Genomic DNA, 57,671 nt, shown 5'->3' with positions numbered 1-57,671 from the left:
GCTCGCCGGGCGCGCGTCCCTGGCGGCTGGACGCGCGTCGGCAGGTGGCTGCACCGCGGTGCCGATCGACGCGGCGCACCTGCGCGCACTGGTCGTGGGCGCGGCGGAACTGGGCGAGATCGTAATGCGCGCATTGATCCTGCGTCGCGTCGGCCTGATCGAGGGCGATGCCGCAGGTTCGGTATTGGTCGGGCTGCCGGGTGATTCACACGTCAACGACCTGCAGAGCTTCCTCACCCGCAACGGATATCCGAACACGCTGGTCGATGCCGACGGGGACGAAGGCCGCGAGATCGTCGAGCGGCTCGGCATCGCGCCGACCGATCTGCCGCTGATGATTTGCCCCAATGGCAGCGTGCTCAAGCGTCCCGGCAACGCGGAGGCCGCGCGCTGTCTGGGGATGACGCCGGAGCTCGACCCCGATGCGCTGCATGACGTGGCGATCGTCGGCGCCGGGCCTGCCGGTCTGGCGGCCGCCGTCTACGCCGCGTCGGAGGGACTGTCGGTGATCGTGCTCGACCAGCGTGCGATCGGCGGACAGGCCGGCGCGTCGTCGCGGATCGAGAACTATCTCGGGTTTCCGACCGGCATTTCCGGCCAGGCGCTGGCCGGCCGGGCCTATAACCAGGCCCTGAAGTTCGGCGCCGAACTGGCCATCCCGCTCGAGGTCGACCGGCTGGCCTGTGCCCACGACGGTGCGCGTGCGCCACTGGCGCTGCACCTGACCTCCGGCGAGCGCGTGCGCGCGCGTACCGTTGTCATCGCGTCAGGCGCGCGTTATCGACGCCCGGACATCGGCAACCTGGCGCTGTTCGAAGGCGCCGGGGTGTCGTACTGGGCATCACCGGTGGAAGCGCGACTGTGCGCGGGCGAAGAAGTCGCGCTGGTCGGTGGCGGCAATTCGGCGGGGCAGGCGGTGGTCTACCTCGCACCGAAGGTGAAGACCCTGCATCTGGTCGTGCGCGGAGACGGGCTGGAAGCGTCGATGTCGCGTTATCTGATCGACCGCATTGAGGCGCTGCCGAACGTCGTGCTGCACACGCGCACCGAGCTGGTGGCACTGGAGGGCGATGTCGACCGTGGCTTGGTCGGCGCGCGCTATCGCGATCGGGATTCTGGACAGACGCACCGCTGCGATCTGCGTCACGTGTTCCTGTTTATCGGCGCCGATCCCAATACCGCGTGGCTATCGGGATGCGTCGCGCTGGATCATGCCGGCTTCGTGACCACCGGCGTCGACGGCGCGGCGCCCGGAGGTGCGACCTCGCTGCAGACCGATCGGCCGGGCGTATTCGCAATCGGCGACGTCCGCGCCGGTTCGGTCAAGCGGGTGGCCGCCGCCGTGGGCGAGGGCGCGGCCGTGGTCGCGCAGATCCACCAGTACCTGGCCGCGGCCGAGGATGTCGCTGGTTCCAACGGGCAGGCGCACGCGACCGGGTGACGGCTGCCCGCGTCGCGACAGGCCCGCGTCGCACGAGGTGCGCGCGGCCGTCACGGCATGCAACGGATTTGAGGCCGTCATTGCGCGAGGCCGCATGCGCCGGCGTCTTCACGGCACGCGTCGTAGCGTCGAGGCCTTCCATCCAGGAGCGCACAATGAAACCGCATGACGAAAGCCGCGAACCCGACGCAGTGCCAGGCAAGACAACCGCGGCGGATCCCGATGCCGGTCTCGACCGCGAAGTCGGCGATCTTGAAGACGAAGACGACGAAGACGCCTTGCCCGGCCGTGCGGGTGGCGGGCTGGCGGGTGGCTGACGTACATCGCTGCGCATGTATGGCCCGCCGGTTCGCGCGTTCTTGACGAGCGGCCGGCGACCCTCGGTGCGACGCACTGTGGAGGCTCCGCATGATCGAATCATTGTCCAACGGCGTGACGTCCTGTCTGCTGGTTCCAGCTTCGCGCGGGACATGCTGAGCGATGGCCCGTCTTCGACATTCCGATTGGCCCGACCGCCTATGGGTCGTGCGCCACGGCCAGAGCGCGGGCAATGTCGCCCGTGACGCCGCGGAACTTGCGCAAACGCATCTGATCGACCTCGACACCCGTGATGCAGACACGCCGCTGTCGGCGCTCGGCCACCAGCAGTCGCGAGCGCTGGCGGCGTGGTTCGCGGCGCTCCCGCCCGAAGAACGCCCGAACGTGCTGCTGACATCCCCGTTCCTACGTGCGCAGCAGACCATCCACGCGGTCGCCGATGCGCTGCAAATAGAACGGGCGGAGATCAGCGTCGACGAACGCCTGCGCGAAAAGGAATTCGGGGTGCTCGACCGGTATACGGTCTCCGGCATCAAGGCGACATTCCCCGAGCTCGCCGCGCAACGCGCATCGGTGGGCAAGTTCTATTTCAGGCCACCCGGCGGCGAGAGCTGGTGCGACGTGATTCTGCGCCTGCGCAGTGTGACCGAAGTGCTGCGCCGCGATCATGTCGGCGACCGCGTGCTGATCGTCGCGCACCAGGTCATCGTGAACTGTTTCCGCTATCTGCTCGAATGCATGGACGAAGCGCAGATTCTCGGCATCGATCAGGAGGCCGACGTGCCCAACTGTTCGATCACCGCCTATGCACTTGACCGCCAGCAGCCCGATGCCCGGTTCGAGCTGGAGGTCGCGAATCTCGCCTTGCCGCTGCAGGCGGAAGGTATGCCGGTCACATGCGAGGCCGACCGGCCTGCCGGTGCGCGATGAGCGCGGCGCGCCCAACGGTGCGCCGTCGTCCTGTTGCAAGCGACCAGCCGCGTCGTATCGATGCAGCCTTGCTCAAACGATGGCCCTTGCCCGATCCGCGCAGCTGCGGCAGCAAGGAGGACCGTGGGCGTGTGCTGGTGATCGGGGGCAGCGTCGAGGTGCCCGGTGCGCTGTTGCTGGCGGGCGTCGCGTCGTTGCGTGCCGGCGCGGGCAAGCTGCAGATGGCGACCGTCGGGACGGCGGCGCTGCCGCTGGCAATCGAGGTGCCCGAGGCGAAGGTGATCGGCCTCGCCGGTGATGCCCATGGCGCGATCCGTGCGCTGGGCCGGAGCGGCCTGCAAGCGGTGCGTCACGCGGGCGCGGTGCTCGTGGGCCCCGGCATGGACCCGACGGCTGCCACGCGGCGCATCGTCGCGGGTGTGATCGATGCCGCGCCAGGCACCGTGGTGCTCGACGCCGGCGCGCTGGAGATCGCCGCGATGCGGTCCGCGGCGCGCAGGCGCAACCCTGTGTCCCTGGTGCTCACGCCCCACGCCGGCGAGATGGCCGCAATGCTCGATACCGACGAAGCGGCGATCGCCGAAGCGCCTGCGCGAATCGCGCGTGCGTGCGCACAACGCTGGGGCGTTGTGCTGGCGCTCAAGGGTGCGACCACGTATATCGCCGCACCCGATGGCCGCATGTGGGTCAACACGGTCGGCAGCGTCGGCCTCGGTACGTCGGGGTCGGGCGATGTCCTTGCTGGCCTTATTGCAGGCCTCGCCGCTCGCGGCGCTTCCCCGGAACAGGCGGCTGTGTGGGGCGTGCATCTGCATGCGAAAGCCGGCGCGCGCCTGTCGCGGCGCAGTGGCCTTGTGGGCTTTCTCGCCCGCGAGATCAGCGGCGAAGTTCCGGGGCTGATGCGGTGATCCGGGACGCATCCGTGCTGTGCGCCCAGGATTTCAGTTTGGGCGCTGCAGGTAGGCAGCCACCGTGAGGTGTCGACGACGATGCATCTGATCCAGCTGTTACTGCCGGTTTACGACAACGCGGGACGCAAGCTCGACCGCGGTCTGTTCGACGAGGTCCGCGAAGCACTCGTCGCGCAGTTCGGCGGTGCGACTGCGTTCGCGCGCGCGCCCGCGCTCGGCGACTGGGCGGACGGAGACGGCGATGTGCAGCGCGACGATGTGGTGCTGGTCGAGGTCATGGCGAAAACACTCGATCGCGCATGGTGGGCGCGCTACCGCGAAACGCTTGAACACCGCTTCCAGCAGGAGACAGTATTGATCCGTGCGACCCGCGTGGAGGTTCTGTAACCACGGGCAATGCGCGTGCGCCCGGCGTCGTGGACATGCGTACGCCACGCGATGCCGCACGCAGATCGCGCAGGCTGGCCGCGTCCACACGGGCACCAGTTTGTTGCCGCCCCCCGAATGCAGAGCAGCCCGCCCTCCAGGGAGGACGGGCTGTCCCGTTCACGACGACGTCGCGTGATGCCGCTAGGCCACGTCGGGGAGACCGGCGAGCAGCTTTTCCAGCGTGATCGGATACTCGCGTACCCGCACGCCGGTCGCGTTGTGGATCGCATTGGCGATCGCCGCCGGCACGCCGCACAGGCCCAGCTCACCCACGCCCTTGGCCTTCATCGGCGAGCTGTCGGCGTCGGCCTCGTCCAGGAACACGACGTCCTGTTCCGGGATGTCCGCATGCACCGGAACTTCGTAGCCGGCGAGGTCGTGATTGACGAAGAATCCGATGGTGGTATCCACCGCCAGTTCCTCGCTGAGTGCAGCGCCGACGCCCATCGTCATCGCACCGATCATCTGGCTGCGCGCCTGCTTCGGATTCAGGATGCGGCCGGCCGCGGCCACAGAGAGCATGCGACGCACGCGTGTTTCGCCGGTGTGCACATCGACGCCGACTTCGGCGAAATGCGCAGCGAACGTGCCGAGCGCCTTCTGCTTGTCCAGATCGCCGAACTCGATCGCGTCTTCGACCACGATCTGTCCGTCGCCTGCAGCATCGGCGAGTGAGACCGACTTGCCGCCGGCACTGACCTTGCCGTCGGCGAATTCGGCCGTCGCGGGATCGAGCTCGAGCCTCGTCGCGACCACCTCGCGCAGCTTCATGCAGGCGGCATAGACGCCGGCGGTCGCGCTGTTCGCGCCCCATTGGCCACCGGAGCCGGCAGATGCCGGGAAATCGGAATCGCCGAGCCTCACCTCGATCGCTTCGATCGGCAGGCCCAGCGTCTCGGCCGCGGTCTGCGCGATGATCGTGTAGCTGCCGGTGCCGATGTCGGTCATGTCGGTTTCGACGGTGACGCGGCCATCGCCATCGAGGCGTACGCGCGCTCCTGACTTCATCACCGGCGCGCCGCGGAAGCCGGCCGCCATGCCCATGCCCACGAGCCAGCGGCCGTCACGCACGCTGCCATTGGCTCGGCGCGACGCCCAGCCGAACTTCTCGGCGCCCTGGCGCAGGCACTCGACGAGCTGTCGCTGCGAGAACGGACGCTCGGGCTTTTCGGGATCCACCTGGGTGTCGTTGCGGATGCGGAACTCGACCGGATCCATGCCGAGCTTGTCGGCGATCTCGTCGATCGCGATTTCCAGCGCCATCATGCCGGGCGTCTCGCCAGGCGCGCGCATCGCGTTGCCTTCCGGCAGGTCGAGCGTGGCGAGGCGCATCTTGCTCATGCGGTGTTCGCCCGCGTAGAGCAGACGCGTCTGCTGCACGGCGACTTCGGGGCCGCCGCCTTCCAGATCGCCGGACCAACTCTCATGCCCCATCGCGGTGATCCGGCCATCCTTGTTCGCGCCGATACGGATGCGCTGCAGCGTGGCAGGGCGGTGCGTCGTGTTGTTGGCGATCAGCGGGCGCTGCAGCGCGACCTTGACCGCGCGCTTGGCGGCCTTGGCACCCAATGCTGCGAGCACGGCATCGGCGCGCACGAAGAGCTTGCCGCCGAAGCCGCCGCCGATGTAGGGCGACACCAGACGCACCTTGTCCGGCGCGATGCCGAGGGTACGGGCGACGTCGCCCTTGCCCCAGGCGATCATCTGGTTCGATGTCCAGATCGTGACCTTGTCGCCATCCCATTTGGCGAGCGAGGCCATCGGCTCCATCATCGCGTGCGACTGGTCGGGCGTGGTGTAGGTCTCGTCGAGCGTGACTTCGGCGGATGCGAACGCGGCATCGAAATCGCCGACGGCGGTATCGGCAGGCGTATCGCCGCCCTGCGGCTTCACCGCGTTGTCTTTTTCGGTTTCCAGCGAGAAGCGGCCACGGCTGCGGGTGTACGCCACGCGCACCAGCGATGCTGCAGCGCGGGCCTGCTCGAAGGTGTCGGCGACGACCAGCGCGATGGCCTGGTGGTAGTGCTGGATCTCGGGGCCACCGAGCAGCTTCGCGGTGTTCATGCGGCCCTGGCCGAGCTTGCCGGCGTTCTGCGCGGTGACGACCGCGAGGACGCCCGGCGCGCGTTCCGCGGCGCTGGTGTCGATCGAGGCGATGCGGCCCTTCGCGATGCCGGCGCCGATGACGTGGCCGTAGGCGGCGCGTTCGGTGACCTCGTGCCATTCGTAGGCGTAACGCGCGGTGCCGGTGACCTTGTGCGGACCGTCGATGCGGTCGAGCGGCTGGCCGACGACGCGCATCGCATCGATCGGGTTCTGGCCTGCGGGCGTGTCGAACTTCATGACGTGGCCTCCTGTGCTTCGGCCAGGGCCGCAGCGATCGTGCGCTCGGCGAGCATCAGCTTGAACGTGTTGTCTTCCGTCGGCGTGGCGCCTTCGAACAGACGCGCCGCGACCGCCTTTGCACCACGCGGCAGTTCGGCATCGGCTGCATCGCTGTGCCAGGGCTTGTGGGCGACACCGCCGACGACGACGCGTCCGCTGCCGTCGCGCTGGATGATGGCGGCGACCGACACCAATGCGAACGCGTACGAGGCGCGATCGCGGACCTTGCGATAGATCTGGCGGCCACCGACCGGCGGCGGAAGTACGACCGCGGTGATCAGTTCGCCGGCTTCGAGCACCGTCTCGCGCTGCGGCATGTTGCCGGGCGCGAGATAGAAATCATCGAGTGCGATGCGACGCGTCTGGCCGTCGGGCTTGACGGTTTCGACCACCGCATCGAGTGCGCGCATGGCGACCGCCATGTCGCCGGGGTGGGTGGCGATGCAATCGGCGCTGCCGCCGATGACCGCGAGCTGCCGGCTGTAGCCTTCGATCGCGCCGCAGCCGCTGCCCGGCAGGCGTTTGTTGCAGGCCTGGTCGGTGTCGTAGAAATAGGGACAACGCGTGCGTTGCAGCAGGTTGCCGGCCGTCGTCGCCCGGTTGCGCAACTGGCCGGAGGCGCCAGCGAGCAGGGCGCGCGACAGCAGTGGGTAATCCTTGCGCACGCGACGGTCGGCGGCAAGATCGGTGTTGCGCACGAGTGCGCCGATCCGCAGACCACCCTCGTCGCTTGCTTCGATCTTGTCGAGCGACAGCCCGTTGACGTCGACCAGATGCGTCGGCGTTTCGATCTCAAGCTTCATCAGGTCGAGCAGGTTCGTGCCACCGGCGATGAACTTCGCGCCGGGATTGCGCGCCGCGGCTGCGGCGGCTGCCGCGGGCGATTCCGCGCGTTCGAATTCGAAGGCCTTCATGCGCGTGCTCCCGACGTGCCGGCCACGTCTTCGATCGCATCGAGGATGTTGGCGTAGGCGCCGCAGCGGCACAGGTTGCCGCTCATGCGCTCGCGGATCTCGTCACCGCTGATCGCAGGGCGGGCGGTGAGATCGGCGGTGACGTGGCTCGGAATGCCGTCGCGGATCTCACCCAGCACTGCAACCGCCGAGCAGATCTGACCCGGCGTGCAGTAGCCGCACTGAAAGCCGTCGTGCTTGACGAACGCCGCCTGCATCGGATGCAGCTTGTCGGGCGTGCCGAGGCCCTCGATGGTCGTGACCTTCGCACCGGCATTCATCACCGCCAGGCTCAGACAAGTGTTGATGCGGCGGCCATCGACGATCGCCGTACAGGCGCCGCACTGGCCGTGATCGCACCCCTTCTTGGTACCGGTGAGGTGCAGTTCCTCGCGCAGGAAGTCGAGCAGCGTGGTGCGCGTGTCGACATCGCGTTCGACGCGCTCGCCGTTGACCTCGATGGAAAGGCGCTGGCGGACCGGCGGGCGCAATGGCGTGGGCGTGGTCGCGGCGTTGGCGGCTTGCGCGACGGCGGGCATGGCGACTGCTGCGCCGGCCGACGCGGCGCCGGCCTTCAACAGTTCCCGACGGGTGAGGGGAGACATGGACATTCCTCTGGCTGGCTCGATGGGCTGGCGGGATGTGGGCGGATGCACGTGGACAGGCGCCGATAAAGCATGCGGGCGCGCATGTTGTGGTGCAGTCAATGAATGCGGGTGCTGTTGTGTAGGCGCGCGCTTGCGCGCGAATCTGCAAGTAGTGACAACAGCATCGCGCGCAAGCGCGCGCCTACACACAGACGCATTTCAACGGTGGCGGGTGCCGCGCCACTGCTGCAGTTGGGTGGCGATGCTCAATGCGATGGCTTCTGGGCCACGCCCGCATTGCGGAATGCCGACCGGTGAATGCAGGCGGTCCGACAGGGCGTCACGCTCGGACGCGCGCAGCAGCTTGAACAGGTCGTCGCGGCGGCGCTCGGGGCCGAGCAGGCCGATAAAGGGAATCCGCGAACCGGCCAGCGCTGCCAGTGCGTCGCGGTCGGATTCGAAGCCGTGGTGCATGACCAGCGCGACGTCGGCATGGGGATGGGCGGCCACCGCGTCGCCCGGGTGCAGGTCCTGCAGGTCGGCGCCCGGCGCGGCTGCATCGCGCCAACGCGCACGACGCTCGGCGAGCGTCACGCGCCAGCCCAGCGATTGCAGCAGCGGCACCAGGGTCGGGGTTTCCGGCCCAGCGCCGAGGATCAGTGCCTCGGGCGCGCGATGCAGGGTCAGCGTCCACGCCTTCGAAGCCACGTGCGGTGCCTCGCCGACCGGCAACGTCCACGACCACGCACTACCGTCCAGACGAACAGCGAGGCGACCGTCGCGCGCGAGGGTGATCTTCAGCGCCTGACCGCCCGCGAGCCAGGCCGAGATCGCCTCCGCCACGTCATGCAACGCGGCCAGCGGCAGCAGCGCGAGCACCTGCCGACCGCGGCAGCCCACCGCGCTGCCCGAGAACAGGGCGGCGTCATCGGTGGTGTCGATCTCCAGCCATTCGATGCGAGCGGCATCGCCGGCAATCGAGGCGACGCGTTCGATCTCCGGTTCCAGACAGCCGCCACTGATCCACCCGACATGCGCGCCATCGCCGAACAGCGCGAGCGCGCCGGGCGATGCATAGGTCGAACCTTCGGTTTCGACGACGAGCGCGAGCACCGGTGCGCGCCCCGCGGACAGCGCATCGCATGCGGCCTGCAGCACGGCGCCGGGATTGCCTTCGGCGAAGCGCGCGGCGGCGGGAGAAGGGAGCTGTGCCATCAGCGGGTGTCAAGGGCGGTGGTGATGTTCGCCAGGCGCAGGGGCGTGACTGGCGTGGGGCTGGCCATTGAAGATTCCGGACGGTTCGGTGAAAGAGTGTGTGGTGGCTCGTGAGTGCTGTGTGGAATGACTGGGCGGCCGGTGTGGGTGATGCATAGGCGCTCGCCCTCACCCCAACCCCTCTCACAAGGGGAGAGGGGCTCAGCTTTTGCAATCGGGCCGTTTGCAGGGAACGACGAACACTCGGTGTCGAGCCCCTCTCCCCTTGTGAGAGGGGTTGGGGTGAGGGCAGCTCTTCGCATCGCATCCAACACATCCCGCACAGCCCATCCCATGCACGCCAAAGCCATTCCCGGCATGCTTGCAGGATCGCCCGCGTCTCTCCCCGGGCTGGTACGACCACCACCGCTTTCCAGGAGTCGCTGATGTCCTTCGCCGCGCGTCGCCATATGACGCTGTCCCGCCTCGTGCTGTCCGTGTCGCTCGCGCTCGGCATCGCATCCCCCTTGCTCGCCCAGGAATCGCCCGCGCCGGTGCTTGCGCCGCCGGCGAATGCCGCCGAGACCGCGCTGCGCGATCTCTACACCCGCGAGTGGGAGTGGCGGCAGGCCGAGTTCGTACGCGAGAAGGTCGACGGGCGCTGGCAAAGCAGTGACAAGCTGCCGTCTGTGACGCCTGAAGCCTGGGCGCGGCGCGCGGAATACTGGAAGGCGGCGCTCGACGCGCTCGACGCCATCCCGCTCGACCAGCTGGGCCGCGAGGAGCGCATCAACGCTGCGGTGTTCCGCACCTCGATCGAGGCCAGCGAGGCCAGCGCACGTTGGCACACCTTTGAAGCGCCGTTCAACAGTGACAGCTTCTTCTGGGGTGGCATCAATCCGCGCCAGCCGTTCCAGACCGAGGCCGACTGGCGCCGCTTCATCGGCCGCCTGTCCGATGTGCCGCGTTACTTCGACGAGCAGATCGCCAACATGGAGACAGGCCTCGAACGTGGCTGGAGCGTGCCGCGCGCGACGCTGGAAGGCCGCGACAAGACGCTCGAGTCCTATGTGCTGACCGGTGAGACGAATCCGCTGCTGGTCACCTTCGATCGAATTCCCAACACGATTCCCGAACCCGTGCGCACGCAGTTGCGCGAGGCAGGTCGGCGCGTCGTGCTGGAACAGACGATTCCCGCCTACGCGAAGCTGCTGACCTTCATTCGCAGCGAGTACCTGCCGCGCACGCGCACGACCATCGCCGCCAGTGATCTGCCTGACGGCCGCGCGTTCTACCAGACCCAGATCCGCGAGTACGTCACCCGCGAGATGACCGCGCGCGAGATCCACGATTTCGGTCTGGCCGAGGTCGAACGCATCACCGCGGAGATGCGCGACGTGATGGGCCGCGCCGGCTTCGAAGGCGACCTGCCGGCCTTCATCGACTACCTGCGCACCGACCCGAAGTTTTACGCGAAGACCCCGCGCGAACTGCTGGGCGAGGCCTCACTGATCGCCAAGAAGATCGACGGCCAGCTGCAGTACGTGGTCGGCACGCTGCCGCGCTATCGCTTTACGATCCTGCCGGTGGCCGACGACATCGCCCCGATCTACACCTCGGGCCGCGGCGGCCTGGAGGCGTGTTTCTTCAACACCTACGACCTGCCGTCGCGCCCCCTGTACAACCTGCCGGCGCTGGTGCTGCACGAGTGCGCGCCCGGCCACAGCTTCCAGGCCGCGCTGGCGCTTGAAGCGCCGGCGCGACCGGACTTCCGCCAGCAGACCTACTTCTCCGGCTACGGCGAAGGCTGGGGCCTGTACACCGAGTGGCTCGGCACGCGCATGGGCATCTACGAAACACCATACGAGGAGTTCGGCCGGCTGACGTTCGAAATGTGGCGTGCTGCAAGACTGGTCATCGACACCGGCCTGCACGAATACGGCTGGACGCGGGACCAGGCGATCGACTACCTCGCCAGCCACACCGCGCTCGCGCGCCACGATGTGGTCACCGAGATCGACCGCTACATCTCCTGGCCGGGCCAGGCGCTGTCGTACTACATCGGCTACAGGACCATTCTCGACCTGCGCGCCGAAGCCGAACGCGAACTCGGCCCGGCGTTCGACCAGCGCCCCTTCCACGACACCATCCTCAATCTAGGCTCGGTGCCGCTGCCGGTGCTCGAAGAAGAAGTGCGGCGATTCATCGCCGAGCAGAAGGCGGCGGGCGGGGCGCAGGACTGACGTTCTGCCTAGCCAGGCATCGACGTCTCGACAAGAACGCGTCGGTTCTCGCGATACGCGGTGCAGTGCATTCCCAGCGCGCCGCGTGTCGTCGAGCGCGCCGGCGTGACAAGAGGCCCTGTTGAGGGCGTAGAGATCACGCCTCGCGCAGTTTCTTCTCCATGCGCGCGTGGTCGCGGCGATAGCGCTGCGCCGCTCGGGTCTTCTGGGCGTTGGTCAGCAGCTTGCCCGAAACCTGGAAGAACTTGCGCTCTTCCTCGCGCAGGTGGTGGTGCACCTTCTCCGACAGCTGCTTCGCTTTCGCCATCCACGCCGCGCCGGCGTGGTCGCGGGTCTGCAGGTCCTCGACGAGTTCGTCCATCTCGTGGTGTTCGTGCAGTGCGTGGCGCGATGCGTCGAGGCCGGCGTCGTGCATCAGGATCGGCGCGTAGAGGAAGCGCTCTTCGGCGGCAGCATGCGCGGCGAGCTCGATGCGAAGGTCGGTAAACAGTTCGACGCGGCGCGCCGTATGCGGTGGCGCGCGCAGCAGCTTGCGGCACAGCGAGCGCTGCCGTTCGTGGCTTTCGCGCAGGGCGTCGTAGATGGTTTCGGGCATTGCGAACTCCGGGGCAGGCGGCTTGCGCGCACGTTAGGCCGTGGCGGGTGGAGTCCCTGTACACAGTTCTACGCGGCACCCCTGCGCTTGAGCGGGCAGCGGGCAACCCCGAGAATCACGACATCGGTCGCGCGCATGCGATCCACAGGAAGCCGCCATGCAGAACCTTCGCGTCTCCACCGTCCAGGGCGCCACCGTCTGGCACGACCCTGCGGGCAATCGCGCCTACTACGGTGATCTCATTGCGCCGCTGCACGGCCGCACCGATCTGGTCGTGCTGCCCGAAACCTTCACCAGCGGCTTCAGTAATGACGCGATCGACCGCGCCGAAGACATGGATGGCCCGACGGTCGCCTGGATGCGCGAGCAGGCGGCTGCGCTCGATGCCGCAGTGACCGGCAGCGTGCAGTTGCGCGATGGCGACGGCGACGGCGTCTACAACCGCATGCTGTGGGCGACGCCGGATGGCGAGTTGCAGCACTACGACAAACGCCATCTGTTCCGCTACGCGAACGAACACAAGCGCTACGCCGCCGGTCGCGAGCGTCTGACGGTCGAGTGGAAGGGCTGGCGGATCAATCCGCAGGTCTGCTACGACCTGCGCTTTCCGGTGTTCTGCCGCAACCGCTTCGACGTCGAACGTCCGGACGGCCTGGATTTCGATCTGCAGCTGTTCGTCGCCAACTGGCCTGCCGCACGCGCCTACGCATGGAAGACGTTGCTGCGCGCGCGGGCAATCGAAAACCTGTGCTACGTCGTCGGCGTCAATCGCGTGGGCACCGATGGCAACGGGCTGGCGTATTCGGGCGACAGCGCGGTGCTGGACATGTTGGGCCAGCCGCTGAGCGAGTCGATGGACGAGGAAGTGGTATCGACGACGACGTTGTCGGCCGAACAGTTGCAGGCGCACCGAGCGCATTTTCCGGCGATGCTGGATGCGGACAGGTTCGAGATTCTTTGAGGTCCCGTGCCTCGCGCCGCTGTCGCTGATCGCTCACCGAATACGCGAAGCTCGTCGCCCCGGCGCAGGCCGGGGCCCAGCGCCTTCCATCGAGAATCCAAGGCCCAGAGATCCGTCGTCCCAGCGGCTTTCAACAGACGAACGTCTGGTCAAGCTGGAACCCATTTTGACTTTGAGTGCGCAGCGTTCTGATCACGCAAGTTGTCCCTGTCCCACATCGATAGTCTCTGGGCCCCGGCCTGCGCCGGGGCGACGAGCGGGTTGACGAAGCGCCGGCGAACGGCACGAAGATCAAAATGGATGACCAGCCATCCGGCCGTTGAAAAGGCGCTTCAAGCGTGCGCTGGAACGACGGTTCTGTTTCGGACAGATGGCCGCGCTTCAGAGTTTCTCGACAGGAAGCTGATCAACACCCCCGGATCACCGCGCGCCTCTCACCTTCCCCATCGCATGCGCACCCCGCAGCAGCATCCGGATCATGTGCGAGAGCTCGTCGACCAGCGCATCGTCACGTTCGGGCGGGGAATCGAGCGCCGTACCGCCCATGGCGAACACCAGCCGGGTGATCGCACGCGCGACCAGGCCGGGCTCGTGGAAGACGATTCCCTGAGCCGCGGCGATGCGCACCAGGTCCGCGCGCAGTTCGACTTCGAAGAACTGCAGCTGGCGGTCGACGGCGCGTTTGAACGCGTCCGAGCCGACCGTGCCTTCGCGCAACAGTACGTGCAGCAGCTTGTCGTCGGCGCGCAGCCGTTCCATGAACGCTTCGAGTGACCCGCGGACGATGCTGCGGCCGGCGACTGCACGCTTGCGGGCGTCACCGACGATATTGCGAAGGGATTCACCCGCCAGTTCGATCAGGGCGACCGCGAGCTCGTCCATGTCGTGGAACTGGCGATAGAAGCTGTTCGGCGCGATGCCGGCCTCGCGGGCCACTTCACGCAGGCTCAGGGTCGAGACGCTGCGGTGGGCGCCGGTCAAGCGCAGGGCCGCGGCGATCAGATCCTCGCGGACGATCGTCGGCTTGCGGCCGGCCTGGCTGTCCGATGCGCTCGGGCCGGAGTCGCCGCTGTCTGGTGCGAGGGTGGAGGCGGTCACGGGTGGCCGTCGAAATATGGGCTGCCAGCATACCAGCCACCATTAATGTACAACTGTATACACGGCTGTGCGGATGGGTGTACAGTGCCTCTCATGTCGACAGTCCACCCCATGAAGCCGTCCCGCCGCAGCCGCCTGCGCAGGCTCGCCACGCCGTTCGTCGTGCCGCCCGTGTTCGATTTCTGGGCGCAGCGCCTGCATCCGACGTGGAGCTGGGAACGCCCGCTGGCCCGCGTGTTGGCACACGCGCCGGCCGCGGCGAATGCGGTCACCCTGACGCTGAAGCCGAACCGCCACTGGACGGGCGCGCAGGCGGGCCAGCACGTGAATCTGACCGCAGATATCGATGGCGTTCGGATCACGCGCAGCTACAGCCTCGATGCGCCGGTCGCTGCCGACGGCCGCATCACGGTGACGGTCAAGGGCGTCGACGAGGGCCGCATGAGCCGCCATCTGCTGGCCTCTGCGCGCCGTGGTGACGTGTTCGACATCGGTCCGGCGTTCGGCGATCTGGTGTTGCCGGCGAAGGTTGATGGCGCCTGGCTGTTTCTCGCCGCCGGCAGTGGTATCACGCCGCTGATGGCGCTGGTCCGCCAGCTGGCCGGGCAGGGCATGCCGGTGCCGGTGACGCTGGTCTATTGGGCGCGCACCCGCGCCGAACTGTGTTTCGTCGACGAACTGCGCGCGCTGGCCGCACGTCATGCCGGTTTCGATGTGCGCTTCGTGCTGACGCGCGAGGCCGCGGTGGCAGACGACGAAGCCGCCGGTCGTATCGATGCCGGACTGCTCGACGCGCTGGTGCCGGATCTCGCCACGCGCCAGGTATTCGCCTGCGGCCCCGGCGGTTTCGTGGCGACCGCGATCGAACTCGTCGAAGGCCGCGTCCCCCTGCTGCGTACCGAGGCGTTCACCCCCCCGCCGCGTCCGCAGGCCGACGACAGCGGCATGGTCGAAGTCCGTCTGGCGCGCAGCGGTCGCGCACTGCAACTGCCGCGCGGCGTGCCGCTGCTGCAGGCGCTGGAAGCCGAAGGTCTGAAGCCGAAGTACGGGTGCCGCATGGGCATCTGCAACACCTGCGCCTGCGGCAAGGCGTCCGGCGCCACGCGCGATCTGCGCACCGGCGCTGCCAACACCGAGGCGACGGCCGCGCTGAAGCTGTGTATCAGCAGCGCCGTGTCCGACCTCGTGCTCGATCTTTGAACCACACCGTTTCGAAACACTTCGCTTCAGATACCGGAGCCGTCATGTCCAAGCTCACTGCCACGCGCCGCCTCTCCTCGCAGGAACTCGATGCCTTCGGCGCCGAGCTCGATGCGTTGCACACGCGCACGATGGCGCAGGTCGGAAAAGTCGACGCTGCCTATATCCGCCGTGTCGTGCGCTGGGTCCGCTACTGCGCGGTGCTCGGTCGCGGCCTGTTGTTCGTCGGTGCGATCGGCGGCGCGTTCGTGCCGTGGCTGTTGTGGCCGGCGTGTATCGCCGGCGTTGTGTTCCTGGCGCTGGCCAAGATCCTCGAGAACATGGAAGTCGGCCACAACGTCATGCACGGCCAGTACGACTGGATGCACGATCCAGAACTCGACAGCAACAAGTACGAGTGGGACATCGTCGCGACCGGCGACAACTGGCGCCATTCGCATAATTTCCGCCACCACACCTACACCAACGTCCGCGGCATGGATGACGACATCGGCTATGGCCTGCTGCGCATCTTTCCCGAACAGCGCTGGCGTCCGTTCTACCTGCTGCAGCCGGTGATCGCGGTGGTGTTCGCGCTGTATTTCCAGTGGGGCGTGGCGATCCAGGAGCTCAAGCTGGGCCGTTTCTTCGCCGGCAAGATGCCCAAGGGCAAGCTGGCGCGCGACTTCGCGCCGGTCGGCCGCAAGATGGGGCGCCTGATGCTGCGGGACTATGTGATCTTCCCGCTGCTGGCCGGTCCGTTCTTCCTGCCGGTGCTGCTGGGTAATCTGGCCGCCAACGGCATCCGCAACGTGTGGACCTACGTGGTGATCTTCTGCGGCCACTTCACCGCCGATGTCGAGACCTTCCCGAAAGAGAGCATCCGCAACGAGTCGCGCGGCCATTGGTATATGCGTCAGCTGCGCGGTTCGTCGAACATCGGCGGCGGCAAGGTCATGAACCTGCTGACCGGCAACCTGAGCCACCAGATCGAGCATCACTTCTTTCCCGACGTGCCGGCGCATCGCTACGCCGCGCTCTCGGTCGAAGTGCGCGAGATCTGCAAGCGCTACGGCCAGCCGTACAACACGGGTTCGCTGCCTCGCCAGTTCGGCGAAGTGACCTGGCGCATCCTGCGGCATGCGTTCCCGAGCCGTCCGCGCCGTCGCGCGCCGTCGGGCGAGTTGCAGGCCGCCTGATCCATCGCCGCATCGCGCGGTCACAGCGCGCCTTGCATGCCTCGAAACGCGTCCGCTCCGGCGGGCGCGTTTTCGTATGTGCGTTCCGGTGACTCAGACCGATGTGCGGCGTCGACCACGGCGATGGAAATAGACCTGCTCGGCCGCGCGACGCAGCAGTGGCGAGTGCAGCAGCAGGTTCACTGGCCAGTCCATCTGCAGATGATCGAAGGCCCAGCGCAGGCAGCGCTTCGCGCGGAAGCGCGGCGCTGCACGCTCGGCCATCTGTTCCGGCGCGACATCGGCGCCGATCCGGTGCTGCGCGATCGCAAGGCCGATCGCTTCGCCATGCGCCCAGGCCGAGTGGATGCCACCAGCGGTCAGTGGCGAAACGATGCCGGCCGCATCGCCGGTGAGGATCACGCCCGGCGCGGCGAGGCGCTGGACCGGACCGCCGCAGGGAATCAGGCCTGCGCGCGTCGCATCGGGCTGCAGTGTCGACGGCAAGCCCAGGCGTTCGCCGATGCGTGCGCGCAAGCCATCGATATCCGGCACGCCGTGGCGATCCGGGCGGTGCCGGAATGCGAGTCCCAGCTGTACGCCCGTCGGCGACTGCGCCGCCCAGCCGATGTAGCCAGGCGCGAGCGTGCGGCTGATGAAGCAGTGCAGGGCATCGGGCTCGGCCAGGGTCACGCCGTGGAACTCGTGCTCGACGCCATACAGGAACGCGTCGACCAGACCGAGACCGGCGCGCTGCGCCACGCGTGATTTCGCACCGTCGGCGCCGACCAGCCAGCGCGTGCTGCCGAGCCCTGCGATCTGCCAGCCGGTGCCTTCGCGGCGCGCATCGGTGAACGACTGCATCAGTCGCAGGTCGACACCGGCCTCGCGCATCTCCTCGGCCAGCCAGCGCAACACATTCGGCGTATCGGTGGTCAGGAACGCGTAGTCGTCGGCCTGCAATTGCAGGCTGTCCAGACTCGGCGCATACAACCGGACGCGCGGCACCTTGCGGACGAGCGCTGGCGGCATGCGACCGAGCCGCGTCTGCGAGAACGCTTCGGCGACGATGATGCCGGTCGTGTGCAGGCGGATGCCGGGATCGTGCTTGCGCTCGAGCACACACACCCGCAGGCCTGCCTCGCGCGCGGCGAGCGCGCATGCCGCGCCGGCGAAGCTCGCACCCACCACCACGAGGTCCCAATCGAATCGTGCGTAATCATCCAAACCTGGTGCCTCCATCCGCGAGCGAGGCGCCAGTGTCAGCCGCACGGATGGCGCAACCATGGCGCCGCGGTGAAGCGGGTATGAAGTCTCAGGCGCTGCGCGGCGGCAGCATCTGCTGTGTGGCCTGGCAGAGCCCGAACACGTTGCCTTCTTCGCTGCGTTCTTCCGCCGCGAGGTGCAGCACATTGCGCGTGCGGGCGACCAGGCGCGCTTCGCAGATGATGTGCGGCGTGTCCGACGCGACCGGCCGCGGGGACTGCGTGTTGAGCGTGGCGGTGACGCTGGGCGGTGCGATCAGACACGAGAACGGCCCGAGCGTGTTGTCGAGCGCGGCGACGATAAAACGCCCCTGCATGTCGAGCAGGCAGGCCGGCGGCAGCCTGCGGTGCATCGCCGCCGGCGCGTGCGCGCGGATCAGATGACCATGGGAGCAAAGAGTGTAGGAGCGCGCTTGCGCGCGATGGGGCTCTACCAGGCGATTCAGCTTTCCCGGCAAAGCCCATCGCGCGCAAGCGCGCTTCTACAGAATCGGTGCACCTGCAAACGAACACGGGGCCCGAAGGCCCCGTGCGTCAACGCTTCAAGATGAGCGCGCGATCAGCGACCGCCGCCACCGCCGCTGCGCGGGCCGCGGTTGCCACCGCCCGGCGGGCGTCCACCCGGGCCACGGTTGCCGCCACCGGGACCGCCGGGGCCACGTGCACCGGGGCCACCCGGACCCTTCGGGCCACGGTTGCCACCGCCTGGACGTGGACCGCGCGGACCGGCATTGGGATTGAAGCTGCCGGGATTGGCATGGTCGGACGGAAAGTTCGGTGCGCTGTCGGGGTGTCCGTAAGGCGCGCGCGGGCGACCCGGACCACCCCCGCCACCGGCCGGACGCGAGGCCCACGGGCCCTGTCCGCCACCACCACCGCCCGGACCCCGCGGCCCACCGCCGCCTGCGCCGCGCGGACCCTGTCCACCGCCGCCAGGACCTCCCGGGCCGCGCTTCTTCGCGCCGCCGGGACCGCCTGCGCCGCCGTAGGGCTTCTTCGGGCCGCGGCCGTCGGCATTGCGATGCCCGGTCGGACCGGTCTCCACGCCGTCGGGCACGTACCAGCTGCGGAACGCAGCGGGATTGCCTTCGGGCAGGGCGCGCGAGCCCTTGTCTGCGCGCTGCTTGAACGGCTTCTGCGACTGCTTGGCCGCGGCGTCGCCGCTGACCGTCAGGCCGCCGTGCGGCTTGCGCGGGCCACCACGACCACGGCCGCGGTCTTCGCGGACGTTGTCGAAGCGACGCAGCTCGCGTCCTTCGTCCGCGCCGCTGTTCTGACCGTTGACATAGGCCTTGCCCGCGCCCTTGCCCAGGTGCACGGTCGCCTTTGTGGCCTTGCGCTGGCCGATGACCGGCTGCAACGTCAGCGCCGGCGGCGGGCCTTCCTCGAGCTTGAGCTCCTTGCGCAGCGCTTCGACCTGCGACTCTGGAAGTTCCTGCGACTGGCCGCGCAGCAGCGGCTGCGGCAGCGTGACCTGACCGTAGCGCACGCGCTTCAGACGGCTGACCTGGCAGCCCTGCGATTCCCACAGGCGGCGCACTTCGCGGTTGCGGCCTTCTTTCAGCAGCACCTGGAACCAGTCGTGCGAATCGGTACCGCCGATGCGTTCGATCTCGTCGAACTTGGCCGGACCGTCTTCCAGCGCGACACCGCGCTTGAGGCGGTCGACGAGCTTGTCCGACACCGTCTCTTCGCCTTCTGGCGCGCGCACGCGGCACACGTACTCGCGTTCGACTTCATACGAGGGATGCATCATCGCGTTCGCGAGTTCGCCGTCGGTGGTCAGCAGCAGCAGGCCGGTGGTGTTGATGTCGAGGCGACCGACCGCGATCCAGCGCGCACCCTTGAGCGCGGGCAGGGCCTCGAAGATCGTCGGGCGACCTTCGGGATCTTCGCGCGTGGTGACTTCGCCTTCCGGCTTGTTGTAGATCAGCACGCGCGCCGGTTCGGTCAGCGCACTGGCGACGAACACCTTGCCGTCGAGCTCGATGCGGTCGCTGCCCTTGATCGACATGCCGGTCTGGGCGATTTCGCCGTTGACCTTGACCAAGCCGTCGGCGATGCGCTGCTCGAGCGCGCGGCGCGAGCCGAGGCCGGCCTGGGCCAGCACCTTGTGCAGGCGTTCCTCGAGCTTGGGTGCGGCATCCGCGGCCGGAGCTTCGCCGCGCTTGAGCGACAGCGGGGAACGGGCGGGTTTGTCGGAATTGCGTTGTTGCGTCATGAATGGCTCCGGTCGCTGTCGCCGTCTACGGCGAGGGCGTCTTGTGCGTTGGGTGATGCGGTGTCGTCGTCGGACGGGATGTCCGACGGGGTCTGGGTGTCGTCATCGGATGCGTCGCCGGCGGTTTCGCCGTCGTCGTCTCCGGGTGCTGCTTCGGCGTCCTGCACGTCGTGCGGAACGTCGTCGTCGTCGGTGATCTGGCTGCCGTCTTCTGTGTCGTGTGGTGTGTCGTCAGCGTCTTCGGGATCGCCATCGGCATCAGCCGCTGCGTCGTTCGCCGCGGCGTCACCTGACGATGCGAGACCGCCCACCGTGCGGTCGGCAGTCTCGGTGCCGGCGAAGCGCAGCTGCGGATCGAGCTCGGCAAAATCCTTGAGCTCCGACAGCGGCGGCAGATCGTCGAGACGACGCAGGCCGAAGTAATCGAGAAAGCCCTTGGTGGTGCCGAGCAGTTCCGGGCGGCCGGGCATGTCGCGGTGGCCGACCACGCGGATCCACTCGCGCTCCTCGAGCGCCTTGATGATGTTGCTGTTGGTCGCCACGCCGCGCACCTGCTCGATCTCGCCGCGGGTGATCGGCTGGCGATAGGCGATCAGCGCCAGGGTTTCGAGCGTGGCGCGCGTGTACTTGGTCTGGCGCTCGGTCCACAGCCGGGACACCCAGCCGTGCACGTCGCCGCGCACCTGGTAGCGCCAGCCCGAGGCCAGCTCCACCAGTTCCACGCCGCGCTCGGCGCAGGCGGCCTGCAGGTCGACGAGCGCCTGCTTGAGGCTGCCCTCGGGCGCGGGCTCGTCGAGCGTGAACAGCGTTTCGAGCTGCGCCACGGTCAGCGGCTGCGAGGAGGCGAGCAGGGCCGCCTCGACGATGCGGTTGATGAAGGTCTGGTCCATCGGGACGTTGTGGAGATCCGGTCGGTGGTCAGGACTGGGCGGGTTCGGGGACGTCATCGTCGAACTCGCTGGAGAAAGTAGTGGGCGGCGCGGCGCCGTCGGCATCGGCCAGCGACTTGATATAGATCGGCGCCAGCGGCGCCTCCTGCACGATGTCGAGCAGGCGTTCCTTGGTGAGCTCGAGGATCGACAGGAACGTCACCACGACGCCCAGCCGGCCTTCCTCGGGTTCGAACAGCGACTCGAAGCGGTGGAAATGACCACCGGTGAGCCGGGTCAGCACTTCGCCCATGCGCTGGCGCACGCTCAGCGCGTCGCGACGGATCGCATGGCCGGTGAAGAGCTCGGCGCGCTTGAGCACATCGTGCAGCGCCAGCAGCATCTCGCGCAGATCGACCGGCGGCGGGTCACGGTTGATCGGACGATCGGGCAATGTGGCCTGCGCCGGCGCGGTGTCGCGATCCTGGCGCGGCAACCGGTCGATGTCCTCGGCCGCCTGCTTGAAACGTTCGTACTCCTGCAGCCGGCGGACCAGTTCGGCGCGCGGATCGCCCTCGTCGAGTTCGTCGGCCGGCGGCCGCGGTAGCAGCATCCGCGATTTGATCTCGGCCAGGATCGCGGCCATCACCAGATATTCGGCAGCCAGCTCGAACCGCAGCTCCTGCATGACGCCGATGTAGGCGACGTACTGCCGGGTGATGTCGGCAACCGGGATGTCGAGGATGTCGAGGTTCTGGCGGCGGATCAGGTACAGCAACAGGTCGAGCGGGCCCTCGAATGCATCGAGGATGACTTCCAGCGCATCCGGCGGAATGTACAGATCCTGCGGGATCTGCAACACCGGCTGGCCATGCACCAGCGCCAGCGGGAATTCCTGCTGCTGCGGCTGGGCGGCAATGGCGGACGCCTTGGCGTCGGGTGCAGGCTGTGTCATTCGATAGGCAACAGCGGCGGGGCGCTCGGGCGCGGAAAATGGATCACGGACGGTGGATCGCTTGGCAGGGCGGGGCGACGGCTCGGTAGTCCGCGGCAAGCGGGTCCGGTCGGTTGCGCGGCTCGGGCCGGCGCGGGACAACGGTGGTGCGGCACATCTTCGTCTGGGTCGGTCGTCGCCAAGCGCGAAGCGCGTCTGCAGGCGGGGCAGGCGCGGAGATCGGAAGGGCGTTGGACCGGGCCGGTGGGGCGACCGCGTGCGGCAGCGTCTGGTGACGTGACGGGCGGCGAACTGGCCGGATGCTGGTGCACAGAGTACGCGGTGCCTGCCGGGCCTGTCCAGCGGGTGCGCTCGCTACACTGCGCGCCTCACGAACGGAGGGGATGCCCATGTGGTACGCGATCGAAGGCTATGACGGCGGGGACGTGCTCGCGCGCCGCGCGCAAGCGCGACCCGCACATCTCGCGCGTCTGCACGCTTTGCGTGATGCAGGGCGGCTGCTGCTGGCCGGACCGTGTCCGGCGATCGACGCCGAGGACCCGGGCCCGGCAGGGTTCAGCGGCAGCATCGTCATTGCCGAATTCGATTCGCTGGCCGATGCGCGCGCCTGGGCGGATGCCGATCCGTATGTGGATGCAGGTGTGTATGCGCGCGTCGAGGTGCGGCCGTTTCGGCAAGTGCTGCCGTAAGAAGCTTCTACACGATCACCGGAATAGTCAGCAGATCGCTGCAGATATAGTGCAGTGCAGCATCGATTCCGGCCCAAATTCGTTTACAGGGCCTTGTGGAAACGCTTACAGTCCGGCCCATCGCGGGAGCGGGAGGGAGCGGTTTGAGCGTAACGATCAAGGATGTGGCGAAAGCTGCCGGCGTGTCGGTTGCGACGGTTTCGCGTGCGCTCAATGGCCATCAGAACGTTGCCGAAGCGGTGCGCGAGCGGGTGCTCGCCGTCGCTGCGGAACTTCGCTACAGCCCGCATCATGCCGCACGCAGCCTCAGCAGCCGCAAGACCCAGACCGTGGGCGTCGTATTGCCAGACCTGCACGGCGAGTTCTTCTCCGAATTGATGCGCGGGATCGACCAAGTGGCGCGCACGCGCGGCCAGCATCTGCTGGTATCGAGCTACCACGGCAATCCCGAAGAGCAGGGCGCCGCGCTGCGAGCGATGCGCGGTCGTGTCGACGGTCTGCTGCTGATGTCGCCGTACGTGCAGGACGTCGATTTCCTCGAGCGCAACGTCGATGCCAGCCTGCCGATCGTGCTGATCAACGCCGCCCAGGGTCGCCCGCAGCTGTCGGTCGGTATCGACAATTACGGTGGGGCGCGGGCGATGGTCGCGCATCTGGTCGACGCGGGTTACAAGCGCATTGCCTTCATCGATGGTCCCGAGGACAACGACGATGCACGCGAACGCAAGCGCGGCTATCGCGATGCACTGGCCGCCGCGGGCGATGCCTACACGCCGTGGGAACTGCCGGGTCAGTTCGACGAGGACTCCGGGCATCGCGCGGGGCAGGCCTTGCTTGCACTCGATGCACGCCCCGACGCGGTGTTCGCGGCCAACGACATGATGGCGATCGGGTGTCTGTATGCCCTGGGGCGTGGCGGCGTACGTACACCCGCTGAGATCGCAATTGTTGGCTTCGACGATATTCCGCTTGCACGCTACGTTCACCCATCGCTCACGACGATGCGCGTCGACATCGCTGAACTGGGCGCGCGCGCGTTGAAAGCGTTGCTGGACATCGAGGCATCCACGGCCGTGAACAGGGAGACGCACGTCGCCCTGCTCCAGCCTGCACTCGTAATCCGGGATTCGAGTGGCACGGCAGCCGCCGCGTCGTCGTCCAGTGGAGAGCCGTCGACCCGGTCATGACCGGGTCAACGTCAGCGCCTTGGGAGGGGTTGCATGACATCAGGTCCGATACCGACGCATCACCGTGTGTGCAGGGGCGCACGCGTGACGTCGCATGTTGGCGAATGTGTCGTGAGTCGCTCCGACGGACGTTCGAGGTGACACCGCTGCTGTGCAGCACGCAGGACGACGGGCACGCCGTTCGAATCCGATATATCCCCTGATAGAGACCGACGACATGACACACACCGACACCCGGCCGCGCGCCTTCTCGCGCTCACTCCTCAGTCTCGCGCTGGGCGGCTGTCTGGCGATGGCAGCGCCAGCGCTGATGGCGCAGTCGACATCGGCCACGATCCGCGGCCAGGTGATGGTGGACTCCGCGCCGGCTACAGAAGCGCGCGTGACCGCGGTGAACACGGGCACTGGCTTTACCCGCAGCGTCGGCGTGAGCGCGAATGGCAGCTACAACCTCGCGGGCCTGCCGCCGGGCACCTATCGGCTGCAGGTCGAAGCGAACGGGCAGAGCACATCGCAAACGGTGATTGTCGCGATCGGCCAGACCGCCACGCTCAACCTGGGTGTGGGCGGTGTCGCCGAAGCGGCGCCGGCGGGCGAAGCCACCGATCTCGATGCAGTGACCGTCACCGCTGACGTGCTGGTGGAAACCAAGACGTCGGAAATCGCGACCTACGTGTCGCAGAAGCAGATCGAGTCCTTGCCGCAGAATTCGCGCAACTTCCTCGCGTTCGCCGACACCGTGCCGGGCATGCAGTTCATCAACTCGCCCAACGGCACTGAGTCACAGCTGCGTAGCGGCGCGCAGGGTTCAACCAATATCAATGTGTTCATCGATGGCGTCGGCCAGAAGAACTACGTGACACCTGGCGGTATCACCGGCCAGGACGACAGCCGCGGTAATCCGTTCCCGCAGTCGGCGATCGGCGAGTACAAGGTCATCACCTCGAACTACAAGGCCGAGTACGACCAGATCAGCAGCGCGGCGGTGACTGCGGTCACCAGGTCGGGCACCAACGATTTCAGTGGCAGCTTCTTCTATGACCGCACAGCGAACGAGTGGTCGGCGCGCACGCCGCGCGAGATTGCGGACGGCGTCCAGCAGAAGCAGGTGACCGAGCAATACGGCGTCACCTTGGGAGGCCCGATCATCCAGGACAGGCTGCACTTTTTCGTGGCTTACGACGCCAAGGATTTCGTCGTGCCAAAGGACGTGCGTCCGCCGACGGTGTTCGATCCCGCGGTGCTTCCGCAGGAACTGGCCGCGCTTTATGGCGGTTACAGCGTGCCGTTCAACCAGGATCTCTATTTCGGCAAGCTCAGCTTGCAGCTGGCCGAGGCGCATCTGATTGAACTGTCGGTGCGTCATCGCGCGGAAGACCAGATCAATCCAGGCAGCGAAATCAGCACGCCGTCGTTTGCAACCAACATCACCAATGACGAAACGCGCGTCGATCTGCGTTACCAGTTCAGCTCGACCGACTGGTTGAACGACGCACACGTCACGTTCGAGGACGCTGCCTACAACCCGGTGCCTGTCACCGCGGCGCCGGGCAGGCGCTACACGATCGTCGATCCCAATAATCCCGCCAGCCTGCGCCTCGGCGTACTGAATGTCGGCGGGGGCCCGAATTTCCAGGACAAGGGGCAGCGCGGTATCGGCCTGCAGAACGATCTGACGTTCTTCGGCTGGGAAGGCCACACCATCAAGATGGGCGTGAAGTACAAGCAGGTGGATCTCAACGCCTTTCAGCAGAATCCGCCGTTCCCGCAGTACTTCTACGACGTCAACGAGAGCCTGACGCAGCCCTACGCGATCACGTTTTCCGCGCCGCTTGAGGGCCGCAGCCCGAATGTGGAATCGAGCAACAAGCAGTTCGGTATCTACATCCAGGACGACTGGGAGGTCACTGACCGCCTGACGTTGAATCTCGGTCTGCGTTGGGATTATGAGGACAATCCCAGCTATACCGACAACGTGATGGACCCCGGGATCGCGGCGGCAATCCGCGGCTGGAGCAATCTCGACAATGCCGATTACAACCGCGAGGACTTCATCAGCAACGGCCAGAACCGCAGGAACCAGAAGAATGCCTGGCAGCCGCGTCTCGGCTTCTCCTACGACCTCAGCGGCGACGAAACCCACGTGCTCTTCGGTGGTGCCGGTCGCGCATACGACCGCAACATCTTCGACCAGATGGCGCGCGAGTACTACGGCGGCGCGTTCACCAGTTACGAAATCCTGTTCGATACGCCTCTGCATCCCTGCGATTCCGCGACATCGTCGAACTGCCTGCCGTTTGATCCGGTGCTGCTGACCCAGGAAGGTGTCGACGCGTACACGGCGGCGAATCCGCGTTCGGGCGGTGAGGTATACGCGCTCAACAATAATCTCAAGACGCCGTACTCCGACCAGTTCAGCCTTGGCATCCGCAGCCAGTGGATGGTGATGGGCCATAACTGGAGCACCTCAGCGACGCTCGCACACATCCGCAGCTACGACGGTATCTATTTCCGCCTCGGCAACCGTTGGGATGACGGCAGTTTCCACCGCAATCCAGGTGCTGCAGATGCCACTTGGGGTGGCGTGCCGTTCACGCAGGGAATTCCCGGCTACGGCAGCTGGATCCTGGGCGACAACGGGATCGAGTACAGCCTCAATTCGTTGCTGCTGTCGCTCGACAAACCCTATACCGAAGACTCGGGCTGGGGCTTCAATGTCGCCTATACGTTCAGCGACGCCGAGGAGAACCGCACGGATGCGTCGACGGGTGAGTCCTTCTACTTCGACGGCGCGCGGGTGGATCAGCGCTTCTACAACTCTACTGGTGTGGCCAAGCATCGCCTGGTGCTGTCGGGCATCTACGAGTTGCCTTGGCAGACCACCTTCAGCGCGAAGCTGGTGCTTGCCAGCCCGACGCCGCGCAGTGCGACCAACTGTGTTGCCAACCCGGCCCCGGGCAATCCCTACTGTTTCTACGATCCCTACACGCCCGATGGCACTTTCGGCTTCAAGCAGTTCGATTTCTCGCTGGAGCGGCGCTGGGACACCGGAACGGATCTCTCGTTCAAGGTCCGCGCAGACGTGCTCAATGCGTTCAACTGGCGTAACTGGAACCAGTACGACCTCAATCGGGGCGGCTGGGGCATCAACGATCCGGCGTTGGACGTGAACCAGAATTTCGGCACCCGTAGTGGCAACGAGATCCTGCTGCCGACGCGTACGTTGAAGCTGTCCTTCGGTATCGACTGGTAAAAACCCGCTGCCGGTCCCCTTCGGGGTACCGGCAGTTTTATACTGGCCCCTGTAAACGATTTCAGCGCGAGGTTTCCTTCACGATGCAATCCCGTCTCCGTGCGTTCCAACTCCTGATTTTCGTCGCGCTTGCCGCGTTGTTCCTGGCTGGCTGCGGCGAGCGGGCACCTGCCGAACCCGATGTGCCGCCGCCGAAACCCGGCCCCATCGCGCAGGTGCCGGAGGTGGTTGCGCCGGTGGAGGAAGAGGTGAAGGGACCGCCCGAACTGCCGCCGTTGTTCGCCGACATCGAGCGCCGTACGTTCCAGTATTTCTGGGACACGACCAACGAGGTCAACGGTCTGACGCCCGACCGCTTTCCGTCGCGTCCGTTCTCCAGCGTTGCCGCGGTGGGCTACGCGCTGACCGCGTATCCGATCGGCATCGAGCGCGGATGGGTCAGCCGCACGCAGGCGGTGGATCGCACGCTGACCACCTTGAAATTCTTCCGGGACGTGAAGATGGGTCCGCAGGCCACCGGCACCGGTGGTCACCAGGGCTTTTTCTATCACTTCATCGATATGCAGGACGGCCATCGCTTCGAGCCATGGGTCGAACTGTCGAGTGTCGACACCGGCCTGATGATGATGGGCGTGCTGTTCGCGCAGTCGTATTACGACCGCGACGATCCGCGCGAAGCCGAGATCCGCAAGCTCGCCGACCAGCTTTACCGCAATGTGCGCTGGCCGTTCCTGCAGCAGCGTGCGCCGCTGATCTCGATGGGCTGGTATCCCGAGAGCGGCTTCATCGAGCACGACTGGACCGGCTACGACGAAGCGATGCTCGTCTACATCCTGGCCCTGGGCTCGCCGACGCATCCGGTCGGTCCGGAAGCGTGGGAAGTGTGGACGCGCACCTACGACAAGTCCTGGGGCGTGTTCCGCGGCCAGGAATACCTGAGCTTCGCGCCGCACTTCGGCCACCAGTACACGCACGTGTGGGTGGATTTCCGCGGCATCCGTGACGATTACATGCGCCGCCGCGGCATCGACTACTTCGAGAACAGCCGCCGTGCGACGTATGCGCAGCGCCAGTACGCGATCGACAATCCGATGGGCTGGAAGGAGTACGGCGAGAACGTCTGGGGGCTGACCGCCAGCGACGGACCGCAGCGTACCGACCAGGATTTCAACGGCGAGCAGCGCGAGTTCCGTCACTACAGCGCCCGTGGCGCAGGCCTCGATGTCGCGTTCGACGACGGCACCATCGCCCCGACCGCCGCCGTCGCGTCGCTCGCGTTCGCGCCTGAGATCGTGATTCCCGCGACCGAGGAGATGCATCGTCGCTATGGCGACTATCTGTATTCGAGCTACGGCTTTCTCGACTCGTTCAATCCGAGCTTCACCTACGAGGACGTGCCGTTGAAGACCGGCCGCATCGTGCCGGGCAAGGGCTGGGTGGCCAGCGACTACATCGCGATCGACCAGGGGCCGATCCTGGCGATGATCGCCAATTACCGGAACGATTTCGTCTGGAACGTGATGAAGAAGAACCCGTATATCCGCGCTGGCCTGGAGCGTGCGGGCTTCACCGGTGGCTGGCTCGCCGGCGAAGACGAGCCCAAGGATTCCGGCCCGCCGGATACCGAGGCCGCGACGGCGCGTTCGATGGGGATTGCGGAATCTCGCGCTGCCAACCAGCGGGCCGATCGCGATGGTCGCGCGCCTGCACCGGCGCCGTCGCGTGCGTCCGATCCGGTCCCGGCGGAGTAAGCGCTTGCACGCATTCCGACGCGATCCGGACGCGCTTCGTGTGTCTGCGGCGCTGCGCTTCGTCTGCCTGGTGCTCACGCTCGTGTTGCTCGCAGCCTGCGCGCGGCGCGACGAGCAGACCGTCGTCCGCTTCTGGGCGATGGGCCGCGAGGCCGAGGTCGTGTCGGAACTGGTGCGTGAATTCGAGCGCGAGCATCCGGACATCCGGGTCGAGATCCAGCAGATTCCATGGACGTCGGCGCACGAAAAACTGTTGACTGCGTTCGCGGCCGATGCGCTGCCCGACATCTGCCAGCTCGGCAACACCTGGGTGCCGGAGTTCGCGGTGCTCGGCGCACTGGAACCACTGCAGTCGCGTGTCGATGCATCCGATGTCATCGAGGAATCCGACTACTTCCCCGGCATCTGGCACACCAACGTCGTCGACGACACGCTGCTGGGCGTGCCGTGGTACGTCGACACGCGCCTGATCTTCTATCGCAAGGACATCCTGGCCGCGGCCGGCGTCGAAACGCTGCCGCGCACATGGCAGGAGTGGGAAACCGCGATGGCGGCGGTCAAGGCACACGTCGGCCCGGACCGCTATGCGGTGATGCTTCCGCTCAACGAGTTCGAACAGCTGCTGTCGTTCGGCCTGCAGCAGAACGATCCGCTGCTGCGCGACGACGACAGTCGCGGCAATTTCACCAGCCCGGGCTTCACCCGCGCGCTGGGCTTCTACACCAACATGTTCGAGCAGGGCTGGGCGCCGCGGATGTCGGAAACCCAGATATCCAACGTCTGGGACGAGTTCGGTCGCGGCTTCTTCTCGTTCTACGTGTCCGGTCCCTGGAACATCCGCGAGTTCCGCGATCGCCTGCCGGCCGAGCTGCAGGACCAGTGGGGCACCGCGTCGCTGCCGGGTCCGGACGGTCCGGGTGCGGGCATCGCCGGGGGCACCTCGCTGGTGATGTTCCGCGACTCGCCGAACAAGGACGCGAGCTGGCAGCTGATGGAATTCCTGTCGCGGCCGGAGATCCAGCAACGCTTCCACGCGATGATCGGCAACCTGCCGCCGCGTCGCAGTACCTGGGAATTCCCGCAGCTTCGCGAGGACCCGTATGCGCAGGCGTTCCGCGACCAGCTCGAACGCGTCGAGCCCACGCCCAAGGTGCTGGAGTGGGAGCGGATCGTGCAGGAGATGCGCCTGATGAGCGAACGCGTGGTGCGGGGTGGCATGGCGCAGGACCAGGCGCTGCAGGCGCTCGACGCGCGCGTGGACACCCTGCTCGAGAAACGCCGCTGGGTGCGTGAGCGCGAAGCGGAAGAAGGTGGGTCCGTAGGAGCGCGCTCGCGCGCGAATGGCCCTATCGGGAACGCCTCAAGCGCCCCCCCACCAGAGCAGACGAATTCCGGGGCCGCCCATGCGCGCTAGTACCGCAGGCTGGATCTTCGCCGGGCCGGCGCTGATCGTGCTCGGCATCTTCTTCGGCATTCCGGTGGCATCGGCGTTGCTGCTGAGCCTGACCGACTTCGATCTCTACGCGCTGTCGGACATGTCGAACCTGCGCTTCGTCGCGCTCGGCAATTACTTCGATCTGCTGCAGACGCCGCTGTTCTGGAAGTCGCTCGGCAATACGGCGTACTTCGTCGTCATCGGCGTGCCGCTGTCGATCGGCGTCTCGCTCGGCGCGGCCTTGCTGCTCAACGCCAAGGCCGCGCGCTTCAAGGGTCTGTTCCGCACGGCGCTGTTCGCGCCGGTGGTGACGACGCTGGTCGCGGTCGCGGTGATCTGGCGCTATCTGTTCCACACCAGCTACGGCCTGGTGAACTGGGCGCTCGGCCATATCGGCATCGCGCCGGTCGACTGGCTGGGCGATCCGGCGTGGGCCATGCCGACGATCATCCTGTTCGCGGTGTGGAAGAACTTCGGCTACAACATGGTGATCTTCATCGCCGGCCTCGCCGCGATTCCCGAAGACCTGTACGAGGCCGCGCGTATCGACGGCGCCTCGCGCTGGAAGCAATTCGTCCACGTCACGTTGCCGATGCTCGGCCCGGTGTTGTTGGTGGTCGCGGTGATCACCGTGTCGGGCTACTTCCAACTCTTCGCCGAGCCTTACGTGATGACGCGTGGCGATCCGTTGCAGAGCACGGTCAGCGTGCTGTACTTCATGTACGAGGAAGGCTTCATGTGGTGGAACCTCGGCCGCGCATCGGCAGTGGCGTTTATGCTGTTCCTGATCATCCTCGGCGTCACCACATTGCTGCTGCGCTTCGGGCGCAAGCGGGAGCTGGTATGAGCCGGATCGCGGCGTATCACGAAGTCGGCGCGACGCGCTGGTCGGCCTGGGCGGTCAACGCTGCGCTGGTCGCACTGGCGATCGTCGCGCTGGCGCCGCTGGCGTGGATGCTGTCGGTCTCATTCATGCCCACCGGCGAAGCCAGCGGATTTCCGCCGCCGCTGTTGCCGTCGGCGATGTCGTTCGACAACTACCACGAGCTGTTCGCGCGTGCGGGCATGGGGCGCTATTTCGCCAACAGCCTGATGATCTCGGCGGCGATCACCCTCGGCGCGCTGCTGATCAACACGATGGCCGGTTACGCTTTCGCCAAGCTGCGCTTCAAGGGGCGCGAACGGATCTTCCAAATCCTGCTCGCTGCGCTGGTGATCCCCGCGCAGGTGGCGATGCTGCCGTTGTTCCTGATGATGAAGGGCCTGGGCCTGGTGAACAGTTTCGGCGCAGTGGTCATCCCGGGACTGGCGACGGTGTTCGGCATCTTTCTGGTGCGCCAGTACGCGCGTTCGATTCCCGACGAACTGCTCGAAGCCGCGCGCATCGACGGCGCCGGCGAGATGCGGATCTTCTTCCAGATCGTGTTGCCGATGCTCAAGCCGGTGCTGGTGACGCTGACCATCTTCACCTTCATGGCCGCGTGGAACGATTTCATGTGGCCGCTGATCGTGCTGACCGACCAGACCAACTACACGCTGCCGGTCGCGCTGGCGGCGCTGTCGCGCGAACACATCCAGGACGTCGAGATGATGATGGCCGGCGCCGTCGTCACCGTGATCCCGGTGCTGCTGCTGTTCCTCGCGCTGCAGCGCTACTACATCCAGGGCCTGCTGCTCGGCAGCGTAAAAGGGTGAGCCGACGCGCTTGCGAACCATTGGTTCGCGCGTCGGCGAACGCCCGGCCAGGGATGGCTGGGCAGGCCTTTCCGGAGCCGAGAGTGTCGCGCCATGGATGGCAGCGGGATCGTGTCGAGTGCGGCCATTAGGCCCCTGAAGCGCGCGACTCGATCGACACGCTTTTCCAGATCAAACCGCAACACCCGAATCAAACCACGGAGCCAACGCACCGCATGAAGATCCTCGACACCCGCGCCACGCGCGCGCCTGCCGACACCGACATGACGCTGGCTGACGTCGCCACCGCGTCGTCCGACCGTTGCCGCATCGCGCGCGTCGCAGGCATCGCCGCGTTGACCACCGCGCTGGCGGCCTGCAATGTCTCACCGACGCCGACCGGCGACGCTGCCGCGACCGCAGCAGGTGAGGGCGTCCGCATCCTCGACGATTTCGAAGATCCATCGACGTGGACCGTCGTGGCCTCGAACCAGGTCACCGGCACCTTGCGCCAAGTCGATGTCGACGGCGGCAAGGCGTTGTGCTTGGACTACGACTACAACGGCGTGTCCGGCCATGTCGGCATCCAGCGCGATCTCAAGATGGAATATCCGGAGAACTACCGCTTCGCATTCCGCATGCGCGGCGAGTCGCCGGCCAACGATCTGCAGTTCAAGGTCGTCGACGCCAGCGGCGACAACGTGTGGTGGGTCAACCGGCCGAAGTACGATTTCCCGAACGAATGGACCGATATCCGCTACCGCAAGCGCCACATCGACAAGGCCTGGGGTCCGGAGCCGGACAAGACGCTGCGCGCGAGCGAGAAGCTCGAGTTCACGATCTACAACAACGCCGGCGGCAAGGGCACGGTCTGCTTCGACCAGCTCACGTTCGAAACCCTGCCGCCCGACGACACCTCGCCGTTGACTGCCAGCGCCGCCTCGACCACGACGCCTGACGGCGTTGACAACGTCGTCGACGGCAACGCGCAGAGCGCGTGGACCACCGCCGCGGCGCCGCAGAACGTGGTGCTCGATCTCGGTTCGCTGCGCGAGTTCGGCGGACTGCGCCTGCAGTGGCAGCCGGGTCGTCACGCGTCGAGCTACGCCGTGTCGCTGTCCGCCGACGGCGAGCAGTGGACCCAGGTGCGAGAGGTGACCGTAGGCAATGGCGACATCGACTGGCTGGCGCTGCCGGAAGCCGAGGCGCGCTACATCGGTCTCGATCTGCGCGGGGGCCCCGTCGACGGTTTCGCGCTGGCGGAGGTTGCGGTGCAGCCACTGGCGATGTCCGAACATCCGAACGATGTACTCGAAGCGGTCGCGGCCGACCGGCCCAAGGGCCAGTTCCCGCGCGGTTTCAGCGGCGAACAGGCGTATTGGACGATCCTCGGACTCGATGGTGGCCTGCAGCAGGGCCTGATCGGCGAGGACGGTGCGATCGAAGTCGCTGCTGGCGGGTTCTCGATCGAACCCTTCGTGCGCGTCGGCGACACGCTGGTGACCTGGGCGGACGCGAAGATCGAGCAGACCCTGCAGAACGACTACCTGCCGATTCCCAGCGTCGACTGGAGCCACGAGGCGCTGGGCCTGCGCGTGACCGGGTTTGCCCGCGGCACGCCGGAGGATTCGCAGTTGGTCGCGCGCTACCGGCTCAGCAATCCCGGCGGTGAGGCGCGCGATTACCAGCTCGCGCTCGCGGTGCGCCCGATGCAGGTCAATCCGCCGACCCAGTTCCTCAACATCATCGGCGGCGTCAGTCCGCTGCGCCAGCTCGCCGTCACCACCGACGGCGTGCGCGTCGACGGCAAGCCGCGCGTGTTCGCGCGTCAGCCGGCGCAGGCCGCGTTCGCGACCACGTTCGATGCGGGAATGGACGTCGAACACCTGGCGACCGGCACCTGGCCGACGACGACCGAGGTCGAGGATCCGCAGGCGTTCGCGTCCGGCGCGATGGTCTACACGGTGCGGCTGGCGCCGGGCGAGTCGCGCGAATTCGATCTGCTGATTCCGATGACCGGCGAGATGGCGGCTGCACCGGCGAACTGGAACCCGCAGTCGATGCAGGACACGGTGGCGGGCGAATGGCGCGGCAAGCTCGACGAAGTGGGCTTCGACGTGCCGGCCGCGGGCAAGGATCTCGCCGACACGCTGCGGACGTCGCTGGCGCACATGCTGATCTCGCGCATCGGGCCGCGCCTGCAGCCGGGCACTCGCTCGTACGCGCGCAGCTGGATCCGCGACGGCGCGATGATCTCCGAGGGCCTGTTGCGCATGGGCCGTCCGGAAGTGGTCAAGGACTATGTGGAGTGGTACGCGCCCTACCAGTTCGACAACGGCAAGGTGCCGTGTTGCGTCGATGACCGCGGCAGCGATCCGGTGCCCGAGAACGACAGCCACGGCGAGCTGATCTTCAACATCGCCGAATACTGGCGCTACACCGGCGACGACGCCTTCCTGCAGAAAATGTGGCCGCACGTGCTCGGCGCGTACACCTACATGGAAGAACTGCGCGCCAGCGAGCGCACCGAGGAAAACCGCAAGGTCAACGCGGCGTTCTACGGCATGATGCCGGCCTCGATCAGTCACGAAGGCTATTCGGCCAAGCCGATGCATTCGTACTGGGACAACTTCTGGGCGCTGCGCGGCTACAAGGACGCGGTGGAAATCGCCGAAGCGCTGGGCAAGCCGGACGACGCCAGGCGCATGGCCGCTGCGCGCGACGAGTTCCGCGTCGACCTCGATGCCTCGCTGCGCAACGCCGCCGAGCAGCACGGCATCGACTTCCTGCCCGGCGCTGCCGAGCTCGGCGATTTCGATGCGACCTCGACGACCATCGCGCTGGCCCCGGGCGGCGAGCAGGGCCGCCTGCCCGAGCCGCTGCTGACCAACACCTTCGAGCGCTACTGGACCAAGTTCACCGACCGCCGCGACGGCCGCGAGCAGTGGAAGGACTACACGCCCTACGAGTGGCGCAACGTCGCCGCGTTCGTACGCCTGGGCTGGCGCGAGCGTGCGAACGAGGTGCGCGAATGGTTCTTCGGCCATCGCGCGCCGCAACCGTGGAACCAGTGGGGCGAGGTGGTGACGCCGACGCCGCGCGTGCCGTTCTTCCTCGGCGATCTGCCGCATGCCTGGGTGGGGTCGGATTTTGTCCGCTCGGCGCTGGACATGTTTGCCTACGTGCGCGAAGTCGACGACAGCCTGGTACTGGCCGCCGGCGTGCCCGCCGAGTGGTTGAACGAGGGCGTCGCCTTGCGTGGCATGCGCACGCCGCAGGGCACGGTGGGCTATTCGCTGCGCCGCGAGGGCGATGCACTGCTGCTCGACATCGCGGCCGGCAGTGGTCTGCCCAAGGGCGGCCTGGTGCTGCAGTGGCCGTACGAGAGCGTGCCGGGCGCGACGACGATCGACGGCCAAGCCGCGCAGTGGGACGGCAACGAACTGCGCATCACGCGTGCAGGCGCAAAGGTGCGGGTCGCGGGCGCGGGCTGAGACGCGAGGCCTGCGGACGCGGGCGTTCGCGGCAATTGTTGTAGGCGCGCGCTGGCGCGCGATGTGGCATCCACGGGAATTTCCATCGCCCGCCAGCGCGCGCCTACAGAAACATTTCGAGGGGAGGGGAGTTCGATGAAGACCCAGACGTCGACGCGCATGCTGGTGTGCGCGTTGCTGGCCGCCGCGCCGGCATTCGCGCAGGACGCGACCAGTGCGCAGCCTTGGATGGATGCCGGCCAGTCGCCGGACGCGCGCGCCGCGTTGCTGGTCGCGGCGATGACGCAGGACGAAAAGTTCGCGTTGATCCGCAGCCGCTTCGCGATCGGCGAGAAGAAGCCGGAAGAGGCGCTCACTGCGGCCGGCTACGTGGCGCCGATTCCGCGCCTGGGCATTCCGGCGCAGAGCCTGGTCGATGCCGGCCTCGGCGTGACCAATCCCGGCGGCGCACGCACGGGCGATCACGCGACGGCGATGCCGTCAGGCCCGATGACCGCGTCGACCTGGAGCCGCGACATCGCCTTCAAGGGCGGCGAAACCATGGGACGAGAAGCCTGGCGTCAGGGTTTCAACGTGTTACTGGCCGGCAGCGTCAACTTGCAGCGCGATCCGCGCAATGGCCGCAATTTCGAGTACGCCGGTGAGGATCCGCTGCTCGCGGGCACGCTGGTCGGCGAATCCATCCGCGGCGTGCAGTCGCAGCACGTGCTGTCGACGATGAAGCACTACGCGCTCAACGACATGGAGACCGCGCGCAACACGCACAGCGCGGAGATCGGTGACCGTGCGATGCACGAATCCGACCTGCTCGCGTTTCATGTCGCGATCGAGATCGGCCAGCCCGGTTCGGTGATGTGCAGCTACAACCGCATCAACGGCACCTACGGCTGCGAACACGACGAGTTGCTCAACAACGTGCTCAAGCGCGATTGGCGTTACCCCGGCTACGTGATGTCGGACTGGGGCGGGGTGCACAGCGCGTCGAAGGCGGCGAATGCCGGCCTCGACCAGCAGTCGGCGGGCGAGGTGTTCGACAAGGCCGTGTATTTCGACGTGCCGCTGCGCATGGCGGTTGGCGCTGGCGTGGTGCCGCAGACGCGGCTCGACGACATGGTCCACCGCATCCTGCGCAGCTTCATCGCCATCGGCGCGTTCGAGCACCCGCCGCAGCGTCAGCCGGTCGATGCGGCGCTCGATGCGATCGGTTTCGATGTCGCCCAGCGCACGGCGGAAGCGGGCGCGGTGCTGCTGCGCAACGAGAACGGCGTACTGCCGCTCGCGCCCGGTGTGCGCCGCATCGCGGTGATCGGCGGACACGCTGACACGGGCGTGATTGCCGGCGGCGGCTCATCGATGGTCGGTTGGACCTCGCGCGGCACCAGTGCCGTCACCGGTGTGCAGCCGACGACCTGGCCGGGCCCGGTGATGTTCCAGCCGTCCTCGCCGCTGCTCGCATTGCGCGAGGCCCTGCCGGATGCGCGTATCGACTACGCCGACGGTCGCGACCGCGCAGCCGCCGCGCGTCTCGCGCGCGAGGCCGATGTCGCCATCGTGTTCGCCACGCAGTGGGCTGCAGAATCGGTGGATCTGCCCGACATGCGCCTGCCCGACGGGCAGGACGCGTTGATCGCCGCCGTCGCTGCGGCCAACCCGCGCAGCGTGGTCGTGCTGCAGACCAATGGGCCGGTCGAATTGCCGTGGATCGACGTGGTGCCTGGCGTGCTGCAGGCCTGGTATCCCGGTATCCGCGGCGGCGAAGCGATCGCGCGCCTGCTGACCGGCGCGGTGAATCCGTCAGGGCATCTGCCGGTGACCTGGCCGGTCGATGTCTCGCAGCTGCCGCGTCCGACGATTCCCGGGCTGGGTTTCAATCCGGCGCAGAAGCCGGAGGACACCATCGACTACGACATCGAAGGCGCCAACGTCGGCTACCGCTGGTTCTCGGCCAAGGGTCTGACGCCGCGCTACGCCTTCGGCCACGGTCTGTCGTACACGACATTCGCAACATCGGACCTGCAGGTACGCGCCGACGGCGAACGGATCGTCGCGCGCTTCACGGTACGCAATACCGGCGAGCGAGACGGCGTTGCGGTGCCGCAGCTGTACGTGCATCTACCGCAGGGTCATGCAACGCCGCTGCGACTGGCCGGTTGGGACCGCATCGAACTGGAAGCGGGCGAAACACGTGAGGTCGAGGTCGCGCTTGCGCCGCGCCTGTTCGCGGATTACCACCCGAACGATCGCAGCTGGCGGATCGCCGCCGGCGACTACACAGTCGCGCTCGGGCAGTCGGCCATCGACACCGGCGAGCGCGCCGCATTGACGCTGCCGGCGCGGCGTTTGGACTGAACCGCAGGCCGCGCTGAATGCGCGGCCGTGCGCACGACTAGGGTGAGCCCCACCTGTCCCGGGTCGGGGACGCTGCTAGGGTCATCGGGTCCGCAATCCGAGCCGGAGCAGCGCCCGCATGTCCGTCCAGTCGATCCGACAGTCCGAATACACCCCACCACCCCCACCTCCGCCGCCGCGCGTCGACACGCTGCGGACATCGACGCCGGAAGCTGCGAACGCGACGGTCGCGGAGATGGACGCCAACCAGGCGGACGCGTTCAACGCCGAGGTGCAGGCGCTGCCGGCCAGCGACCGGCAGACGTTGTTGAACGATCTGGCGACCAGGCTCGATGCGGACAATCTGGTACGCCTGCACGAGACCTTCGGTCGCGAGGCGGTCGCCAACACGGTAGAGCTGCGCAGCGGCGTCGAGACGCGTGAAACCTATCAGGCGCTGACCGGCACGACCCCGTCCGGTCCGTCGCTGCCGCAACTCCCGGCCGGGATGCCGCCGATGGATATCGCGCGTATCGAAGCGCAGCAGGTCCAGCGTGCGCAGGAGGACTTCGCCGCCCAGAACATCGGCAGTGGCGCCCTCGGCGCGCCCTACCAGCTCGGCACGCTGGCCTCGCAACACGCGACCGAACCCGCCTATCTCGGCGAATTGGTGCGCCTGGCCAACGACGCGGGTGTGCTGGATGCGGCGACCGCACCGAACTGGGGACTCTTCAGCCGTGACGCGGAAGGCGGCTACATGCTCACCGGCGCAGATGCAGATGCCGCGCGCAGCGGGCTGACCACCGCACTTGGCGTGGCGGTCGAGCGCGGCGTGCTCACTGAAGGCCAGATCCGCCACTCGGCGGCAGACAACGCGGGCTGGCAGGAGATTGCCAGCGCACTTGGGATCGACAATGTCGGCCGCACGCAGCAGACGCGCGAGGCCGCGAGCGCGCTGGAAGAACTGCAGAACACTTACAACGATGCCAAGGCCGAAGCCGACACACTCAACGAGGCACTCGCCACGCATCTGTTGCGCGCCGGGCCGCTGACGCCCGATCAGCAGGCGGACTTCATCGAAGCATTCCGCAGCGCCGAGGGGCATGCAGAGGTCTACGCCGCGGAAGCGGATGCCGGACAGGCGCTGGCCAGCCACGTCGAGGCGAATCGCGAGGCCTTGCTCGCCGCTGCGGTGCGCGACCCGGCGGTCGCCGCGCAGATGGTCGAGACCTTGGGCCAGCTCGCCGATTCCGGGCATGGCGAGCTTGCACTAGCGCTGCTGGGCGAGATCCAGGGCGTGCCGGATTCGGCGCTGGCGGGTGCGTTCTCCGCGCACACCGAAGCTCTGCAGGGCGAACTGTTCGAACGCATCGCCAGTGCGGCGACGGTCGAGATCGTCGCCCGTCATGATGGCGATCTGCAGGCCGCGGTGGCCGACCTCAAGGAGGCGTTCGCGCCGCTGCAGAACGCCAAGGGACTGTTCGACGGCGTCAAGGGCGGCATCGGCAGCTTCCAGGACGGCATGGCGATGATGGATGCCATCGCCGCCGGCAACTTCGACCCGTTGAAGAAACTTGGCGACGAGTTCGGGGAGGCATCGCCGTTCGCACACGCGATGGCCGGCGTCGGTGTGGTGATGGGTGCGATCAAGGCCGGCCAGAGCACGCAGGAAGGCGAATACCTCGAAGCTGTGCAGGGCTTTGCATCGGCGGGCGAAAGCGGCCTCAATCTACTTGCAGGTGCGGCCAAGCACTTCGCAGACGCCGGACGCCTGGCGCAGTACGGCGACGACGCCGCGCGCTTCGCGACGTTCGCGGCGCGCCTTGCGCCGGGCCTCGGCGTACTGGCGAGCGCCACGTCGGTGGCGATCAATCTGCAGAAGGCGGGCGAGGGCAGCAACGTCGGTTATGCGATCGCGGCGATGGGCGATGTCTTCGGCATGCTCGGCAGCGCCGTCGCGCTGTTCCCGGGCCCGGGCACTGCGGCCGGTTCGATCGTCAGTGGCATCGGCGCCGTGATCTCGGCAATCGGTGGCGCGATCGGCGACGCGATCGACAAGCACCAGACGCGGGAAGAGCTGCGCGGTTATCTCGAAGCGACCGGCATGGATGCCGACATGATCGAACTGATGCTCGGCAGCGGCGAGGCGATGAACAACGTCGCCGCCGGTCTGGGAATCTCCGGCGAACAGTGGCAGTCGATGCTGGCCGCCGATCCTGGTCTGGCATTCGCGCCGTACGTGTTCAAGGCGGTCGCCGACGGCTACGGCCTGCAGGGCGAGCAGGCGGTCGAACTGTTCGAGCAGATGCACGCCGAAGATCCGCAGGCGATGCTGGCGCTCATGCAGGAGTTCGGCGAAAAGCCGCTGGCGGGCGTCGATGTCGGCCTGCTGGCGCGCGGATTCCTCGAAGAGAATTTCCCGGATGCGCATGCCTATGCGCGCAGCCAGGAAACGTCGGAAACGAGGCCCGATGGCAGCGACAAGTCGCCGGCGGAAATCGCGGAGGGCGACTACGCCGGCATCCGCGATGGCACGCTGTCGGAGATCTACGAAGCGGCAGAGGGCCTGCTTGCCGCCAACGACAATCACGATTACCGCGTGCGCGTGCTCGAACTGCTGTACGCCGACAATCGTTCGGACGCGGTCTTGGAGTTGGGTATCCAGTATGGCGTGATGCCAGACACATTGCGGTGACTCGCCGACGCGCGCGGGCTGCGGGACGATGAGTCGAGCGGGTGATGCCTCAACGCGATCGGTGCCGCGGAAGCGCTTGGGGCGTGTCTCTGCCGTCCCTTACGAGGGGGCGTTCGGCGCTTGCGGGAAACGCACCGCTGCGGTCCGCGCAGATCGTCGCGGACCGGTTCCGACCCGCTATTGAGACGCGCCACCGCCGCGGCGAACTGGGCGCACTCCTCAGCCGCGCACATCCCGCACGATCTGCGCGGCGCGCGCCGCGGTTTCGCGCACGCGGGCGTAATCGCCGACTTCCAGCCAGCCTTTTTCGAGCATCCACGAGCCGCCGATGCACAGCACGTTCGGCTGCGACAGGAATTCGGCGGCGTTGGATTCGGAGATGCCGCCGGTGGGGCAGAAGCGCATGTCGTGCAATGGACCGGCGAGGCCCTTGAGCATCGCCAGGCCACCGACCGCGCTGGCTGGAAACAGCTTGCAGTTGCGGAAGCCGCGCTCGCGCAACGCCATGAATTCGGTCGGCGTCGCCGCGCCGGGCACCACCGGAATGTCGGCTTCGGCCAGGGCATCGGCCAGCGCTGGCGGCGTGCCGGGGGTCACCAGAAAATCCGCGCCGGCATCGATCGAAGCGCGGATGTTATCGGCGTTGAGGATGGTGCCGGCGCCGATGACGATGTCCGGGCGCTCGCGCTTGAGCATCGCCAGCGCGTCGATCGCGACCGGCGTACGCAACGTGAGCTCGAGCGTGTTCAAGCCGCCTTCGAGCAGTGAATCGGCGATCGCGCGCGCTTCGTCGAGGGTGTGCACGGTGATCACAGGCAGCACGCCGGCCTTGCGCAGGAACTCGGCGGCGCGCTGCTGGCGCTCGGACATGGTGGAAACGTTGGGCATCGTGTCAGGCGTCCTTGGAATCGTGCGGGGCGTCGAGCGCTGCTGCATCAGCGCCCAGGTCGTATTCGGCATCGTAGTGCCACGCGCTGCCGTCGGTGGTGGCCGGACCACAGGAGATCGACAGCGCGCCCTGGTCGGCCGGCGACACGTTCGCGCGGTTGAAGCCGAACAGGTTGCGGCCGTGGTCGGTGGGTGCGGGCGCGGTATCCGGCGCGGCGATGCGGGCCTGCCATTCGGCCGGATCGACCAGGGCTTCGAGCGTGCCTGCCTCGCCGTCGAGGCGGATGATGTCGCCCTCGCGCACGAAGGCCAGCGGTCCGCCGCGCGCGGCTTCGGGGGTCATGTGGATCGCGGCTGGAATCTTGCCCGAGGCGCCCGACAGTCGGCCGTCGGTGACCAGCGCCACGCGACGGCCCTGGTTCTGCAGCATGCCCAGCAGCGGCGCCAGCGAATGCAGTTCGGGCATGCCATTGGCCTTTGGCCCCTGGTAGCGCACGACGGCGACGAAATCGCGCGGCAGTGCGCCGGCGGCATGCAGGCGGTTGAGCACCTGCGGCGCATCGACCACGACGGCCGGCGCTTCGATGCTGCGGAACTCCGGCTTCACCGCCGACAGTTTGATCAGTGAACGACCGAGGTTGCCGCGCAGCAGCCGAAGTCCGCCCTGGGCTTCGAACGGTGCCGACACCGGGCGCAGCACGCCCTCGTCGGCGCTGACCTGCGGGCCGGGTTCGTAGCGGATCCGGCCGCCGTCAAGCTTGGGTTCCTCGCCGTAGCGCGCCATGCCGCCGTCGACGATGGTCGGCAGATCGCCGTGCATCAGGCCGGCGTCGAGCAGTTCGCGGAAGACGTAGGCGTTGCCGCCGGCCGCGTGATAGCGGTTCACGTCGGCTTCGCCGTTGGGATACACGCGCGCCAGCAGCGGCACGGCCTGCGAGAGCTGGTCCATGTCGTCCCAGGTCAGCACGATGCCGGCCGCGCGCGCGACCGCGATCCAGTGGATGGTGTGGTTGGTCGAACCGCCGGTGGCCATCAGCATCACGACGGCGTTGACGATCGCGCGTTCGTCGATCAACTGGCCCAGCGGCCGGTAGTCGTCGCCGAGCGCGGTGATCGACAGTGCACGTTCGACCGCCTCGCGGGTAAAGGCCTCGCGCAGCGGCGTGCCCGGATTGATGAAGGCCGCGCTCGGCAGCTGCACGCCCATCGCCTCGAGCAGCGTCTGGTTGGAATTCGCGGTGCCGTAGAAGGTGCAGGTGCCAGGGCCGTGATACGAGTCCGACTCGACCTGCAGCAATTCCTCGCGTGTGGCCTCGCCGGCGGCGTAGCGCTCGCGCACTTCGGCCTTGGTCTTGTTCGGCACGCCGGGCGTCATCGGCCCGCCGGGAATGAAGATCGCCGGCAGATGGCCGTAGGCGAGGGCGCCGATCAGCAGACCGGGCACGATCTTGTCGCAGATGCCCAGATACACGCTGCTGTCGAACATGTCGTGCGACAGCGCGATGGCGGTGGCCTGGGCGATGACGTCGCGCGAAAACAGCGACAGTTCCATGCCGGCGCGGCCCTGGGTCACGCCGTCGCACATCGCCGGCACGCCCCCCGCGACCTGCGCGGTATGGCCCAACGCACGCGCGGTTTCGCGGATGAACTCCGGATACGGCTCGTAGGGCTGATGCGCCGACAGCATGTCGTTGTACGCGGTGACGATGCCGAGGTTCGCGGTGGGCCCATTGCGCAGGCGGGACTTGTCGACCGGCCCGCAGGCGGCGAAGCCGTGGGCCAAGTTGGCGCAACTCAGGTGACCGCGCAGCGGCCCCTGGTCGCGCATGCGCGCGATGCCTTCGAGATACGCCTGCCGCGAAGGCGCACTGCGCTTGCGGATGCGTTCGGTGACGGAATGGACGACGGGATGCAGGCTCATGGGCGGCGGCGATGAGAGAAACGGGCGCCCGGGGGACGGGCGGGGGCGCGCGGATCGCACTGCGCGCAACGGTCGAACAGGGCGCGCGTCACGGGCACCAGTGGACGTGCAGCGTGGCGCCCGGCGTGGTGAAGGCGATCCGCGCGGGGAACTCGGTTGCGTCGTCGCTCTGCAGCAGGCGATCGAGCAGGGCGCGCTTCTTCTCGCCGCGGATCAGCAGGATGCGGGTATGGGCAGGTGCGAGGCCGGCGGGCGTCAGGCTCACCCGACGCTGCCACGTGCCCGCACCGGGACTGCCGCCGGCATCGACGCCGACGTAAGGCGACGTGGAGGCCAGCGCTGATTCGAGATCGACCATGCCGGGAAACAGCGACGCGGTATGGCCGTCATCGCCCATCCCCAGCACGACCACGCCCGCGGGCTGTCGCGCATGCAGGTTGGCGGTGGCGACGGCCTCGTCGAACGGCCGGCCGGCGCGGGTGATGGTCTCCAGCCGTGCCTTCTGCGCCTTGTTCTGGATCAGGGTCTCGCGCAGCAGGCGCGCATTGCTGTCGGGATCGTCGGGCAGCAACCAGCGCTCGTCGACCAGCGCGACATCGACGCGGTCCCAGGCAAGCGGTGATTTCGACAGCGCCGCATACACCGGCCCCGGCGTCTTGCCGCCCGACAGCAGCAGACGCGCACGCGGCTTCTGCTCCAGGTCGCGGGCAATGGCGGATGAAATCGCGATCGCGGCGCCCCAGGTCCACTGGGTGGCCGATTCGTAAGCGTGCAGTTGCATGCGGCCATCGTCGCCGATTCCGCGGGCAATGCCAAAGGCGGGCGGCGAGGCGGGCGTCACGCCGCGGCCCTGCGCGTGGCGATTGCGGCGGCGCCAAGCAGGCCGGCATGCGGATGCAGCACCGCGACGCTCGGCACGCGGCCCATGTTGGGCGAGAACCGGCCCTTGTGTTCGAAGCGCTGGCGGAAGCCCGAGTGGCGGATCGAATCGAGCATCTTGGGCACCAGTCCGCCGGTCAGGAACACCCCGTCCCAGGCGCCGAGCGTCAGCACGAGATCCCCTGCAATCGCACCGAAGACCGCGCAGAACACGTCGACCGCGCGTGCGCAGCGGGCATCGCCCTCCTTCGCACGCGCGGTGATATCGGACGGCTGCATCGGGCCCGGATCGACACCGGCGATCTCGCTCAGCGCCCGGTGGATGTTGACCAGCCCCGGCCCGCAGATCAGCCGTTCGTTGGACACGCGTCCGAACTGCGCCGACAGGCGCTCTAGGATCGCGGTTTCTTCCGGCGTGCCGGGCGGAAAACTGACGTGGCCGCCTTCGGTCTCCAGCGGATAGTGCCTGCCGTCGCGGATCACCAGGCCACCGACGCCCAGGCCGGTACCGGGACCGATCACCGCATAGGTGCAGGGGCCGGCGGGATCCTTCGGCACCGACCACGGCACGCCGCCAATGGCGCTGTAGTCGCCCGGCTGCAGCAGCGGAATCGCCATCGCCTGGGCGGCGAAATCATTGGTCAGCACGACGTCTTCGATGCCGAGCCGCTGCTGGGTGCGCGTGCGCGAGATCACCCAGGGGTGATTGGTGATGCGTGCATCGTCGCCATCGACGCGACCGGCGACCGCGAGCACGGCGCGCGGCAACGCGGCCTTGCCGTCGTGACCGGTCTGCTGGAGGTAATGCAGCGCCGCATCCGCCAGAGACGGAAAGTCGGCGACCGGGAAGATCTGGATCGTGTCGAGCTGCAGCGGCGTCGGGCTGGCGGTATCGGCCAGTGCGAAGCGCGCATTGGTGCCGCCGATGTCGGCGAGCAGGGCCAGCGCAGCCGTCACGATTTGCGCCCGTTGTGGGTCGTCAATGTGCGCGGCAGGAACGGCTGTGCCTCGACCGGGCCCCAGCTGCCGGCCGGATAGTCGCGCACCGGCGTGCCGGCCTCGCGCCACGCGGCGCTGACGCTGTCGATCCAGCGCCACGCGGCCTCGACTTCGTCGTCGCGCACGAACAGCGTCTGGTCGCCCTTGAGCGCATCGATCATCAGGCGCTCGTAGGCGATGCGGCGCTTGGGCGGCAGCATCGCCAGATCCAGCGACATCGGCTGCAGTTCGTTGGCGGCCCATTCCGACGCGGCAAGGCTGCCCATCAGGCCGAGTTCGATCGTCTCTTCCGGCTGCAGGCGCACCCGCAACTGGTTGGCGCGGGCGCGCTTGCGCTCACCCGGGCCGAACAGCCAGTGGGTGACCGGCTTGAACGTCACCACGACCTCGGTGGTGCGCGAGGGCATGCGCTTGCCGGTGACCAGGCGGAACGGCACGCCCGCCCAGCGCCAGTTGTCGATCCACGCGCGCAGGCCGACGAAGGTCTCCACGTCGTCGTGTCCGCCGTGCTTGAAGCCCTGGGCGGCCTGCCCGTCGACGACACCGGGCACGTAGCGGCCACGCACGCTGTCGGCTGCCGCGTCGGCGGCCGTCATCGGACGCAGCGCGCGCAGCACCTTGCGCTTCTCGTCGCGGATGCTGTCGGTGTCCATCGCTGCCGGCGGCTCCATCGCGATCAGCGCCAGCAGCTGCAGCATGTGGTTCTGCACCATGTCGCGCAACGCGCCGTAGTCGGCGTAGTAACCCTCGCGGCCGTCCACACCGGCCGTCTCGGCGACGATAATGTCGACCGACTCGATCCAGCGCCGCTCCCAGGTGGCTTCCAGCAGCGTATTGCCCAGTCGCAGCGCGAGCAGGTTCTGCACCGGCGCCTTGCCCAGATAATGGTCGATGCGGAAGATCCGCGACTCGTCGAGCGCCGACTTCAGCGTCGCGTCGATTTCCTGCGCGCTGGCCAGGTCGTGCCCGATCGGCTTCTCCAGCACCAGCCGTGACGGCGCTTCCAGCAGGCCGGCGGCCTTGAGCCCGCGGCAGGCGGAGGCGAACAGGCTCGGCGGCGTCGACAGATAGCTGACCGTCGGGCGGTCGGCGAAGCGCGACAAGGCAGCCGCCATCGCATCGGCGTCGGAGAGGTCCACCGACACGTACTGGATGCGGCGCAGCAGCTCGTCGACCAGCGATGCGTCGTACTCGTCGTCCAGACGCCCGCGCAGCCAGTCGCGGAAGCTGGCGTCGTCGTGTTCGCTGCGCGCGATCGCGATCACGCGGAACGCCTCCGGCAGCAATCGATCGCGCTGCAGATGCAGCAACGACGGGAACAGATAGCGTTGCGCCAGATCGCCGGTGGCGCCGAACAACAGCAGGGAATCGTGCATGGGCGCCGGGGCCGTCTCGGGTTCGGGAAGATGAATCACGGAGTGTGTCGCCGGAAGCGTGCGGACCGCAACGTCCACGTGAGCGGGTGCGGGAGCACAGCATGTCCAGCGCTGTCAGTGGACGCACGCAACGCCGTCCATGCGCAGATCAATCCTGTCGTCTGTTGCACCGCGTTGTGCCCCCATCACGCGCGCCGGCTGGCTTGGAAACGATTACATGCCAGAATAGCGCAATTGTGTTGCGGCGCGCGGTTCACGGGACCGTCGCCACGATGTGGTCACCAAGGGTTTGCGACTCACGGGAGCGTGCATGGCACAGGTGCGGTTCGACGCGGTACGGAAGGTCTACCCCAACGGTTTCGTCGGCGTGGCCGGCGCGACGTTCGAGGTCGCCGATGGCGAGTTGCTGGTGCTGGTAGGCCCCTCGGGCTGCGGCAAGTCCACGCTGCTGCGCATGGTCGCGGGGCTGGAGGCGATCAGCGACGGCACGCTGACCATCGGCGAGCGCGTGGTCAACGACGTCGCGCCCAAGGACCGCGACATCGCGATGGTGTTCCAGAGCTATGCGCTGTATCCGCATATGAGCGTGGCCGAGAACCTCGCGTTCGGCCTCAAGCTGCGCGGCCAGTCCAAGACCGAGATCGCAGCACGCGTGGACGAAGCCGCGCAGGTGCTCGAACTCGACAAGGTGCTCGACCGCAAGCCCGGCCAGCTCTCGGGCGGCCAGCGCCAGCGTGTTGCGCTGGGACGCGCGCTGGTGCGCCAGCCGCAGGTGTTCCTGCTCGACGAGCCGCTGTCCAACCTCGATGCCAAGCTGCGCAGCGGCATGCGCGTCGAGATCGCCCGTCTGCACCGCAAGCTGGGCACGACGATGATCTACGTCACACACGACCAGATCGAGGCGATGACGCTGGGCCAGCGCATCGTCGTGCTCAAGGACGGCCACATCCAGCAGATCGATACGCCGATGGCGTTGTACGAGCGGCCGGCGAACCTGTTCGTCGCGACCTTCCTCGGCAGCCCGGCAATGAACGTGCTGCGCGGCTCGCTGGCGCAGGGCGGGGGCGGCTGGACCTTCGACGCCGGCGAGGGCATCACGCTTGCGCTCGGCGATGCTGGCTTCCCGGCCGAGTGGAACGGTCGCAACGTGGATCTGGGCATCCGTCCCGAACATCTGCTGCCCGCGACCGACGCCGATGCAGTGCTGTCGCCGGTGGTCGAAGTGGTGGAGCCGGTCGGCAGCGAAGTCTTCGTCAACCTGCGCCTGGGCACGCACGCGCTGATCGCACGCCTGCCGCCCGACCGCGTGCCGGTGCCGGGGGAAACCCTGGCGCTGACGATTCCGGTCGGCCGCGTGCATGCATTCGATGTCGAGAGCGGCGAGCGGCTGGTGCAGCGGGCGGGTTGAGCCCGACGCGTCGAACCGCAAGTCGGCATACGTTCCGTGCGAGCGGGACCCGCACCTCTCCCTCCGGGGGAGAGAGCCTGCTCCGGACCTGATCCGAGGTCGACGCGCAAAGCGCGTCGGATGAAGGGACGTCTCTTGCGGAATGCCCAAGGCCTCGCGCAGCGGCTTCCGCCTTCGATCGTCATGCCCGCGCAGGCGGGAATCCGGCGGCTTTGAGCGACATCACGGTGTTTCGAGCGACGTCTGGACCGCCGCGATTCCGGCGCTCCAGTCGACATCACCCGGCGGCAAACGTCACTGGATGATGCGCCGTCCGGATGTTGAAAGCCCCGCCCATGCGGGAACGACGGCAAGCAAGAGCCCGTTATTCGGCTTGCGACACGGTGAGGTGCAAGCCGCCGCGCCCAGGGCCACGCCTCGCTATACTGAACGCCTGCGCGCGCAGGCGGCGCTCCATGCTTGTGGAATCAACCGCTTGTGATGGAAATTTCGCGTATCGCATGACACGCTATCCGTCATTCATTGCGCCCTGACGGGCGCCAAAGGCCACCACAGCCCGCATGCGCCTGTCCACGATCAAGCTCGCCGGTTTCAAATCCTTCGTCGATCCGACCACGCTGCACCTGCCGACCAACATGACCGGCGTGGTGGGGCCGAACGGCTGCGGCAAGTCGAACATCATTGACGCGGTGCGCTGGGTCATGGGCGAATCCTCGGCCAGCCGCCTGCGTGGCGATTCGCTGACCGACGTGATCTTCGCAGGCTCCACCGCGCGCAAGCCGGTGTCGCAGGCGATGGTCGAACTGGTGTTCGACAACTCCGATCACACGATCGCCGGCGAGTTCGCCGCGTTCAACGAGATCTCGGTCAAGCGCACGGTCAGCCGCGACGGGCAGAGCGGTTACTACCTCAACGGCACCAAATGCCGCCGCCGCGACATCACCGATCTGTTCCTCGGCACCGGCCTTGGCCCGCGCAGCTACTCGATCATCGAGCAGGGCATGATCAGCCAGATCATCGACGCCAAGCCCGAAGAGCTGCGCGTCTATCTGGAGGAAGCGGCGGGTATCTCCAAGTACAAGGAGCGCCGCAAGGAAACCGAGACCCGCATCCGCCACACCCGCGAGAACCTGGATCGCCTGAGCGACCTGCGCGAGGAAGTCGGCAAGCAACTGCAGCACCTGGCGCGGCAGGCCAAGCAGGCCGAGCAGTACACCGCGATCCAGGCCGAGCGCCGGATCCGCGACGCGGAGTGGAAGGCGCTGGAATGGCGCACGCTCGATTCGCGTCTGCGCGCATTGCGCGAAGGTCTGGCCCAGGAAGAAACCAAGCTCGAGCAGATCATCGCCGAGCAGCGCGAAGCCGAACGCGAACTGGAGACCGGTCGCGAGCGCCGCCACGAGGCGAGCGAAACCCTCAACCGCGCGCAAGCCGAAAGTTACGAGGTCAGCGGCGCACTGGCGCGCGTCGAGCAACAGATCCAGCACCAGCGCGAGCTGTCGGCGCGCCTGCTCAAGGCACGCGACGAAGCGCAGGCGCAGCTGGCCGAGATCGGCGAACACATCGACCAGGACCAGCTGCGGCTCGACACGCTGCACGAGAGCATCGCCGACGCCGAGCCGCGCCTGGCCCAGCTGCAGGACGACGACGCGGTCCGCCAGGACATGTTGCGCGAAGCCGAAACCGCCCTCGCCGACTGGCAGACGCGCTGGGACACTCACAATCGCGAGCAGAGCGAGGCGGCCCGCGAAGGCGACATCGAGCGCACCCGCGTCGATTACCTGGACAAGCAGTCGCTCGAAGCCGACCGCCGGCGCGAGCAGTTGCAGGCCGAGCGCGGCGGCATCGATCTCGAGGCGCTGAGCGAGACCTTCGCCGATCTGCAGATCCGCCATGACGAGCAGAAGGCCGCGCTCGATACGCTCGGCGACGATCTTGAAACGCGCAAGGCCGCGGCGGTCGATCTGCAGGACACGCAGCGGGGCGCGCAGGAAGAACTGTCCGTCGTGCGCAAGCAGGCGCAGGAAGCACGCGGCCGTCTGTCGTCGCTGGAAACCCTGCAGAACGCCGCGCTGGGCCAGGAGCAGGGCGCGGCGGTCGAATGGCTGCGCCAGCGTGGACTGGATTCGTCTGCGCGTGTCGGCGAGCGGCTGCGGGTGGAATCGGGCTGGGAATTTGCAGTCGAAAGCGCGCTCGGCCAGCTGATCGAAGGCGTGCTTGTCGACGGCACCGGCGTCCCGGCCGAGCTGGTAGATGCGCTGGGCGAACTCGGCGAGAGCCGCCTTGCGCTGGTGTCGGGTGAGAACTGCGATGAAGTCTTCGCGCCGACTTCGCTGGCCGCGAAGGTGCAGGGCCCGCTGGCGATCCGCCGGCTGCTCGCGCGTCTGCACGTGGCCGAGACCCTGGCCGACGCGCGCGCGCTGCAGGCGGGCTTGAGTGACGGCGATTCGGTGATCACCCGCAGCGGCGAGCGCCTCGGCGCGGGCTGGGTGCGCGTGTCGCGCTCGGGCGCGGCGAAGCAGGGTGCATTGCTGCGCGAGCGCGAAATCCAGTCGCTACGCGAAACGATTGCCACCTTGCAGGAACAGGAACAGGCCCTCGAGGCACGCATCGCGCAGGGCCGCGAACAGCTGCTCAGCGTCGAGCAGCAGCGTGAAGAAGCGCAGCGGGCGCTGTATGTCGCGCATCGCGCCGTCTCCGAACTCGCCGGCCAAGTGCAGAGCCAGCAGGGGCGGGTGGAGGCCGCGCGCAACCGCATCGAGCGCATCGACGCCGATCTCGCCCAGCTGCACGAAACCATCGATACCGCCGCCCAGCAGGCGCGCGATGCACGTGGCCGGCTGGAAGACGCGGTCGAGCGCATGGGTGATTTCGAGGCCGCGCGCGCCGCGCTCGAAGCCGAGCGTCGCGGCCTGGTCGAGGCTCGCGACCAGCTGCGTTCGGCCGCGCGCGAATCCCGCGATACCGCGCATGCGCTCGCGCTGACCATCGAATCCCAACGCGCCCAGATCAACTCGCTGACCCAGGCGCTGGCGCGCATGGGCGGCCAGCGCGGCCAGATCGACAGCCGCCTCGGCGAACTATCGGCGCAGCTGGCGACGGGCGATTCGCCGGTGGACACGCTGGAGCGGCAACGCCAGGTCGCGCTGGAAGAGCGTGTGCGTACCGAGCGCGCGCTGGCCGAGGCGCGCTCCGCACTCGAAGGCGTGGACAACGAGCTGCGCACGTTCGAGCAGGTCCGCCAGCAGCGCGACGCGCAGGCCCTGACCCAGCGCGAAGCGATCGGCCAGCGCCGCCTCGACCAGCAGGCGCTGGTGATCGCGGCCGACCAGCTGTCCGCGCAGGTGGTCGAAGGTGGATTCGTCGTCGACGACGTGCTGAACGGTCTCGAAGAGTCGGCGAATGCCAAGGACTGGGAAAAGATCGTCACCGACTTCGACGCGCGCCTGCGCCGTCTGGAGCCGGTCAACCTCGCCGCGATCGCCGAACACGCTGAAGCCGCGCAGCGCAAGGAGTACCTGGATTCGCAGGATGCGGATCTCACCTCGGCGCTGGATACGCTGGAAGAGGCGATCCGCAAGATCGACCGCGAGACCCGCGGCCGCTTCAAGGACACTTTCGACAAGGTCAACGCCGGCGTGCAGGCACTGTATCCGCGCCTGTTCGGTGGCGGCCACGCCTATCTCGAACTCACCGGCGAGGACCTGCTCGACACCGGCGTGGCGATCATGGCGCGCCCGCCGGGCAAGCGCGTCTCGAACATCTCGCTGCTGTCCGGCGGCGAGAAGGCGATGACCGCGGTCGCCCTTGTGTTCTCGATCTTCCAGCTCAATCCGGCGCCGTTCTGCCTGCTCGACGAGGTGGACGCGCCGCTCGACGAGGCCAACGTCGGCCGCTTCACCGCGATGGTGCGCGAGATGAGCGAGCAGGTGCAGTTCCTGTTCGTCAGCCACAACAAGGCGACGATGGAAGCGGCTTCGCAGCTCAGCGGTGTCACCATGCGCGAGCCGGGCGTGAGCCGGCTGGTCTCGGTCGATCTGGCAGAAGCCGCGCGTTTGGCCGGCGCCGCCTAGTGCCTGTCATTATCGGCGGGCCGATTTGTCGTGCCGCGCCTGCACCCCACACGTTGCGCCTGCGCATAATGAACGACCCTGAAGGAGAACACCGCCAATGACCGACGACTGGATGATGCGTATCGGAATCCTCGTCGCAGGCCTGCTGCTGATGGCGGCCATGTGGTATTTCGGCACGCGCCCACGCAACGGTCAGGGTCGCCGCGTCGTCAGCCCCGATGATCGCGAACAGCGCCTGGAGCCCACGCTCGGCGCGCAGCTGGAACAGGATCTCGGTGAAGCCGGCGTGCCACGTGCCGAAGGCGACACCGATGCGGTGCAGGCGGAAATGGACCTGCTCGACCAGACCGTCGGTGCTGTCTCGCCGAACAGCGAACTGGGCAAGCGCACCAGCGACGATTTCGACAAGATCGTGACCCTCTACATCGCCGCGCGCGCCGGCAACGTGTTGCGTGGTCCGGACATCGTGGTCGCCGCCGAGAAGACCGGCCTGACCTATGGCCACATGAACGTATTCCACCGTCTGGTCGACGGTCATCCGGAGCGCGGCCCGATCTTCAGCGTCGCCAACATCCGCAGCCCCGGCAGCTTCGACATGAGCGAGATCCAGGGCCTCGAAACCCCGGCCATCGCGTTCTTCCTGACCCTGCCGGCGCCGGTCCGCGCCCTCGATGCCTGGGATGCGATGCTGCCCACCGCCGAGCGCATGGCCGAACTGCTCGACGGCGTGCTGCTCGACGAACAGCGCAACGCCCTGGGCCGCCAGCGTATCGCCGGCCTGCGTGACGAACTGCGCAGCTGGGACCGCGAGCACGACGTGCCCGCGGTGACGCGCAGCCCGCGCTGGTAGGGCTGCGTACGCACAGGTGCGAGTCGCTCGATAGCTTGTGCTCCCCCGCTGGACGAGGCCTGTTGCCGATGCGCGTTCCGTTCGCGTCTTGATCGGGTGACGACGTGGCCCCTGCAAGAAACCCCGCAGCTTCGAAGCCCATCGACCATGACCCGGCCGGTGACGCCGAGCGGTGCGTGCTGGAAATCGTCTCGAACAGCGTCTGGTTCATGGATGCGCTCCGTGCGGCGCGCGCGCTTGATCTCCCCGCCTGGTGCATCGGCGCCGGTGCGCTTCGCAACCTGGTGTGGGACACGCTGCACGGGCATGCGCAGCCATCCGCGCTTTCGGACATCGACCTTGCCTGGTTCGACGCCTCCCACTCGGCGCCGCAATGTGACCGCGATCTCCAGCGCCGTCTGCCGCGACTGAGCATCGCGCCTTGGGAGGTCACCAACCAGGCACATGTGCACCGTTGGTTCGAAGGGCATTTCGGTCACGCGGTCGCGCCGCTCGCTTCATTGCACGAAGCGGTGGCTTCCTGGCCGGAGTTCGCGACCAGCGTGGGCGTGTGGCTCGATGCCCGTGACGACCTGAGACTCATCACGCCGTACGGGCTCGATGACCTGTTGGGAATGGTGGTCCGACGCAACCCGGCGCGGGTCGATGTGGCGACTTACCGGATGCGCACGACGCAGAAACGTTATGCCGAACGCTGGCCACGGGTGCGTGTCTTCGACGCATAGCCGCAAACCACCCGGCGCGTCCGGCTGCTGGATGCGGCATGATCGCCCGATGTCGATCTCTGGCATCAGCCACCTGACCTTCATCGTCCAAGACCTCGACCGCACGGCCCGCCTGCTGGTCGAGGGGCTGGGCGCGCGCGAGGTCTACGACAGCGGCGACCAACCGCATTCGCTTTCACGTGAGAAGTTCTTCGTGCTCGGCGGCGTGTGGATCGCAATGATGGAGGGCGAGCCGCCCGCCGAGCGCAGCTACCGCCACGTCGCGTTCCAGGTCGCCGCCGGAGACCTGCCCGACTACCGCGCGCGGCTCGAGCGGATCGGTGTCGACATCCGCCCGCCGCGGCCGCGGATCGAAGGGGAGGGCGAATCGCTGTATTTCCACGATTTCGACAACCATCTGTTCGAATTGCATACCGGCACGTTGGACGCGCGATTGCAGGCGTATCGCGCGGCCCTCACCCCCACCCCTCTCCCGGAGGGAGAGGGGCATGACCCAGCGAGCGTTACGCTTTGAAGCCCCTCTCCCTCCGGGAGAGGGGTTGGGGTGAGGGCAGACGCTCGCGGGAACGCCACCGTCCTACAATTCACCCATGCCGACTCCATCCCCCGCCGAACGCGTCGCCGAGCTTCGCGCGCTGATCGAAGACGCCAATCACCGCTATTACGTGCTCGATGATCCGTCGATCCCGGACGCCGATTACGACGCCCTGCTGCGCGAGCTCGAAGCGCTGGAAACCGCGCATCCCGAGCTCGCCAGAGCAGACTCGCCGACACGCACTGTCGGTGTGCGACCCGATGGCGGCTTCCCTGAAGTCACCCACGCGATCCCGATGCTGTCGCTGGCCAACGCCTTCGAGACCGCCGGCGTCGACGACGCTGCTGACGAGCGCACGCGCTACGCGGAGGTCGCCGATTTCGAGCGCCGCATCGAGCAGAAGCTCGACATCGACGCGCCGGTGTTCTCGGTCGAACCCAAGCTCGACGGTTTGGCGATCAGCCTGCGCTACGAAGACGGCGTGTTCGTGCAGGGTGCCACGCGCGGCGATGGCAGCACCGGCGAGAACGTCACCGCCAACCTGCGTCAGGTGCGCGCGGTGCCGTTGAAGCTGCGCGATATCGGCACGACGCCCCCGGCGGTGCTGGAAGTGCGCGGCGAGATCTACATGCCGCGAAAGGCCTTTGAAGCGTGGAATGCGAAGGCGCTCGACAGTAACGAGAAGTTGCTTGCCAATCCGCGCAATGGCGCGGCCGGTTCGCTGCGCCAGCTCGATCCCGCGGTCACGCGCCGGCGGCCGCTGGCGTTCTTCGCCTATTCGGTCGGCGAGGTGCGCGGGTTGGAACTGCCCGAAACACATTCCGAAACGCTGGCGCTGCTGCGCGAGTTCGGTTTTCCCGTCGCGCCCGAAGCCGATACCGCGACCGGCTTCGAGGGCCTGATCGCCTACTTCCGGCGCATCGGCGCTGCGCGCGACACGCTGCCCTACGACATCGACGGCGTGGTCTACAAGCTCGACGACTTCGATCAGCAGGCGACGATGGGCTTCGTCTCGCGCGCGCCGCGCTGGGCGCTGGCGCACAAGTTCCCGGCGCAGGAACAATCGACGGTGTTGCGTGCGATCGAGGTCCAGGTCGGCCGCACCGGTGCGATCACGCCGGTCGCGCGACTGGAGCCGGTGCAGGTGGCCGGGGTCACCGTCACCAACGCCACGCTACACAACGAGGACCAGATCCGCCGGCTCGACGTGCGCGAAGGCGACACGGTGATCGTGCGCCGCGCTGGCGACGTGATTCCCGAGATCGTGCGCGTGATTGAGGATCGGCGTCCCGCGGGCACCGTCGAATGGACGATGCCGGCCACGTGCCCGGTCTGTGGCTCGGAGCTGGCGCGCGAGGAGGGCGCGTCCGCGTGGCGCTGTACCGGCGGTTTGACCTGTTCCGCGCAGCGCAAGGAAGCCGTGCGCCATTTCGCATCGCGGCGCGCGATGGACATCGAAGGCCTCGGCGACAAACAGGCCGAAGCGCTGGTCGAGTTCGGCTTCGTGCATTCGCCGGCCGACCTGTTCGCGCTGACGGTCGAGGATCTGGTGCGGATGAAGACCGCGCTCGATGCCGCGACGGCGGCGGATTTCGCGCAGGCGATCGCCGACAGCAAGGGCGCCCTGGCGCTTGATGCTGAAGGCAAAGCGGTACTCGCCCAAGAGACGCCTACGTGGAAGGACGCGACGTTCCTGCGTTCGCATCTGACGGTGGAAACCGCCGGCAAGCTCGCGACCAAATGGGCCGAGAACCTCGTCGCCGGCATCGACGCCAGCCGCACCACCACGCTGCCGCGTTTCCTGTTTGCACTCGGCATTCCGCATCTGGGCGAAACGACGGCCAAATCGCTCGCGAATTGGCTGGGCACGCTCGACTTCGTGCGTACCACGCCTGCCGTGCTGCTGCAGGCGCTGCCCGACATCGGGGGGGAAGTCGCGCGCTCGATCGCGACATTCTTCGAGCAGCCCGGCAATGTCGAGGTCGTCGATGCGCTGCTCGCGGCAGGCATCACATTCACCGATGAGGCCGCGCCATCGGCGGCGCTACGGGAGCGGCTCGGCCTTGCCCACCTGCTGTCGACGCTGCCGGTCGACAAGCTCGGCGGCAAGAGCGCCGAGCGCCTTGCCGACACCTATGGCTCGCTCGACGCGCTGTTGCGCGCGAACGCCAGCGGCTGGACCGGCGCCGGCCTCTCGTCCGCAGGCGCGGACAACCTTTCGGCATTCCTCGCCGATGCGGATGCCTTGGCCGAATTGCGTGCCAGCGATGCCGCGATGCGCCGCTTGCTGGATGCGGCGCCCGCGAAAATCATGAAGGCAACCGGCCCGCTCGACGGCAAGACCGTCGTGTTGACCGGCAGCCTGGAGGCGATGACCCGCGACGCCGCGGGCGAGCAGCTCGAAGCGTTGGGCGCGAAGATCGCCGGCAGCGTGTCGAAGAAGACCTCGCTGGTCGTCGCCGGGGAGGCAGCCGGCTCGAAGCTGACGAAGGCGCAGGAGCTCGGCATCGAGATCTGGGACGAAGCGGCGCTGCTCGCGTTTCTCGAGTCGCAGGCGTGAGCGCGTCGATGCTGCCGTCGGCACGCTTTGATGCGTTGCGCCTGCGCGCGCGACTCAACGCAAGTCTGCGCGGTTTTTTCGCCGAACGGGGCGTGCTCGAAGTCGAGACACCGATGCTGTCGCAGGCCGGCAACACCGACCCGAATGTCGCCAGTTTTCGTACCGAATTCGGCGGGCACGTGTCGGCCGGCCCGCGCACACGCTGGCTGCGCACGTCACCGGAATTCCCGCTCAAGCGCCTGCTGGCTGCAGGCTTCGGTGACTGCTACGAGCTGGGTCGCGTGTTCCGTGACGGCGAAGCCGGCGGCCGCCACAATCCCGAGTTCACGATGCTTGAGTGGTATCGCGTCGGTTGGAACCAACATCAACTGGCCCACGAAACCGTCGCCCTCGTGCAGGGCGCGCTTGCGCTTGTCGATCGGCGTGCGGAGGTGGTGCAGACGACGTATCGCGCCCTGTATCTGGACGCGCTGGGCCTCGATCCGGTGACCGCGTCCGACGCCGAGCTGCAGGCGGCGCTCGGTAGCGTGCAGATCGATCCCGACGGCCTCACCCGCGACGACTTGCTGGACCTGCTGATGACGCATCGCATCCAGCCGGCGAACCCCGCCGACCGGATCCTCGTCATTCACGACTATCCGGCCTCGCAATGCATGCTCGCGCGCATCGCCGAGCGCGACGGCGTGCCGGTGGCCGAGCGCTTCGAGCTGTATCTCGGGGCGTTGGAACTTGCCAACGGCTATCACGAACTCGCAGACGTCTCGGAACAACGCGCGCGCTTCGAGCGGGATCATGTGGTGCGTGGGTCGCGGGGTGCTGCGTTGCCGGCAATCGATGAGGCCTTGCTGGCCGCGCTGGATTCCGGATTCCCGGATTGCGCAGGTGTGGCGCTGGGGGTCGATCGCCTGATGATGGCGATGCTGGGGACGGGGCGGATCGCCGATGTGGTCGCTTTTGATTTTGCGCGGGCTTAGGCGCGCGAGAACGCGTTGTCGTCATAACACCAGCCGCCGTTAACAGGCGCATTTCAGATGTAGCAGGCATACGTCTTGATCTTGATCTGGCTTCCGTCCCCGCTTTCGCTTCGGCTTTCGCTTCATGCGTTTGCTATGGCTTCCAGCTTTTGATTTGAATCGAGCCGTAAAGCGAGCCGAGCATCGCAGGGCGGCGGGGTCGAAGAGCAGCCCATGTCTGAGCGCAGCGAGTTTGGGCTGCGTGCCCCGTCGCCCGAGAAGCGCA

Annotated in this window: 41 protein-coding genes and 1 pseudogene (1 of these 42 running past the window's edge); 26 read left to right on the top strand and 16 right to left on the bottom strand. The window is 67.4% G+C overall.

Annotated features, from left to right (window positions below):
- The 5 genes from J2X52_RS16030 to J2X52_RS16010 all read left to right on the top strand — a co-directional run.
- Positions 1 to 1,441 carry the 3' portion of an FAD-dependent oxidoreductase gene (locus J2X52_RS16030; RefSeq protein WP_310155639.1) on the top strand. It extends 257 nt beyond the left edge of the window, so only the last 1,441 of its 1,698 coding nucleotides appear in the window; its start codon lies beyond the left edge, outside the window; the stop codon is at positions 1,439 to 1,441.
- A gap of 155 nt (positions 1,442 to 1,596) precedes the next feature.
- Complete coding sequence (locus J2X52_RS16025) at positions 1,597 to 1,758, top strand: hypothetical protein (protein WP_310155715.1); 162 nt, start codon at positions 1,597 to 1,599, stop codon at positions 1,756 to 1,758.
- A gap of 163 nt (positions 1,759 to 1,921) precedes the next feature.
- Positions 1,922 to 2,689, top strand: a complete 768-nt coding sequence (locus J2X52_RS16020; protein ID WP_310155636.1) for a histidine phosphatase family protein — start codon at positions 1,922 to 1,924, stop codon at positions 2,687 to 2,689.
- Positions 2,686 to 3,597, top strand: coding sequence for an NAD(P)H-hydrate dehydratase (locus J2X52_RS16015; protein WP_310155633.1), 912 nt, complete (start codon positions 2,686 to 2,688; stop codon positions 3,595 to 3,597). Before J2X52_RS16020 ends, J2X52_RS16015 begins: the two co-directional genes overlap by 4 nt.
- Positions 3,598 to 3,678: 81 nt before the next feature.
- Positions 3,679 to 3,987 carry a hypothetical protein gene (locus tag J2X52_RS16010; protein ID WP_310155630.1) on the top strand — a complete coding sequence of 103 codons (309 nt, stop codon included), beginning with the start codon at positions 3,679 to 3,681 and terminating at the stop codon, positions 3,985 to 3,987.
- A gap of 183 nt (positions 3,988 to 4,170) precedes the next feature.
- Here J2X52_RS16010 and paoC read toward each other — a convergent pair whose 3' ends face one another.
- The 4 genes from paoC to J2X52_RS15990 all read right to left on the bottom strand — a co-directional run bounded on the left by paoC (position 4,171) and on the right by J2X52_RS15990 (position 9,169).
- Entirely contained in the window at positions 4,171 to 6,372 is a 2,202-nt protein-coding gene (gene paoC, locus J2X52_RS16005; protein WP_310155627.1) for an aldehyde oxidoreductase molybdenum-binding subunit PaoC, read from the bottom strand.
- Positions 6,369 to 7,328 carry a xanthine dehydrogenase family protein subunit M gene (locus tag J2X52_RS16000; RefSeq protein WP_310155624.1) on the bottom strand — a complete coding sequence of 320 codons (960 nt, stop codon included), beginning with the start codon at positions 7,326 to 7,328 and terminating at the stop codon, positions 6,369 to 6,371. The genes paoC and J2X52_RS16000 overlap by 4 nt, the downstream gene beginning before the upstream one ends.
- Complete coding sequence (gene paoA / locus J2X52_RS15995) at positions 7,325 to 7,972, bottom strand: aldehyde dehydrogenase iron-sulfur subunit PaoA (RefSeq protein ID WP_310155621.1); 648 nt, start codon at positions 7,970 to 7,972, stop codon at positions 7,325 to 7,327. The genes J2X52_RS16000 and paoA overlap by 4 nt, the downstream gene beginning before the upstream one ends.
- Before the next feature lie 201 nt (positions 7,973 to 8,173).
- On the bottom strand, positions 8,174 to 9,169 hold the full coding sequence (locus J2X52_RS15990) for an XdhC family protein (RefSeq protein ID WP_310155618.1): 996 nt from the start codon (positions 9,167 to 9,169) through the stop codon (positions 8,174 to 8,176).
- 449 nt (positions 9,170 to 9,618) lie between these two features.
- On the opposite strand from J2X52_RS15990, the gene J2X52_RS15985 reads away from it, so the two are divergent.
- Positions 9,619 to 11,391, top strand: coding sequence for a DUF885 family protein (locus J2X52_RS15985; RefSeq protein ID WP_310155708.1), 1,773 nt, complete (start codon positions 9,619 to 9,621; stop codon positions 11,389 to 11,391).
- 136 nt (positions 11,392 to 11,527) lie between these two features.
- On the opposite strand, the gene J2X52_RS15980 is transcribed toward J2X52_RS15985, so the two are convergent.
- Positions 11,528 to 11,986: a hemerythrin domain-containing protein gene (locus tag J2X52_RS15980; RefSeq protein WP_310155615.1), complete on the bottom strand. Its 459-nt coding sequence runs from the start codon at positions 11,984 to 11,986 to the stop codon at positions 11,528 to 11,530.
- A 157-nt stretch (positions 11,987 to 12,143) separates the two neighbouring features.
- Between J2X52_RS15980 and J2X52_RS15975 the strand changes: the two genes are divergently transcribed.
- Positions 12,144 to 12,947: an amidohydrolase gene (locus J2X52_RS15975; protein ID WP_310155612.1), complete on the top strand. Its 804-nt coding sequence runs from the start codon at positions 12,144 to 12,146 to the stop codon at positions 12,945 to 12,947.
- A 420-nt stretch (positions 12,948 to 13,367) separates the two neighbouring features.
- Here J2X52_RS15975 and fabR read toward each other — a convergent pair whose 3' ends face one another.
- A complete protein-coding gene (gene fabR / locus J2X52_RS15970; protein WP_310155706.1) occupies positions 13,368 to 13,964 on the bottom strand; it encodes an HTH-type transcriptional repressor FabR in 597 nt (198 codons plus the stop codon).
- A gap of 192 nt (positions 13,965 to 14,156) precedes the next feature.
- On the opposite strand from fabR, the gene J2X52_RS15965 reads away from it, so the two are divergent.
- On the top strand, positions 14,157 to 15,245 hold the full coding sequence (locus J2X52_RS15965; protein WP_310155609.1) for a ferredoxin reductase: 1,089 nt from the start codon (positions 14,157 to 14,159) through the stop codon (positions 15,243 to 15,245).
- Between the two features lie 44 nt (positions 15,246 to 15,289).
- Positions 15,290 to 16,423 (top strand): acyl-CoA desaturase, encoded by a 1,134-nt coding sequence (locus J2X52_RS15960; RefSeq protein ID WP_310155606.1) that lies wholly within the window; start codon positions 15,290 to 15,292, stop codon positions 16,421 to 16,423.
- A gap of 93 nt (positions 16,424 to 16,516) precedes the next feature.
- Here J2X52_RS15960 and J2X52_RS15955 read toward each other — a convergent pair whose 3' ends face one another.
- The 5 genes and pseudogenes from J2X52_RS15955 to J2X52_RS15935 all read right to left on the bottom strand — a co-directional run bounded on the left by J2X52_RS15955 (position 16,517) and on the right by J2X52_RS15935 (position 21,712).
- Entirely contained in the window at positions 16,517 to 17,629 is a 1,113-nt protein-coding gene (locus tag J2X52_RS15955) for an NAD(P)/FAD-dependent oxidoreductase (protein ID WP_310155603.1), read from the bottom strand.
- An 88-nt stretch (positions 17,630 to 17,717) separates the two neighbouring features.
- Positions 17,718 to 18,020: a hypothetical protein gene (locus tag J2X52_RS15950; RefSeq protein WP_310155601.1), complete on the bottom strand. Its 303-nt coding sequence runs from the start codon at positions 18,018 to 18,020 to the stop codon at positions 17,718 to 17,720.
- A 206-nt stretch (positions 18,021 to 18,226) separates the two neighbouring features.
- Complete coding sequence (locus tag J2X52_RS15945; protein ID WP_310155598.1) at positions 18,227 to 19,888, bottom strand: pseudouridine synthase; 1,662 nt, start codon at positions 19,886 to 19,888, stop codon at positions 18,227 to 18,229.
- Positions 19,889 to 19,959: 71 nt separating this feature from the next.
- Positions 19,960 to 20,778 (bottom strand): annotated as a pseudogene (scpB, locus tag J2X52_RS15940) (SMC-Scp complex subunit ScpB); the annotation flags it as partial.
- Positions 20,779 to 20,806: 28 nt separating this feature from the next.
- Complete coding sequence (locus tag J2X52_RS15935) at positions 20,807 to 21,712, bottom strand: ScpA family protein (RefSeq protein WP_310155596.1); 906 nt, start codon at positions 21,710 to 21,712, stop codon at positions 20,807 to 20,809.
- Positions 21,713 to 22,101: 389 nt separating this feature from the next.
- Here J2X52_RS15935 and J2X52_RS15930 point away from each other — a divergent pair, with 389 nt between their 5' ends.
- The 10 genes from J2X52_RS15930 (at position 22,102) to J2X52_RS15885 (ending at position 40,218) form a co-directional block, all read left to right on the top strand.
- Positions 22,102 to 22,401 (top strand): YciI family protein, encoded by a 300-nt coding sequence (locus tag J2X52_RS15930; protein WP_310155593.1) that lies wholly within the window; start codon positions 22,102 to 22,104, stop codon positions 22,399 to 22,401.
- Between the two features lie 143 nt (positions 22,402 to 22,544).
- Entirely contained in the window at positions 22,545 to 23,588 is a 1,044-nt protein-coding gene (locus tag J2X52_RS15925) for a LacI family DNA-binding transcriptional regulator (RefSeq protein WP_310155591.1), read from the top strand.
- 217 nt (positions 23,589 to 23,805) lie between these two features.
- Positions 23,806 to 26,841 carry a TonB-dependent receptor gene (locus tag J2X52_RS15920; RefSeq protein WP_310155588.1) on the top strand — a complete coding sequence of 1,012 codons (3,036 nt, stop codon included), beginning with the start codon at positions 23,806 to 23,808 and terminating at the stop codon, positions 26,839 to 26,841.
- 83 nt (positions 26,842 to 26,924) lie between these two features.
- The gene (locus J2X52_RS15915) at positions 26,925 to 28,592 is read left to right on the top strand and encodes a glucoamylase family protein (protein ID WP_310155585.1); all 1,668 of its coding nucleotides are present in this window, start codon (positions 26,925 to 26,927) and stop codon (positions 28,590 to 28,592) included.
- A gap of 139 nt (positions 28,593 to 28,731) precedes the next feature.
- Positions 28,732 to 30,006, top strand: a complete 1,275-nt coding sequence (locus tag J2X52_RS15910; RefSeq protein WP_310155703.1) for a sugar ABC transporter substrate-binding protein — start codon at positions 28,732 to 28,734, stop codon at positions 30,004 to 30,006.
- On the top strand, positions 29,996 to 30,874 hold the full coding sequence (locus J2X52_RS15905; protein WP_310155582.1) for a sugar ABC transporter permease: 879 nt from the start codon (positions 29,996 to 29,998) through the stop codon (positions 30,872 to 30,874). The genes J2X52_RS15910 and J2X52_RS15905 overlap by 11 nt, the downstream gene beginning before the upstream one ends.
- The gene (locus J2X52_RS15900; protein ID WP_310155579.1) at positions 30,871 to 31,722 is read left to right on the top strand and encodes a carbohydrate ABC transporter permease; all 852 of its coding nucleotides are present in this window, start codon (positions 30,871 to 30,873) and stop codon (positions 31,720 to 31,722) included. The genes J2X52_RS15905 and J2X52_RS15900 overlap by 4 nt, the downstream gene beginning before the upstream one ends.
- A 215-nt stretch (positions 31,723 to 31,937) precedes the next feature.
- Complete coding sequence (locus J2X52_RS15895) at positions 31,938 to 35,195, top strand: discoidin domain-containing protein (RefSeq protein WP_310155576.1); 3,258 nt, start codon at positions 31,938 to 31,940, stop codon at positions 35,193 to 35,195.
- A 159-nt stretch (positions 35,196 to 35,354) separates the two neighbouring features.
- The gene (locus J2X52_RS15890; RefSeq protein ID WP_310155701.1) at positions 35,355 to 37,544 is read left to right on the top strand and encodes a glycoside hydrolase family 3 C-terminal domain-containing protein; all 2,190 of its coding nucleotides are present in this window, start codon (positions 35,355 to 35,357) and stop codon (positions 37,542 to 37,544) included.
- A gap of 118 nt (positions 37,545 to 37,662) precedes the next feature.
- The gene (locus tag J2X52_RS15885) at positions 37,663 to 40,218 is read left to right on the top strand and encodes a hypothetical protein (protein WP_310155573.1); all 2,556 of its coding nucleotides are present in this window, start codon (positions 37,663 to 37,665) and stop codon (positions 40,216 to 40,218) included.
- A 219-nt stretch (positions 40,219 to 40,437) separates the two neighbouring features.
- On the opposite strand, the gene eda is transcribed toward J2X52_RS15885, so the two are convergent.
- The 5 genes from eda to zwf all read right to left on the bottom strand — a co-directional run bounded on the left by eda (position 40,438) and on the right by zwf (position 46,281).
- The gene (gene eda / locus J2X52_RS15880) at positions 40,438 to 41,106 is read right to left on the bottom strand and encodes a bifunctional 4-hydroxy-2-oxoglutarate aldolase/2-dehydro-3-deoxy-phosphogluconate aldolase (RefSeq protein WP_310155569.1); all 669 of its coding nucleotides are present in this window, start codon (positions 41,104 to 41,106) and stop codon (positions 40,438 to 40,440) included.
- A gap of 4 nt (positions 41,107 to 41,110) precedes the next feature.
- The gene (gene edd, locus J2X52_RS15875) at positions 41,111 to 43,027 is read right to left on the bottom strand and encodes a phosphogluconate dehydratase (protein ID WP_310155568.1); all 1,917 of its coding nucleotides are present in this window, start codon (positions 43,025 to 43,027) and stop codon (positions 41,111 to 41,113) included.
- 88 nt (positions 43,028 to 43,115) lie between these two features.
- A complete protein-coding gene (pgl, locus tag J2X52_RS15870) occupies positions 43,116 to 43,808 on the bottom strand; it encodes a 6-phosphogluconolactonase (protein ID WP_310155565.1) in 693 nt (230 codons plus the stop codon).
- 56 nt (positions 43,809 to 43,864) lie between these two features.
- The gene (gene glk, locus J2X52_RS15865) at positions 43,865 to 44,863 is read right to left on the bottom strand and encodes a glucokinase (protein ID WP_310155563.1); all 999 of its coding nucleotides are present in this window, start codon (positions 44,861 to 44,863) and stop codon (positions 43,865 to 43,867) included.
- Complete coding sequence (gene zwf, locus J2X52_RS15860; protein WP_310155562.1) at positions 44,860 to 46,281, bottom strand: glucose-6-phosphate dehydrogenase; 1,422 nt, start codon at positions 46,279 to 46,281, stop codon at positions 44,860 to 44,862. Before zwf ends, glk begins: the two co-directional genes overlap by 4 nt.
- Positions 46,282 to 46,591: 310 nt before the next feature.
- Here zwf and ugpC point away from each other — a divergent pair, with 310 nt between their 5' ends.
- From ugpC to epmA, 7 genes are all read left to right on the top strand, one after another.
- On the top strand, positions 46,592 to 47,689 hold the full coding sequence (ugpC, locus tag J2X52_RS15855; protein ID WP_310155558.1) for a sn-glycerol-3-phosphate ABC transporter ATP-binding protein UgpC: 1,098 nt from the start codon (positions 46,592 to 46,594) through the stop codon (positions 47,687 to 47,689).
- Between the two features lie 560 nt (positions 47,690 to 48,249).
- On the top strand, positions 48,250 to 51,762 hold the full coding sequence (gene smc, locus J2X52_RS15850; protein ID WP_310155553.1) for a chromosome segregation protein SMC: 3,513 nt from the start codon (positions 48,250 to 48,252) through the stop codon (positions 51,760 to 51,762).
- A gap of 97 nt (positions 51,763 to 51,859) precedes the next feature.
- On the top strand, positions 51,860 to 52,612 hold the full coding sequence (gene zipA, locus J2X52_RS15845; RefSeq protein ID WP_310155550.1) for a cell division protein ZipA: 753 nt from the start codon (positions 51,860 to 51,862) through the stop codon (positions 52,610 to 52,612).
- A 176-nt stretch (positions 52,613 to 52,788) separates the two neighbouring features.
- Positions 52,789 to 53,337, top strand: coding sequence for a nucleotidyltransferase family protein (locus tag J2X52_RS15840; protein WP_310155548.1), 549 nt, complete (start codon positions 52,789 to 52,791; stop codon positions 53,335 to 53,337).
- Positions 53,338 to 53,386: 49 nt separating this feature from the next.
- A complete protein-coding gene (gene fosX / locus J2X52_RS15835) occupies positions 53,387 to 53,851 on the top strand; it encodes a FosX/FosE/FosI family fosfomycin resistance hydrolase (RefSeq protein ID WP_310155546.1) in 465 nt (154 codons plus the stop codon).
- A gap of 76 nt (positions 53,852 to 53,927) precedes the next feature.
- A complete protein-coding gene (ligA, locus tag J2X52_RS15830; protein ID WP_310155544.1) occupies positions 53,928 to 56,432 on the top strand; it encodes an NAD-dependent DNA ligase LigA in 2,505 nt (834 codons plus the stop codon).
- 11 nt (positions 56,433 to 56,443) lie between these two features.
- Entirely contained in the window at positions 56,444 to 57,406 is a 963-nt protein-coding gene (gene epmA / locus J2X52_RS15825) for an EF-P lysine aminoacylase EpmA (RefSeq protein ID WP_310155698.1), read from the top strand.
- The last annotated feature ends 265 nt before the right edge of the window (positions 57,407 to 57,671 follow it).

The sequence above is a fragment of the Luteimonas sp. 3794 genome (assembly GCF_031456825.1).
Lineage (GTDB): Bacteria > Pseudomonadota > Gammaproteobacteria > Xanthomonadales > Xanthomonadaceae > Luteimonas.
This window is presented reverse-complemented; position numbering and strand designations above follow the sequence as displayed.

Coding starts and splice junctions, on each gene's coding strand:
- J2X52_RS15895 (WP_310155576.1), top strand. CDS start 31,938: ATGAAGATCCTCGACACCCGCGCCACGCGCGCGCCTGCCGACACCGAC.
- edd (WP_310155568.1), bottom strand. CDS start 43,027: ATGAGCCTGCATCCCGTCGTCCATTCCGTCACCGAACGCATCCGCAAG.
- J2X52_RS15945 (WP_310155598.1), bottom strand. CDS start 19,888: ATGACGCAACAACGCAATTCCGACAAACCCGCCCGTTCCCCGCTGTCG.
- J2X52_RS15960 (WP_310155606.1), top strand. CDS start 15,290: ATGTCCAAGCTCACTGCCACGCGCCGCCTCTCCTCGCAGGAACTCGAT.
- J2X52_RS15980 (WP_310155615.1), bottom strand. CDS start 11,986: ATGCCCGAAACCATCTACGACGCCCTGCGCGAAAGCCACGAACGGCAG.
- J2X52_RS15935 (WP_310155596.1), bottom strand. CDS start 21,712: ATGACACAGCCTGCACCCGACGCCAAGGCGTCCGCCATTGCCGCCCAG.
- J2X52_RS16010 (WP_310155630.1), top strand. CDS start 3,679: ATGCATCTGATCCAGCTGTTACTGCCGGTTTACGACAACGCGGGACGC.
- ligA (WP_310155544.1), top strand. CDS start 53,928: ATGCCGACTCCATCCCCCGCCGAACGCGTCGCCGAGCTTCGCGCGCTG.
- J2X52_RS15905 (WP_310155582.1), top strand. CDS start 29,996: ATGCGCGCTAGTACCGCAGGCTGGATCTTCGCCGGGCCGGCGCTGATC.
- fosX (WP_310155546.1), top strand. CDS start 53,387: ATGTCGATCTCTGGCATCAGCCACCTGACCTTCATCGTCCAAGACCTC.
- J2X52_RS15965 (WP_310155609.1), top strand. CDS start 14,157: ATGAAGCCGTCCCGCCGCAGCCGCCTGCGCAGGCTCGCCACGCCGTTC.
- J2X52_RS15900 (WP_310155579.1), top strand. CDS start 30,871: ATGAGCCGGATCGCGGCGTATCACGAAGTCGGCGCGACGCGCTGGTCG.
- eda (WP_310155569.1), bottom strand. CDS start 41,106: ATGCCCAACGTTTCCACCATGTCCGAGCGCCAGCAGCGCGCCGCCGAG.
- zwf (WP_310155562.1), bottom strand. CDS start 46,281: ATGCACGATTCCCTGCTGTTGTTCGGCGCCACCGGCGATCTGGCGCAA.
- J2X52_RS15985 (WP_310155708.1), top strand. CDS start 9,619: ATGACGCTGTCCCGCCTCGTGCTGTCCGTGTCGCTCGCGCTCGGCATC.
- J2X52_RS15975 (WP_310155612.1), top strand. CDS start 12,144: ATGCAGAACCTTCGCGTCTCCACCGTCCAGGGCGCCACCGTCTGGCAC.
- paoA (WP_310155621.1), bottom strand. CDS start 7,972: ATGTCTCCCCTCACCCGTCGGGAACTGTTGAAGGCCGGCGCCGCGTCG.
- J2X52_RS15890 (WP_310155701.1), top strand. CDS start 35,355: ATGCTGGTGTGCGCGTTGCTGGCCGCCGCGCCGGCATTCGCGCAGGAC.
- zipA (WP_310155550.1), top strand. CDS start 51,860: ATGACCGACGACTGGATGATGCGTATCGGAATCCTCGTCGCAGGCCTG.
- J2X52_RS16025 (WP_310155715.1), top strand. CDS start 1,597: ATGAAACCGCATGACGAAAGCCGCGAACCCGACGCAGTGCCAGGCAAG.
- J2X52_RS16000 (WP_310155624.1), bottom strand. CDS start 7,328: ATGAAGGCCTTCGAATTCGAACGCGCGGAATCGCCCGCGGCAGCCGCC.
- J2X52_RS16020 (WP_310155636.1), top strand. CDS start 1,922: ATGGCCCGTCTTCGACATTCCGATTGGCCCGACCGCCTATGGGTCGTG.
- J2X52_RS15950 (WP_310155601.1), bottom strand. CDS start 18,020: ATGCACCGCAGGCTGCCGCCGGCCTGCCTGCTCGACATGCAGGGGCGT.
- J2X52_RS15885 (WP_310155573.1), top strand. CDS start 37,663: ATGTCCGTCCAGTCGATCCGACAGTCCGAATACACCCCACCACCCCCA.
- J2X52_RS15990 (WP_310155618.1), bottom strand. CDS start 9,169: ATGGCACAGCTCCCTTCTCCCGCCGCCGCGCGCTTCGCCGAAGGCAAT.
- J2X52_RS15920 (WP_310155588.1), top strand. CDS start 23,806: ATGACACACACCGACACCCGGCCGCGCGCCTTCTCGCGCTCACTCCTC.
- J2X52_RS16015 (WP_310155633.1), top strand. CDS start 2,686: ATGAGCGCGGCGCGCCCAACGGTGCGCCGTCGTCCTGTTGCAAGCGAC.
- J2X52_RS15910 (WP_310155703.1), top strand. CDS start 28,732: ATGGGCCGCGAGGCCGAGGTCGTGTCGGAACTGGTGCGTGAATTCGAG.
- pgl (WP_310155565.1), bottom strand. CDS start 43,808: ATGCAACTGCACGCTTACGAATCGGCCACCCAGTGGACCTGGGGCGCC.
- J2X52_RS15915 (WP_310155585.1), top strand. CDS start 26,925: ATGCAATCCCGTCTCCGTGCGTTCCAACTCCTGATTTTCGTCGCGCTT.
- smc (WP_310155553.1), top strand. CDS start 48,250: ATGCGCCTGTCCACGATCAAGCTCGCCGGTTTCAAATCCTTCGTCGAT.
- paoC (WP_310155627.1), bottom strand. CDS start 6,372: ATGAAGTTCGACACGCCCGCAGGCCAGAACCCGATCGATGCGATGCGC.
- ugpC (WP_310155558.1), top strand. CDS start 46,592: ATGGCACAGGTGCGGTTCGACGCGGTACGGAAGGTCTACCCCAACGGT.
- J2X52_RS15930 (WP_310155593.1), top strand. CDS start 22,102: ATGTGGTACGCGATCGAAGGCTATGACGGCGGGGACGTGCTCGCGCGC.